Raw genomic sequence first — 57,671 nt, forward strand, 5'->3', positions numbered from 1 at the left:
ACCCTGGGCCGCAGCCACTTCCTGCTGATGTCTATCCTCACGCCGATCGATCGGGGAGTGTGGAGTTACGACCAGTACGACATGACGGTGGCGGCCACTCGCATCATGCTGGCGCTGGATCGCTATCACCGCACCTTCGGTGACTTTCCCGACAGAATCGAGTCCCTCGTGCCGACGTTCATGGCTGAATTGCCCGTGGATCCGCTGTCGGGCAGCGCATTCGGCTACGTGAAGAGGGCTCCCACCGGCTCCGACTCACACCCGTATTGGCTCTACTCCTTTGGCGTAGATGGCATCGATAATGCCGGGAGAGACGTCGGAGAAAATGAGTCCGCGCGCGTCCTCCGGCCACAGCCCGGAGAGCCAAGCGGCCTTGACTACATCGTCAACCGATCCCGGCCGGCGCGCCAGTGAGTCACTGTCCCCGAGTAAGTCGATCGGCGGTCATAGCATCAGCGTGCCGGGCACGAGAACTCCCAGAAGCGAGACCCCATGAGCAATCATTCCATCGCATGCGTTGCAGCCGCACTGGCGTCAGTGTTCGCCGCCGGCATCGGGACCGCCGATGTGACCTTGCCCTCAATCATCTCGGACCACATGGTGCTGCAGTGCAACGCGCGCGCGAAGATCTGGGGCTGGGCTGATCCGGGCGATGAGATCGGTATCGCCCCTTCGTGGAGCGGCGCGACGCCGCAACGTGCAACCGCCGGCGCCGATGGCGCCTGGAGTGTCCAGATCGACACGCCCGCGGCCGGCGGGCCGCACACACTGCAGATCAGCGGCCCCGACAACGGCATCACCATCAGCGATGTTCTCGTCGGCGAAGTCTGGATCTGCGGCGGCCAGTCGAACATGGAATGGTCGGTAAATGCGATCGGCCCCGATGGAACAGACTACCACGGAACGCCCGCCATCACGGCCGGGGCGGATCATCCCTCGATCCGATTCTTCGACGTGCCCAACGTGCTGGCCGTGTCGCCCACTGAGGAGTGCGGCGGCCGGTGGGTTGTCTGCACGCCGGAGACGGTCGGCGAGTTCTCCGCCGTGGGCTACTTCTTCGCCCGCGCACTGCAGGACGAAATGAACATCCCCATCGGCCTCATCGGCTCCAACTGGGGCGGCACGCGCGTCGAGGCGTGGTTGAGCGAGCCCGAACTGCGCTCGCTCAACGTCTGCGGCGACGAACTCGACTTCCTCGCTCGCGTGCGGGCTCAGCCGGAACTGCCCGAGCGCCTGCTTGCCGAGCGCCGACTGTTGTGGTGGTCGCGGCTGCGCACGATCGACCCGGGCAGCGGCGAGGCGGCGGCGTGGCACGCGGAATCGCTCGATGACTCGGATTGGCAGCAGTCAGCTCTGCCAGGCGTGTGGGACGCCACACCCGCGGGCGCCTTCGACGGCGTCGTCTGGTACCGCTGCACCTTCGACGTGCCCGCGGGATCGGCCGGGCGCCAGGCGACGCTGCGCCTCGGCCCGATCGACGACATGGATACGACGTGGATCAATGGCGCGCGCGTGGGCGGCATGGAGACGGCCGGCACGTGGTATATCCCGTGCGAATACGACGTGCCCGCCGGCGTGCTGCGCGACGGAGCCAACTCCATCGCCGTGCGCGTCGTCGACACCGGCGGCGCCGGCGGCTTCGCGGGCGGGCAAGACAGCATGAGCCTCACCATCCACAGGCAGGGCGATGCGGCGACTGACACCGCCGACCGCATCTCCCTCGCCGGCGCGTGGCGCACCAGGCGAGGCGCGACCATGGAGCAACTCGGCGCCTTTCCCGCGGGCGCCGTACCGCACGCCAACTCGCCCAGCGTACTCTACAACGGCATGATTGCGCCGATCCGCCGCTTTGCGGTGCGCGGCGCGATCTGGTATCAGGGCGAATCGAATCGAAGCAACGCCTACGACTATCGCCGTCTCTTTCCTGCGATGATCGCCAATTGGAGGCAGGCCTGGGGCGCGACGCCCCAGCAGTTTCCGTTCTATTTCGTGCAGATCGCGCCGTTTGGCTACTGGGACGAGAAGGGTGAGACGCCCGTCGTGCGTGAGTCGCAGCAGTTGACGATGGACAGGGCGCCCAACACCGGGATGGTCGTCACGATGGATGTCGGCAACGTCGCCGATATTCACCCGCGCAACAAAAAGGCCGTGGGCGAGCGGCTGGCGCTGTGGGCGCTGAGCCAGACGTATGGCCGCAGCGTCGGCGAATACTCGGGGCCAATTTACGAGTCGATGCGCCGCACCGGCGGCCGCATCGAAGTGTCGTTCACTCACGCCGATGGGTTGAACTGGCGCGGCGACGAGCCCGTCGGCTTTCAGATCGCCGGACGCGATCGGCGCTTCGTGCCGGCGCAGGCCCGCATCGAAGGTGGCCGCGTCGTGGTGTGGTCGCCCGACGTCGCCGAGCCGGCCGCGATTCGATACGGCTGGGATGATGATCTTCAGCCGAATCTGTTCAATGTCGCCGGTCTGCCCGCCGCACCATTCCGCACCGACGACTGGCCCGTGGTTACGCAACCTTAGAGCAGGGGCCGCAGGACGATGTGAAACGCATGAGCGGGCGCCGCAGCGCGCCTGCCGCGCCGCACACTCGCTAGAATGCGGCTATGCGAGCAATCGTCACGGGCCAGGTCGGCATGGACAAGAAGGATTACCTCGACGCCGTGGTGCGGCGGTCCAGTGAGCAGGGCACGGCCATCGAGACGTTCCACGTCGGCGACATGATGTACGCCGAGGCGCCCGACGTCCGCCCCGGCCGCATCCTCGATCTGCCCCTGAGCCGCCTGCACGCCCTGCGCCGCAGCGTGTTCAAGGATGTCATGACCCAGTCCGCCGGAATGCGCCACATCATCGTCAATACGCACGCGACCTTCCGCTGGCGGCACGGCTTGTTCTCGGCGTTCGACTTCGACCAGATCCAGGCGATGCAGCCGGACATGTTCATCTGCCTCGTGGACAACATCGAAGTCGTTCACCATCGCCTGCACAAAGAGCACGACATCGACGCCACGATGAAAGACTGCATGGTGTGGCGCGAGGAGGAGATTCTCGCAACCGAACTCATGGCCCAGGCCGTCGGCTGCCGCGACCGGTTCTACATCCTCGCGCGCGGCCGGCACCAGGACACCGTGCGCTCGTGCGTGCAACTCATCACGCGCACCGACATGCGCAAGGTGTATCCCAGTTTTCCGATGAGCCACGTCTTCGACATGCCCGAAGTGCTCGCAGAGATCGACCAGTTCCGCGCGCAGTTGAGCAACCACTTCATCACCTTCGATCCTGGCGACGTGGATGAGAAGCTGCTGCTCGAGCGCGCCATCGAAGGCGCCCGCACAGGCAAGGACTTTCTCGAGGTCGAGCCGCATTCCTTCGGCGGGCGCAAGATCAGCGACGAACCGATCCGCGTACCGGTGCGGCAGGTGCTTGACATCGCCGGGGATGTGGACGGCCAGATCTACATGCGCGACTTCAAACTCATCGACCAGGCCGACATGATCGTCTCGCTCATTCCCGAACTGCCCGGCGGCATGCCGGGCCTGAGCAGCGGCGTCGAGCGCGAACTTCAGCACGCCTTCGAGCACACCAAAGAGGTCTACGTCGTCTGGAAGCCGAAGAAGAACCCCTCGCCGTTCATCACCGAGACCGCGACGAGAATCTTCCGCGACGTCCCCGAAGCCCTGAAGTGGTTCGAAGACAAGGGCATGTTCGCGCAGCGCGACCTGTTCGGCAACTGATTCGCGTCAGCGCCGCGGGCAACCGTCCACAACTCGTCCTGCGTGGCGCGGAGGACACTGACATGACCGAACTCGATCGCGCTTTCCACTTTGCCCGCTGCCTGCGGATGATCGTGGTTGTCGTGTGCCGCGGGGCTGCACTGGTCTCTGCTTCTGTCGCCGCGATGACGCTGATTCGCGGCGCGATGTGGTACTTCGATCGTCGCCCGATGATCAAAGCCGGTCTCGCGCCGTCGAGTGGTGCATTTCAATGGCTCTATCTTGGTCTGGAGCAATTGGCGCCGGCAGTTCTGCTTGTCCTGTGCAGTGGCTCTATCGCCCGCTGGCTCGTCCCGGCACCCAGGGCTGTATGTCTGCGCTGCGGGTACTCGACCGAGAAGCTCACCAAGCCCACTTGTCCAGAGTGCGGCGCGCCGGTGCCGACGGTGGACGAATCGCAATGATGACGACGGGCCGCGCTTCCTCTGCAGAAGCGCGGCCGGTCGGGGTGAGTGGATTTGCCGGTGGGCGTTGCTCAGGGCAGCAGTTCAACGGTGGAAGTATTGCAGGTGTCGATCGAAATCGCCTGGCTGTAGCCGCGGCAGGCGCCCGCCGGGAGGCGCAGGGCGTAGCTCGCATAGCCGAACTCGTCCGTATGGAAATTGATGAGCACGCGGATATGGCGCGAACTCAGCCCAAGCCGCGTGCCGGCGCAGGTGTAGCCACTGGGGATTCGGAGCGAGCCCGGCGCCGTCGAGAAGAGTACAGCGACGTTGCTCTCCGGCTCCCAGCCGGAGATGGTGAACGTGACCTCGCCCGGACAGGTGCCGGTCACGGAGAGGTCATCCGCCGCGGCACGTGATTCCAGGCCGACGAGCGCCAGGCACAAGGCCAGCACGGTGATGAGCGTGATTGAACGGGACATGATGGGATAACTCCTGGTCAAAGGGGTCTCGGTGCACTTGGAGGTTCGCCTCCAGTGACAGCTCGTAACCGCCAGGCCGAGTGGGCAGACGAATTCCCGGAGCACGCCCGGTGCACCGAAAAAAGCAGAATTCCAATGACGTGACCGTCGCGGCGGCCGTCTATCCTCCGGTCGAAATGGCCGCGTGGAGACGAATCCTGATCCTGGTTCTTGCACTGCTGCTCGCGCGGCCGGCGGCGGCTCAGCGCATCTGGGTCGTGGTGCACCGACCTGAGCTGGCCGATGTCGCGCAGCAGTGGGGCGAATTCCGCCGAGCGACGGGCTGGCAGGTGCAGGATCTCGACGCCGACTTCCTTGCGCCTTCCGACGCTGCACCCGAGCAGTTCGCGCGTGCTCTCCAGGCCGAACTGCGCCGACGCTTTGCAGCAGCGCGGACTTCGGGCGTGGCGGATGGCGATTTTGCTGTTCTGCTGCTCGGTCCGGTGGCCGACGCCGACGGCCGCCCGGCGATTCCCACCTGGCATCGGCCGCAGACTGACGCGGATCTCATCGGCCGTGATGGTCTGGCCGACATCGCCACCGACCTGCCGTACCAACTCGCCGATGATCTCGACGACCTGCCCGACTTTGCGCTGGGCCGGGTGCCGGCCCGCAGCGCCGACGAGGCGCTCGCGGCGCTCGACAAGGTGCAGCGCTACGAAACGCAGGCGCCCGGCGGGCCATGGCGCCGCCGGCTGACCTATCTCGCCGGCGAGGGCGGCTTCGGTGCGATTGACGCCTTGCTCGAGCGCCTGTTCATCAACATGCTCGATCAGATCGTGCCCTACGATTTTGACGTCAACATGACGTACGCGAACCCGCGCTCACCATACTGCGCCCCGCCCGAGCGCTTCAGCCAGGTCGTGCTTGATCGGCTCAGCGAAGGCGCGCTGCTCGTCAACTACATGGGCCACGGCCAGATCGGCATGCTCGATCGCTTCACGATTGGCCTCAATCGGTACGACGTGTGCAGCATCGATTCGCTGCGCCAACTCAAGGGCAGCGGCAATCGCCTGCCCATTGCCCTGCTCGTCGCGTGCTGGACGGGGCGCGTCGATCTCCCGGCCGAGCGCCGCGGGCTGGGCGAGATGATGCTCTTCAACCGCAACGGGCCGGTCGCCGTGATCGCGGCGACGCGCATCAGCCATCCGTATGCCAACGCGCTGGTACAGAAGGGTTTCACGCAGCAGTTATGCGAGCGGCGCCGCGCCAGCGTAGGCGCTGCGCATCTCGCGGCGATGCGTCAACTGGCCGGGCCCGACGAGATCGATCGTCAACTCGAAGGGCTTGCCGCGCCCATCGCCGTGGCGATGAAGTGGAAGAGCACGCCGGGCCAGTTGAGGCTCATGCACATGGGCATGTACGGCTTGCTGGGCGATCCGGCGACGCGCATCGCCTATCCGCCGACTGACGTGGTTGACTGGAAGTTCGACGCACCGAACGCGCGTGTCGCCGGCCGCGTCGCCGAAGCTCGCGGCGGCGAGGCGGTCATCACCATCGAAACGCGCCGCGAGACAATCCCTCGTCTGAGCGAAATGCGGCTGACCGCGGGCGTGGGCGGCGAGGTGCTCGACGCCGCACGCGAGAGCAACTACCAACTCGCCAATGACAAGGTCCTCTGGCGCACCGCCGTGCCACTCGACGACGCCGGCCGCTTCGCGGCCGCGCTGCCGCGCGAAGTGCTCAGCAATCCAGCTGCAGCCTGGATCAAGGTGTACGTCACCGCCACGGACGCGACCGGAGCAGTCGCGGATGCCTGCGCCTCGGCACGCCTCTCGCCAGAATGAGGCGTCTGTCCGAGGTCGCCCGCTGCGGCGCGGCGACATTCCTGCGCCGCTCCGGCCTCGAGCAACTTGCCCTGACAACACGCACATCGCCTGCCTCGCGGCTACACTGCGCTCATGTCCGAGCCTGCCATGCTTGATCTGCGTTCGCTCATCCGCGACGTCCCCGATTACCCGATCCCCGGCATCCTCTTCAAGGACATCACGCCGCTGCTGCGCGATCCCGCCGGCCTGGCGCTGGCCGTCGAACTCATGGCCAACCCGTTCCGCGGCCAGGGCATCGACGCCGTCGTCGGCACCGAGTCGCGCGGCTTCATCTTCGGCACCGCCATCGCCCAGGCCTTGTCATGCGGCTTTGTACCCATCCGCAAGGCCGGCAAGCTCCCGCGCGCGACGCACCAGGTCGCCTATGGCCTCGAATACGGCAAAGACACCGTCGAAGTCCACGTCGATTCGCTCAAGCCGGGCGAACGCGTCGTGCTCGTGGATGATCTGCTTGCCACCGGCGGCACACTGAAGGCGTCGTGCGATCTCATCCGCCGGCTGGATGCCGAGATTGTCGCCATCGCGGTGCTCATCGAACTCGTCGAACTCCGCGGCCGCAACCTGATCGACGACCCCAGTCTCGTCCACGCCGTCATGGAGATGTAACCGGACCCTCGGCCGCCGCCGGCTGGAACAAGTGCACCGCCATGCTGTTGTACTCGTGCGTTTCGGGCCCGAGCAGTTGCGGATGCTCAAATCGCGGATCTTCGAGCGGCCATGCGGAGCGCAGCACGAGGTAGCCCGCCGGATCCATGTGCGCCGCCAGCCTCGACATCTGCTCGAGAAGCCGCGACCGCTGCGTCGGATCTTCAGTGAGCGCATAGGGCGGGTCGAGAAAGATCACGTGTGGGGACTTGCGCAAACGCGCCGGGAGGGCGGGGCTCAATGCATCGCCGATCACCACGTCGCACCGGTCCTTCACGCCGAGGGTTTCGATGTTGCTTGTGAGCGTCCTGGCGCAGATGCGGCTCTGCTCGACAAACAGGCAGTGGGCCGCGCCGCGGCTGATCGCCTCGAGCCCGATCCCTCCCGCACCGGCGAAGCAATCAACGACCGGCACATCCTCGAAATGGCCGCGCAGCAGGTTGAACATCGCTTCCTTGACGCGATCGGTGATCGGCCGCGTCGGAATGTGCTCGGGCGGCGAGGCGAGGTGGCGGCTGCGAAATTCTCCGGCGATGATGCGCATGGCTTTCGAATTCTCGGTGCTCTGTCCCGACAGCGCCGCTATGGATCAACGCGCCGGGCGACAATGCTCAGCATCGGCGGCGTCAGAAACGCGCTGGCCGGATCGGCGGTGCAGTCGGTCCAGTGCTCATTCCACTCATCGGCCTCGGCGCGCGTGATCAGGCCCATCTCGACGAGTGCCGGCAGGTAGTTGGCGAAGAAAGTCGTGGGCCACTGCCACAGCGCCGTCTCCGGCCGCGCCGCCCGCACCAGAGGGTCGATGCGAACGATTTCGAAACCCGCCTGCTTGAGCATTCTGGGCAGGCGCTTGCCGATGTCCGGGTCGCCGCCGCGCATTCGCCAGCTCTGATCCACGGCTTCGACGACCTTGCGCACGACGGGCTTGCTCGGGCAGACAGCCAGCCCGCGGTAGTAGTAGTAATCCTGCAACACGAACATCCCGCCGGGCTTGAGCGCCCGCGCCACGCCCTGCACGACCTTCTCCGGCTGGCTGACAAAGCACAGCACCCAGCGCACATACGCCCCGTCGAACGACGCCTCGGGCAGGTCCATGGCCTGAACGTCGCCAACCTCCGCCTCAACATGCGACATTCCGATGGCCGCAGCGCGAGCGCGCAGGTAGTTGATGAATCGCTCGGAGGTGTCAATGCCGAGCACACGGCCCTTGGCGCCGACGAGTTGGGCCAGATCGGTCGTCGCATATCCCGGGCCGCAGCCGACGTCGAGCAGGTGCTGGCCCGGGCGGAATTGCGCCGCCTCCCAGGCCTCGGCGGCCTGGCGCGACCAGAGGCGATGCTGGAACCCCAGCCGCAGCAGTTCGGCATCCTGCGTACCCAGCACGTATTCATTGCGTTCGCGCGTCGTATTCATGTGGAGGCGTGTTCGGGTGAGGGTTCGGGCGCCGGCGGGGTGGTCTGCTCCCGGCCGTCCTCGGCGGTCCATTCATCGATGAGCGGCCGGCCGTCGAGCAGCCGCCGCAGGTTCTCGCACACGATGGTCGTCGCGCGCTCCCAATAGCGCGGGCTCACGCTGGCCACCCGCGGCGTAATCAGGACGTTGGTCATCCGCCACAGCGGCGAACTCTCCGGCAGCGGCGCCGAATCGAACGAATCCAGCCCCGCGCCCGCCAGGCGATGCCGCGCGAGCATCTCGGCCAGCGCTGCGTCATCGCACACGCGGTTGTGGCTGACGTTGACGAGAAACGCGGACTTCTGGCAGTTCTCAAGCAGCGCCCGGTTCAGCACCACGTTTCGGACCGCCGTAGGCGGCACCGCGAGCACGATCACGTCGCTGCGGCCGATGAGTTCATCCATCCGCTCGGGCGGCAGCATCTCATCCACGCCGCTCATCGGATTTTCGAGGTCTCCCAGGGTCGCGATGATCTCCACCTCGAACGGGCGCAGACGCTTGGCGATGGCCCGGCCGAGCGTCCTCATGCCGATGATGCCCACCGTCATCCCCTCGAGGTCCGCGATCGACTTGGACAGTTCGTGACTCGCCCAGGTGTGGTCGAGCTGGGCGGTGAACGCGTCGTTGAGACGCCGCACGAGCGCGAGTATGAGCATCACCGCATGCTCGGCGCGCTGCGAGGCCTGGATGGTCGACGCCGTGCACAGCCGAACGCTTGACGCCGTGAGTCGTGGCAGTTCGACGCGCAGATCGGGCGTCGTGCTCGTGAGTTGAATCCACCGCAGGTTGCGGCCGTGGCGGAAAAAGTCCTCGTCGCTGAGCGGAAACCCGACGAGGTAATGCGTCTCGGGCAGCAACGTGAGAAGTTCGGCCCGGCTGTCCACCGCCCGCACGCGCACGCCCTGACTGCAGTCCGCGATCTGCTGGACCAGCGCCGCGGGCAGCTTCCAGCCCGACGACTCGCTGTAGACGGCAATGGTGAGATTGGCGGTGTTCGGCATGGCCGGCGCTGACTCAAAACCCCTGAAACCGATCTTAGCCCGCCCGGCTCGGAGCGTCGGTGATCCTCGACCGGGCCAGCGCGGCCTCGCTCGCAACGGTGGAAGATGGATCCGACGATGGCCCGCAGATAGCGGAACCTCACGCAGAGGCGCAGGGACCGCAGAGAAGACTCACCTTCTCTTTCGTTCGCGTCGCCAGCCGCCTGCGATGATGCCTTGCGAAACGGTCATGAACAGAGCGAGCACGCTGAACCACATCGACCACGACTGATTCCTGAAGGCGAGGGCCGACTTTGCAGGATTCCTTGGAAGGTGCAATCCAACCCACGTCAAGTAGATGTACAATGGCGTGATGAAGACACAGACCGCGAGCCAGAACAGGGCGATACGGCCGCGAGCGTAATGCGATGAGATTGAGATCATGATCCCAATGATTGATAATCCGATGATGCACGGCGGCGAGTGCAGCATTTGTCAGGCTACTGAGCATCATTCGTCCAATGGCTCGGCTCTTCTCTGCGATCCCCGGGACTCTGCGTGAGCCTTCTCAGGATTTCGCCACCCGCCCATACGCCTCGCGGATCACCCGCACACTTTCACTGAGTCCCGCCTTCTCGGCGTCGTTCATGGGGACCTCGAGCACGACTCGATTCACACCCTCGCGGCCGACAACGGTCGGCAATGAGAAGCACGTCGGACCCTCCATCATCACGCCCGGCGGCGCCTGGCCGTGGACGCTGCCCGCCGTCAGCACGGCCCTTTCATCGCGCAGAATCGCCCGGCACAGTCGAGCGACGGTCAAACCGATGGCCGAATCGGTCGCGCCCTTGCCGGCGATGATCTCCTGCGCTGCGCCGCGCACCGATTCAAAAATGCTCACGCGATCGCGCACGTTCAGCGGGCGCTTGCCGCGCGGTTCGTAGAGGTGCAGCGGCGTGTGGCCGACGGTGGCCGAAGACCACAGCGGCAGGCTTGAATCGCCGTGCTCGCCGACGATCGACGCGTGCACGCTGCTCACGGCCACGTCGAGGCGCGCCGCCAGCAGCGAGCGGAAGCGCGAAGAGTCGAGCACCGTGCCCGAGGCGATCAAGCGGCTCGGCGCAAAGCCGAGCGGCGCGGCGACGGACTGCGCCACCATCGTCATCACGTCCACCGGATTGGTCACCATGAGGATGATCGACTGCGGGGCAACTTCAACCACGCGCGGGATCATGTCGCGCAGCATCGTCGCGTTGATCTCGGCGAGATCGAGGCGGCTCTGGCCCGGCTTCTGCTTCACACCGGCGGTGATGACGACGATGTCGCTGTCCGCCGCCGCATCGAGATCGCCTTCGACGATGTCGCAGGTCGGAACAAAGGTCAGGCCGTGCTTGAGATCAAGCGCCTCGGCATGGCGCCTGGGCCGGTCGACGTCAATGAGCGCCAGCCGATCGGCCACGCCCTGGATGAGCATGGCGTACGCGGAGGCGACGCCCACGCGCCCCATGCCGATGACGGCGATGCGGCTGGAACTTGAAGATGATTCGCGACTCACCGCCGGGACTCCTGAAATGGTCCCGCAATCGTAGGAACCGCCGTGCGAAACGCGCGACGGGCTCGGGTGCCGTCGTCAGGAGGGAGGCTTTGCGACCGGATGACCACGCGGTCGCGCGTTTTCCGATCAGAGCTAGTTTGAATGACTATCGCGCGCTCGCGTGGCCTGCGCTCCCAGAGCCTCGCTTAGACCACGGCACCCTCTTATCCAATCGATCACTCACCCCGTACTTTGCATCGCCGCGGCCAGCGCGTTGACGCTGAGGAGGATAACGCTTCGCAGGCTCGGGCGATCCTCGTCGCCAGCCTCGCGCCAGCGGCGCAGCAATTCGACCTGAAGCGCGTTGATCGCATCCGTGTCGCCGTTGCGCTGGGCTATGGATTGTTGAATAACGGGGTTGTTGTCGAGCAGCGCCGCCTGCCCGGTGATCGCAAGAATGGCGCGACGGGCCAGTCCAAACTCCTCGGCAAGGCGCTGATGGAAGCGCTCGCCGTCCGCTCCCGCATACCAGCGGGCCACGGGCAGGCGGGCCCGGGCCATTTCCTGCTGCGCGTTGTCGATCAATGCGCGGAAGAGGCCGCCAGCTGCATATGCGGCGCGGCACTGCTCCAGGTTCGACGCGTCGTGCAGCACCCACTTCTCGAACGCGCTGCCGATGCCGAACCAGCCGGGCGCGTTGTAGCGCATCTGCGTCCAGGCGAACACCCACGGGATGGCGCGGAGGTTGTCGAATTGCACGTCGCCGCCGCTGCGCGAGACCGGGCGCGAAGCGATGGGCAGTTCGCCGATGTGGAGCACGGGCGAGTGCTCGACGAACCACGGCCAGAAGTTGGAATCATCGATCAATTGCCGGTAGGCCTCGCGCGACGTCGCCGCAAGTTGCTCCATGAGAGGTTCGACGCCGTCGCGGGCGTCGCCCGCGCCCCCGGGCGCCGCGGCGAGGATCATCGCATTAGTAATCTGCTCGAGGTGCCGGTGCGCGATAGCCGGCATGGCGTAGCGGAATGAAATCACCTCGCCCTGCTCCGTAAACCGGATGCGGCCATTGCGGCTGGCGGCAGGGCTGGCGAGGATGGCTCGGTGGGCGCGTCCGCCGCCGCGCGCCACCGTGCCGCCCCGGCCGTGAAAGAAGCGGAAAGACACGCCGGCGGCGCGGCAGGCGCGGGCCAGTTCATCCTGTGCGACGTGGAGGCGCCAGTTGGCGACCCAGTAGCCACCGTCTTTGTTGCTGTCGGAGTAGCCGAGCATGATTTCCTGGAACCCGCCACGCGCTAATAAATGCCTCGCATAGGCAGGCTCAGCGAAGAGTGCTCGCATCAGATCAGCCGCCCGGCCAAGGTCATCGACGGTCTCAAACAGCGGCGCGACGTCGATGGGGCACTCCACGCCTCGCTCGAGGATGGTCCATAGCCCAACCTCGCGCAGCAGAACGAGCACTTCGAGTACATCGCTCACATCATGCGTCATGCTGATGATGTACGAGCCAATCGATTCAGGCTCGCGGGCCGCCGCTTCGGCCATGACCTGCAGCGTATCCAGCAGTTCGCGCGCCGGAGGCGACAGGGCGCTGCCTGGCGCCAGCAGCGGACGGGCCGTCTGCAGCTCGCGGCGGAGCAGCGCCAGGCGCGCCGGCTCGTCGAGCGAGGCGTAGTCGTCTTCTACACCGGCGGTGCGGAACATCTCGGCCACGACTGCTTCGTGCACGCGGCTGTGCTGGCGGATGTCAAGCGCGGCCAGGTGCAGGCCGAAAGTCCTGGCACGGATGATCGCATCGGTCAGCGGGCCGCGCGCCGCCACTTCGTGAAGACCCGCGTGGCGGAGCGACCGCTGCAGCAGAAGAAGATCTTCAACCAGCGCCGCCGCCGTGTAGTGCGGCTGGCTCAGGCGCATCAGCATATGGCGGATCTTGACGCGCAGCGGCTCGTGCTCGATGTGGCGCACGAGGCTGGGCTCCAGCGGCGCTTCCCGTTCATCACGCGCGATCGACTCGAGCAATTCAGGCGCGATCGGCACGCGATGGTCCGAGACGCTCAGGTCCTGGCGCAATTGCTCAAGCGCCTGCGCATGGCGATCGGCTGCGGCGCGGCGCATCTCCTCCAGCGCCCGGCGCGTCAACTCAGCGGTAACGTTCGGATTGCCGTCGCGATCTCCGCCGATCCACGTGCGATAGCGCAGCAGGACGGGCAGCTCGGGCGATTGGCCGAAGTACTCATCAATCGCGTCGGCCAGATCACGATAGAGCACGGGCACGGCCTCCCAGATCGTCCCGGCGAGGTAGTGGATGCCGTTGCGCACTTCATCGATCACATCAAGCCGGCGCGAACGCACTTCATCCGTCGCCAGCAGCAGCGACAGCGTCTGGCGGATGGCGCTGCGGGCCCGCTGCTGCTCGACAGGTGTGCTGTCGGGCGCACTTCTGATCGCGAGCAGATCGGCGATGCGCGCCTGCTTGTTCATGATGCTGCGCCGACGCGACTCGGTGGGGTGGGCCGTGAGAGTCGGCTGAATGTCCAGGCCGCGCAGCGTTGCCAGGAGCTGATCGAGCGTCACCTCGCGCCGCGCCAGGGTAGAGATTGATTCATCCAGCGACTCAGCGCGGGGCTGCTCAGGCGTCGCCTTCTGCTCACGCCGGCGGTTGATGCGCGCGATCTGCACCTGCTCAGCCTTGTTGCGCAGATGAAAGCGGATGGTAAGCTGCTTGAGGGCGAAGTGGATTTCGCTCTCGCTCAGATCGGCCAGCGATGGATCCACCGCGCCTGTTTCGATCATGCGGGCGGCCGCCGCGCGAATGTGGCTGATGCGCCGATCGCGTGATCCCGCCTCCACCTCGTCAAGCCGCGCGTTGAGCCAGGTGATGTCCGCAGTGAGTGGCGAAGTCATGTATGACGGTAGCGAAGGGATCGGGGCGCGTCCCGATGCTGTGGCACGGCGTGGGACATCGGCGACAAATCGGCGCCCAGGCGCGCGTCACTCCACGTAAGACAACTTTCGCCGAGCCTGTCGGGATCAGATTCATACCGACGACACACGTCTGCATTCCATACCGCACTCGGGGCAGCGATCGGATGTTGAACGCAAGTCGTAGCCGCAGGCGGAACAACGACCTCGGAATGCGCGCCAGACTCCGCGTATCGGCCACGCGAGCCACAGCAATACTCCCGCGAGCAGGCCGAAGAGGATTGAGTCGGCGAAGAACCCGGGAAGGACTGGCTTGTACCCGAGGATGCGACGACTGAGATGAGTGCCGCGAGGGAACCAACCAATGTCGATGCCGTATCCCACGGTAATCGGATCGACCGAGAGATCGCCCTCCCACGGTGCGTCGATCGTGTTCATGAGCGCGAGGAACGGCCAGCCGCGCGCCATATCGGTGCGAATCTGCAGCGCCCCACTCGTTGCCGCGACTCGATCCTGCCGGAATCGACTCCATGCCGGAAGATCGTGCAGTCGATCAACCTGATAATCAACATCCTCGGCAAGGATGTCGCGAGGCCCCATCAAGTCGATCTCAGTGTACGCCACGCTGCCGAAGCCGTACTCGCGCAGGACGATGCTGACTGGGGTAGGCGATCCGGTGACTCCCGTAACTTCGTACTGATCCGAGCCAAGTGGATCCACCCACCAGGCGCACATCCAACTGACCAGCACTGTCGCGACCATTCCAAGGACAAACAGCACCGCACAGGTGAAAGTTGAGGGCGTACGCCCGAAGGTTCGCTGCAACTCGCGAATGTACGCTCGGACTGCTGTCATCAGTTTCTCGCTTACTTCGCAGCCCTACTTCCTCCGATTGTCCGGGCTCGCCTTCACCGGCTTGCGCGGCTGGGGCGGAACCTCGACGGGCTCTTCGGCGATGCGTTGCAGCAGATGCTCGATCGCCACGTCGAGCTGGGCGTCGGCGCCGTTGAACGTCTCGTGCGGCGGGTTGTCCACGATGATGTCCGGCTCCACGCCGCGACCCTCGATGAGCCACTCGCCCTCGGGGCCGTACACCCCGAACTCCGCCGCGGTGGCGATGCCGGTATCGACGAGCGCGTTGCTGCTGCTCAGCCAGATCTCGCCGCCCCAGGTGCGGGTGCCGATGACCTTGCCCAGCCCGAGCCGCCTGAAGCCCTCGGCGAACGCCTCGCCGTCGGATGCGGTCGATTCATCGCACAGCACGACCATATGCCCGTGGAAGGCGTACTGCATGTTCCACGCCGTCTCACCGTGGCGACCGGACCAGTACATCCACGCGCGGCGCATCAACTGACCGAGGATCCACGAGTCGATGTTGCCGCCGGTGTTGTGGCGCACGTCGATGATCAGGCCCTTGCGATCGAAGACGGGGAAAAAGTCGCGCGTCCACTGGCCGATGTCGCCGCCGCCCATCGAGCGCAGGTGCACGTAGCCGATTTCGCCATCGCCTTGTTCCTGCACCCGCTGGCGGCGGGTGTACTCCCACTCGTCGTAGCGCAGGTTGCGTTCGGCCTGCGAAGGGATCGGCTGGACTATCACATCGCGCTCGGTCGTGGCGTCGCCATCCTGGTGCACGACGCGGAGGCGCACCTGCTGGCCGGCCTTGTAGCGCAGCAGCGAGGCAAGATTGGCCCCAGGGTCGGCCAGCGACACGCCGTTGACCATGGTGATGAGATCGCCCTCGACTACGTCAACACCCGGCTCGTCGAGCGGGCTGCGCGACGACGGTTCATCGGGATCGGTCTCGTAGATGTGCTCGACTCGCCAGCCGCCGGCTTGCGCGTCGCGCACGAGGCGCGCGCCGAGTGTGGCGATGCCGATGCTCTCTTCGCCGCGGCGCAGATCGCCGCCGTAGACGAAGATGTGCAGAGCCGAGACCTCGCCGACCATCTGCGCCAGCAGGTCGCTCAGCTCGGCGCGCGTGGTGACGCGATCGACCAGCGGCAGGTATTTCTCGCGCATGGCCTGCCAGTCCACGCCATGCATGCCCGGGTCGTAGAAGTAGTCGCGCTCGAGGCGCCAGGCTTCGGTGAACATCTGCCGCCACTCGATGCGCGGGTCGAAGTTGAGCGCCCAGCCGCTGAGATTGACTTCGTTCTCGCTCTTGAGCGCGGCGCTGGCGCCGGCATCGACGACGTAAAGCGTCGAACCTTTGCGCAGCAGGATCTTCTTGCCATCTTTGGAGAGTTCGCCCATCGACACGCCGCTGGCGAATGTCTCAGGCTTGGGGCTCTTGTTGGTGATGCTCATCGTCTTCATCTCGGGTTGCTGGTCCGGCCCGGGCGGGCGCTCGAACCAGTAGAGCCGCTCACCGGCGATGAACAGTCCGGACATGTTCGCGGCGGCCACCGGCGCTTCGTACAGCCGCTCGGCCAGGCCGTCCCAGACGATGGTGAACGGCTCTTCCTCTTCCTTCTCGTCGGCATTGTCCTCTTCGGCTGGCTCCTGCGGACTCTCGGCAGGCGGCTCGGCCGTTTCGTCCTGCCGGGCCGGAGGATCGACGACTTCATCGGGCTGCTCAGTGGGCGCCGGCTGCTCCTGCTCTTCCTTTTTCTGCTCCTTCTCCTGCTGTTTCTTCTGCTTCTTCTCCGCCTCCTCCTGCTTCTTCTCTTCCTTGATCAGTTCGTTGTCGGGCGCGAAGGGTGAGCGCTGATCGAGCCCCAGCGCGAGGTAGTAGATCTTCGTCGTCTCGGGAAAGTACGGCTGCGGCGAGCGAGGACCCCAGGGCGAGCCGGTCCACGAGCGGAACGTGCGATCCGAGAGGAAATAGAGGCACTTGCCATCTTTGCTCCACGCCGGGCTGTAACTGTCGTATCGATCGCTCGTCACATCATGCACGGCGGCGCCTGTCACGTCGTAGATCTTCACCTGCTGAAACGTGTTGGGCGCCAGCGCGGAGTAGGCGAGATAGCGGCTGTCGGCCGACCAGGTCAGACCCGTGAACGCATCCCAGAAGCTGTCGGTGATTTCATCGATGACCTTGTCCTGCCCTGTCTCGAACTCGTAGAGCCACAGACGCTGCTTTTTGTCGTGGTGCGCAAGGTATTTGCCATCCGGCGAGGGCACGCCCTCCCAGCGAAGAATCTCAGCGCCGCTGGTGAGCTGCTTGCTTTCGCCGAGGCCGTTGGCGGGATACGTCCAGAACTCGACTTCTCCGGATTCATCGCTGAGCGTGAGCACGCGATCGCCATCGGGCAGGAAGCGGGCGTCGCGGTGCCGGGCGCTCTTGTCGCGGGTGATCGTCATGAGCCGGCCGGGACCGACGGGCGCGACGAACACCTCGCCGCGCGCCGTCAGCGCGACGCGATCGCCGTCGGGCGAAATGTGCGCCGCCGTCAGGTAGTCCATCGGCGAAGTGACCCAGCGCTCGCGCTGCTGATCGAAGTCCGAAGTCAGACCGATCGCGATGAGCGCGTCGGCGCCGTTAGCGAGATCAAGCGCGCGAATGTCGGCGCCGAGTTGATAGACGATGTGCGTGCCGTCGCACGAGGGTTCTTTCACATCCCAGCCGACGTGGCGCGTGTGCTGTTGCATGTCGCCGCCATCGGGCTTCATGGACCAGATGTTCATCGTGCCATCGCGATCGCTCGCGAAGTACACGCGGCCACGGGCCCACATCGCGTCGCGGCTCGTGCCGTCGTAGTCGGCCGTGAGCGGCGCCGCCTCCTCATCGCCGAGGTTGTAGCGCCACAGGTCCTGGGCGGTGCCGCCCGCGTAGCGCTTGGTGTGGCTGCCCTGGAAGGCAAAGCGCGTGAAGAAGAGCGTCCGGCCGGCCTCGTCGAAGACGCCCTGCGAAGCCTGGGCCAGGGGCAGGAGCGTCACTTCGAGCGACTCCGGATCGACCGTCGCCAACTGGTGGCCGGGCAGTGTGGAATAAGCCGACGTGCGGTACATCACCTTGCCATCGCGCGTCCAGCCCACGACGTAATCGCGCATGCCGTCAAAGGTCAGCCGCGTGGGCAGGCCGCCGGTCGCGGGCATGACGTAGACCTCGGTGGGCCCTTCGTATTGCGCGGTAAAGGCGATCCACTGTCCGTCGAAGGAGATGGCGGGGTTGGTCTCGTCACCGTGATGGGTCGTCAGTCGCCCGGCCCGCCCGCCCGCCAGCGGCACGGACCACAGATCACCCTCCGCACAGAAGACGAGCAAATCACCCCGCACCGCCGGGTATTGGTAGTAGCCCACGGGCGCCTGCTCGACGCGCTGCGGCGCCGAAGTCACCTGCGCCGTCGTCGCCGCGGCGTCCTGCACACCGGCCCGCCCGCGCTGGGCGCAGGCGACGTTGAGCAGGATCAGCAGGCTGCACAGAAGGCTCTTCAAGCCGGCGGATTCGTTGAGATTCATCGAGAGGTGCTCCACTGACGACATTTCCATGGCGATGCGATGGGTCCACGCTTGCCGCCACGTTAGCCGCGCCAACGAGCGGAAGACTAGAATCATCAACGATATGGCTGCGACTGACAATGCTTCGAACGAGCGGATCAGCCTGCGAACCATCCGGAAGATGATGGTCGAGGGACGCCGCTTTGCGTGCCTGACCTGCTATGACGCGACCACCGCCCGATGGATGGAGCGAGCGGGCCTGCCCATGCTGCTCGTGGGTGACACGCTGGCGGAGATGGTGCTCGGCCACGATCAGACCTACTACGCCGGGATGGACATCATGGTCGCGCTCACGGCGGCCGTGCGTCGCGGCGCGCCCAACGTCATGCTCATGGCCGACATGCCTTTCATGAGTTACCAGGCCGACGACGCCGAGGCGATGCGCAACGCGGCCCGCTTCATGACGCAGGCCGGAGCGGATCTCGTGAAGATCGAGGTGGATCGCTCGTTTGCTCCGCTGGTCGAGAAGATGGCCCGCGCGGGCATCCCCGTGGTTGCGCACATCGGTTCACGGCCCCAGCAGACCAAACTCTCGGGCGGCTACCGCTCGGTCGGCCGCACGCCCGAGGAGGCGATGCGCCTCATCGCCGACGCCCGCGCGCTCGAGGCGGCCGGAGCGGTGATGCTGCTCATCGAAGCCACGCCCGCGGAAGTGGCGCACGAGATCGTGCAGGGTTCGACGATACCGGTCATCGGCTGCGGGGCCGGGCCGTCGTGTCACGGACAGGTGATCGTGCTGCACGACCTGCTGGGTCTGACGGACTGGCAGCCCAAGTTCGCCCCGCCGGTGGCTGACTTCGGCCACGAACTCGTCAAGGCCGTCAAGACCTGGATGGATAAGGTCGATCGCAACGATCTGGGAGAACATCCCTACCAGATGGTAAAGCCCGAGGGGCACGATGCGGCGCCGCGCCGCCCGCCCACGCCCGCGGCGCGATAGGACGCCGCGCAGGAGTTTGTCGTTGAATACGCGGGGACTGCATCGATACGCACCGAGCGTGGTGGTGATGATCGCCGCCGCGGTGGTGCTGCTGGCGGGCCCGATGCTCGTCGATCGCCTGCAGTACTCCGAAGAAGCGCTGACCACGCGCGTGGCCCGGCAGGAACTGCGATCCTCGTCACTCCTGGCGCAGATGAACAACACCTTCGAGAGCATCGCCCGGGCGGTGGAGCCCAGCGTCGTGCACATTACCGTGCAGCGCAGCAGCCGCGGCATGCTCTCCTCGCTTCCTTCGCAGGGCAGCGGCTGGGTCTATGACGACCAGGGCCACATCGTCACCAACTACCACGTCATCGCCGACGCATCGCGCATCGAAGTGCGATTTGTGGATGGCCTGCCGCACACGGCCAAGGTCGTCGGCGGCGATGAGAGCACCGACATCGCCGTACTCCGCATCGACGGCCGGCGCGTGGTCCCCATCCTCCGCGCCACCGACACGAGCGTGCGGCAGGGCGATCTCGTCTTCGCGTTCGGCTCGCCGTTCGGTTTTGAGGGGTCGATGTCGTTCGGCATCGTCTCGGGGCAGGGGCGCCAGGCGCACCTCAACAGCGGGGGCGGGTACGAGAACTACATCCAGACCGACGCCGCCATCAACCCCGGCAACTCGGGCGGGCCGCTGACCAACATCTACGGCGAACTGGTCGGCATGAACATGGCCATCGCGGTCGATCCCAAGGACCCGATCCGCAGCGGCCGCTTTACGGGCGTGGGTCTGGCCATTCCGCTGGACATCATCGAGTTTGCCGTCGAGCAGATCATCGCCGGCGTGCCCATTCAGCGCGGCGGGCTGGGCGTCGAACTGCGCGACCTGCCGAGCGACGAGGCACTGATCGCCGAACTTGGCCTGCCTGAATCGGGCGTGCTCATTGAATCCGTGTCGCAGGGTTCTCCCGCCGAAGCCGCAGGATTGCAGCCCGGCGACGTGATTCTCCAAGCCTTCGGCCAATCCGCGATACGCATGGACACCTTGCGCACCATGATCCACAACCTGCGGCCCGGTTCGGTGGTGCGGCTGCAGGTCTGGCGCGACAAGCAACTCGTCCCCATCGACGTCGTGCTGGGAGACTGGTCGCTTATCGACTTGCGCAACCGGCTCGAGGATCTCGGCCTGGCCGCCAGCGCGCTCACCGCCGAACAGGCCCGCGCCGCCGGCCTGCCGGCCGTCACCGGCGTGCGCCTCGAGCGCGTCGAGCCGGGCCTGATTGCCGAGCGGCTGGGTCTGACGACTTCGATGATCGTGCTCGAAGTGGGCGGCAAACCTGTTGCCTCGGTCGCCGATCTCGTCAAGGGCCTGGATCCGCTCAGCCGGGGCGAAGCGGTTGACATGGTCTACCTGGGCAGCGACGGTCAGCGCCGCACGCGCACCCTTCACGTCGGGCAGGGCTGGTAGTCGCAGGAAATCGACGCTCCGGCAGCGGATGATCCGCCATGCGATTTCTCATCGCGCCTGATGGGTTCAAGGAATCGATGTCGCCGGCTGAGGCGGCCGCGGCGATCGCCAGGGGCGCCGCGGCGGCGTCGCCCGAAGCCGAACTCGATCTGTGTCCGATCGCCGACGGCGGCGAGGGCACCGTCGAAGCGATCGTGAACGCCACGGGAGGCGCGATGCGCACCACCGCCGTGCGCGGCCCGCTGCCGGGAATGCGCATCGACGCCCAATGGGGTGTGCTGCCGGATGATGAAACTGCCATCATCGAACTTCCCAGCGCAGCCGGGCTCGCACTCGTGCCCAGGCAGAGCCGAAACCCGCTGCACACAACGACGTTCGGCGTGGGCGAGCTGGCTCGTGCCGCGATCGAGGCCGGCTGCACGACGATTATCATCGGCCTGGGCGGCTCATCGACGTGCGACGGCGGCTGCGGTCTGGCTCAAGCGCTCGGAGTGCGGTTCATGCTCGACGACGGTCGCACGCTCGACGAGTCGAGTGACGAGAGCATGACGGGCGCGCATCTCGAAGCGCTGCGCATGATCGACCGATCGGCGGCGGCAGCGCTGGGGCAGCGCGGCGTGCGCTTCATCGCCGCCAATGACGTGACGAACCCGCTCTATGGACCGCGCGGATCCGCGTTCATTTTTGCGCCGCAGAAGGGCGCCTCGGCGGCGGATGTGCAGCGGCTCGATCGCGGTCTGCGCCACTTCGCCTCGCTGCTGCCCCATGCCGACGCGGGTGCGCCGGGCATGGGCGCCGCGGGCGGGTGCACGTTTGGCATCACCGCGCTGCTTGGCGGCTCGCTGCGGCGCGGCATCGAACTCGTGCTCGACACCGTCGGCTTCGACCAGCGCCTCCGACAGGCCGACCTGGTGCTGACGGGCGAGGGCCGGCTCGACGAGCAGTCGATCGGGGGAAAGGCGGTCAGCGGCGTGGCGGCGGCGGCGGCCGCGCGCGGCGTGCCGGTGATCGCGCTCGTCGGCGACGCTTCTGCCGAGGCCCGGGCATGGACGCGACCCGATGCGCCGCTACGGCTGCAAGCAATTCACGCCATTAGTGATCTGGGCCATGATCGCGACGAATCCATGCGAAACGGCGCACAGTACCTCGCGCAGATCGCCGAAACGGCGCTGCGGCAGTGGCTCGATTGACTTTTTGCCCGCCGGGCACTGCGCGGTCCTTATTATCGTTCAATGGCATTTCCCATTCGTCATTTCGCGCCGATCGTTGTGCTGACCCTGGCCTCGCTGTGCAGCGCGTGCGGGCGCGAGGAGCCGGCGCCGCGGCCGGACGCCCCAAGCGAGGAATCGACTCTGGAGCAGCCCCAGCCGCCCGAGAAGCCGGTCGAAGCGGAGTCGCCGGCCGAAGCGCCGCCACCGCAGGGCGGGCAGACGCAGGAGGCCAAGCGATCGATCGAAGACTACCCGTGGCCGGTGCGGCCGGGCTTGCGCGTCGCCATGGTGCGCTCGAAGGTGCCGACGATCGACCGCGTGGTGCTCGTACCCGATGAGGCGACCTACGTGGAAGCGATTTCGGAGTGGAGCCTGCTCGGTCGCTGGCCCGTGCTCTTTGAAGATGACCAGTACGCGCCGATGTTTATCCGACGCTTCAAGCCAGCCGAGGTGGTCCGCAAGGCGCCTACGCGTCACCCGCTGCCCCAGCCCGCAGCGCTGCAGGAGCAGATGCGCGTCATCGTCTCGCGAGCCTGGAGCACGGGGTCGGAGGCGGATGAGCCGACGGCTGAGAACATGAAGGATCGCTTTGCGGCCGTGCAGTGGACGCCGCCGGGCGTGGTCATCACGTCCGTCAAGGACGATGCGTGGCCGGCGGCGCTGGCGCTCGCGGCCGATCGCGGCCAGCCGATCGCATTTCTCGATGAGCGATTCGGTCGAGCCAATCAGGTGGTCTCAGCCGACGACTGGCCCCGGCTCAGCGCCGCGGTCGAGTCCTGCGTGGCTTCGGCGGGCTATCCATATGACGCCCTGGGCGATGCGATCGACACGATCACGCTGGCGCGCCAACTGGGCAATCGCTACGCCGATGCGAGCGACGCGTCGGGGCGGTCGCACATTGCAGTCACCGACGGTCTGGCTCGCACGGGTTTGAAGCGTTGGGCGGTCGCGGGCTGGATCTTCGGCCCGACGGCTCGGACCACGTACATGGCCATGTCTTCGATCTTCCTCGAGCACGACGCGGCGCTGCTCTTTGACACGTACGGCGGAGGCTCGCCGTGGTCGCGCTACGCCATGGACCAACCCGCCGCGCGCCTGCGCGAGGCCGGACTGGACGTGCGCGAGATTTCCAGCCCGGCAAGCACCGCCGCGGCGTGGGAGCGGCTGGCGCCCAGCGGGCTCAGTGCCGATCTCATTCTTGTCAACACGAGCGGCAACCAGAACTGGTTCAACACCGCCGACGAGACGCGCGTGTTCATGCACGACATGCCGATTCTTAACACACCTGCGGCGGTTCACTTTGTGCATTCATGGTCGGCGCTGGCGCCCGAGAACCGCAATACGCTCGCCGGCCGCTGGCTCGAGCGCGGCGCCTACGCATACGTCGGCAGCGTGGAGGAGCCGACGCTCAGCGCCTTCGTGCCGCCTGAACTGCTCGTCGATCGGTTGCGCTCAGCAGTTCCGTTCCTCGTTGCCGCGCGGGTATGGGAGCAGGCGCCCTGGCGCGTGACGACCATCGGCGATCCGCTCATGATCCTGCTGCCCGATCTTCCCCGCCTCGCGCCCGACGCGCGGCCGATCGAAGGCGCGAATCTGCGCGACGTGCTGCGGGAAGCGACGGACGCCGCCACGGCCGGGGGCGACTGGACGCCGGTGCTGCGCACGCTCAATCTGCTCGGCCTCGACGAGGTGGCGATGAGCCTCTACGAGCAGCGCCTCAAGGACGCCGCTTCGGCCGACACGATCGCGCTGGCTCTGGGCGTCGTGTTCCGCAAGGGCGATGCGCCGACCCTGCTGCACGCCTTCGAGCAGATTCCCCTTTCGCAGGTCATGCCCGAACAGCAGGACCTGCTCTGGCTCAAGTGGATTCCCTCGCTGACATCGATTGATCAAGGGGCTGACCTGATGCTGCTGCGCCGGCACATCCGCACGCCCAAGGGCTACGTCGATGCGGCGCGCCTCGCGCCGGTGATGGAAGCGCTGGGCCAGCGCGACCAGATCAACGCCATGCTCGATGAGTTCGAAGCGGAGGCGAAAGAGCCGTACGCGCGCGATCTCGTCCGCCGCGCGCGGCCGTGAACGTGCGCCTGGCGCCCGGCGGTCGCTACCATCGCACACGATGCTGCGCGAGCAGGACATTGCGACAGCCACGCGAGCGGCGCAACTCGTCGTCGAAACGCACCAGTTCCTCGCGCCGCGGCTCCGCGCGGGGATGACGCTGGGGGAGATCGACCGGCTCGTCGGCGAGACGCTGGGGCGGCTCGGGTCGCGCAGCGCCTTTCTCGGCTATCGCACCGGCAGGTACCCCGCGTTTCCGTCGCACGCCTGCCTGAGCGTCAACGACGTCGTCGTCCACGGCACCGCGGGCATGACGCTCGAGCCGCTCAAGCGCGGCGACGTGATTTCCATCGACATCGGCGTGGTCTACCACGGCTGGATCGGCGACGCCGCCTGGACCTACATCATCGAACAGGGCAGCGATGAAGCGATCCGCCTGTGCGAGTGCGGCATCGAGGCCCTGCGGCGCGGCGTCGAGCAACTGCAGCCGGGCTACCCCCTCACCCGCTGGGCCCGCACGGTGCAGCAGTGCGTCGAGAGTGAATACGGCTTCCACTGCGTCACCGGCCTGGGCGGTCACGGCTACGGCCGCAGCCTGCACACCGAGCCGCACGTGGCCAACGCGATACCCGCCTATCCGGGCGACTGGCCCGATGCGCAGTACCGCATCACGCCCCCGCTTCTGCTCGCCGTCGAGCCGATCATCGCCGTGGGCACCAGCCGGATGGAGCAAAAGCCGCGGCAGTGGCCCATCCGCACCGCCGACGGCTCGCTGAGCGTGCACTACGAGCACGACGTGCTGATTACCGAGCAGGGGCCGCGCGTGCTCACGGCTGGTCTCGAAGAACTGCCGATGATCGTCGGCTGAGGCCGGCGGCCGGGACGCGCCGATATCATTGCTTCTCAGGGCCTGCGCGTGTGGCGCGCGCGGGCGAATTTCGACGCGCTCACTGAAAACTGCAAGAGGAGAAGCACGTGAAGGTTTCCATCAAGTACTGCGGCATGTGAAACTACCGCCCGCGAGCCGCCGGTCTGGCGGACGAGATCAAAAATCGATTCGGCGCCAAGGCCGAGTTGATCGAGGGTTCAGGCGGCGTCTTTGACGTGACCGTGAACGGCAAACTCATCTACAGCAAGCACGAGACGGGCGAGTTTCCCGACCACGCGAAACTGCTCGACGCGATGGCGAGTTACGCCTAACCTCGCCTGCGCGAAACAAAGCCCCCGCCGAACCGGTTCGGCGGGGGCTTTTCGTTGGAGCATGAAGCGCCGGACTACTCGATGAAGAGATCGACCACGTTGCTCTTGCGCTGGAACTCGGCGGCCTGCATCCAGACGTGCACGCCCTGCGTGTTGGGCGGCACGCGCTTGCGGAGCAGTGCGTAACCATCCTGGTCGGCCGTGCGGACGCCCGCAAGAGCCGGCGAGGCGAGGTCGATCGTCACATCCAGTTGCGGCACGTAGGTGCTGCCGACGCCCTGGATGCTGTAGATGAACGCGACCGTCGCGCCCGGCGTGGCGCGGAAGACTTCGGCGTCGGCATTCACGCCCGCGACGAAGCGCGAGGTGACCAGACGCATCGGCGGATCTCCGGTCATCGCCGCGATCACGGCTTCATAGGCATTGACGCGGCCCGAGCCGAATCGGTTGTCCTTGCCCGGATCGCCCAGGTCCAGCGCCGTGGCTTCGAGCAGGTCCTTGATGGCGAAGTGATCGAGGCTGGGGTTGGCTTCCAGCATCAGCGCAATCGTGCCCGCCACGTGCGGCGTGGCCATGGAGGTTCCGCTGTAGATCTCGTAGCCCGAGCAGTTTGACGAGGTGGACTTCGTATTCACGCCCGGCGCCGAGACGGTCGGCTTGATTTTTCCGGGAGGATATGGCCAGTCATTCCAGGGCTGGATGCCGGTCCAGGAGACCGGACCCTGGCTCGAAAAACTCGCGAGGCTGTCGTTGCAGTCCGTCGCGCCGATGGTGATCATGTCCGGCACGTCGCCGGGCGTGCGCACCGAGTCAACCGGCGGGCAGCAATTGCCTTCATTGCCCGCGGCGAACACCACCGCCACGCCGGCCGCCATGGCGTTCTCGCACACCGTGCGCCACGTCGGGCGATCAGGCAGTGTTGAATGCGGCCAGCCGAGGCTGGCGGTGAGCACATGCGCGCCGTTGTCCACGCCGTACTGGATGCTGTCCCACACCGACTGCTCGCCGGAGAAGGAGTTCCAGAACTTGAGCGTCATGAACGAGGCGTCGGGAGCCATGCCCGTCTGCGTGCCGTTCGCGCCGTCGCCGCACACCGTTCCGGTCACATGGGTGCCGTGACCGAAGGTGTCGCCGACGTTGTTGTTGTTGCTCTCGAAGTTCCAGCCGTTGATGTCGTCGATGAACCCGTTGCCGTCGTCATCGATGCCGTTGTTGGCCACTTCGCCGGGATTGGTCCAGACCTGGTTTCGCAGATCGGGATGCGTGAGGCAGGCGCCGGTGTCGATGACGCCGACGACGACGCCGCGGCCGGTGAAGCCGAGTTCGTTCCAGACGAGCGGCGCGCCCATGAGGTCGACGCCGCATTCGATTTCGCTGATCGTGTTGCCTGAGCCCGGCTCAAAGGGCAGCACTTCCACGCCCATTGGCCGATCGTAATGGACGTAAGCCACGTCGGGCCGCTGCGCGATCTGCGCGATCACTTCCGGCGTGGCGCGCACGCCGATGACGTTGTGAATCCACAGCGGGCGGATCCGCTCGACGGCGCCGGTCGCCTGGGCGCGATTGAGGTCGGCCAGCAGGTCGGCCTGCGACGCCTCGGCGAGCGGCTTGAGCAGGTCGCGCATGGCCTGCCGCTGGAAGTCTTTGTCTCCCAGGTGGGCGATGCGATCGACCTCCTGGCGCGAGGCCTGGTCGCGCATGATGATCGCGACCGGGACGATGGCATCCGGCTGGGCCTGGCGGAGCACCTCGGCGAGGTTGTCGCGCAACTTCGCCGAACCGATGTCCTGAGCCCACGCGGTGCCCGCGCCGCTCAGTCCCAGCGCACCCAGCGCCAGTACTGCAGCCGCGATGTGACGACTTCTCCTGTACATGTTCGACTCCTCCTGTAGGTGGTTTTCTGCCCCCATGATCGACCTCTTTTAACAACTCCCCGGAGCGGTCGGTTATGCCCGCTCTTGGCCGCCCGGGCGACCTGCGGCAGGCCGCCCCACATCCTACCCGATCTCCGGCCCCTTCCGTGCCGGCAACCACGCGTTTCGACCGCCTGCTCACGCAGCGCCACGGTCCAGGTGAACATCCATCTGCGGGAATGGGATTTCGATGCCGGCCGCATCCAGTGATTTGCGAATCGCCCGGATCGTGGCCTGCCGCACGTCCAGGAAATTCGTCCGCTCGGCCCAGATGCGGACCTGCCAGTTGACCGAAGAATCGCCGTAGTCCATCACCACGACCGTCGGCTCCTTCTCCAGGGAGCGGATGCTGACGCTCGTGGCCGCTTCCATGAGCGCGGCCCGCGTGGCGTCCTGGTCCGCCTCGTACGAGACACCCACCGACACGTCGACGCGCCGGATGGGGTGGTAAGTGATGTTCTCAATCGTGTTGCCGAACACCTGGCCGTTGGGAATGAAGATACGCCGGTTGTCGAACGTGTCGATGGTGGTGACGAAGAGATCGATGGCGAACACGATTCCGGTCTCGCCGCCGATCTTCACAACGTCGCCGACGCGGAACAGGCGGAAGACGAGCAGCATCACGCCGCTGGCGAGGTTGGACAGGCTCCCCTGCATCGCCAGGCCGATGGCGATGCCCGCGGCGCCGAGCACGGCGGCGACGCTGGTCATGTCGAAGCCAAAGAGCGTCAGGCAGGTCACGATGCCCAGGATCATGATCGCCCAGCGCACCATCGTCCCGAAGAAGCGGGCGAGCGTCACTTCCAGCCGCGCACGAACGAGCGCCGCCTCCGTCGCCCGCCGCGCCCACGCCGAGATCACCAGCGCGGCGATGAGTACGACGATCGCGCCGAGCACCGGCAGGGCGTATTCGCGAATGAGCACCTGGGCCTGCATGATCCACTCAGGCAGTTGTTTGGACGTTTCCTCAACCGCCTGGGCGTCTGCGTTCTGGCCTTCGGCCTGGGCAAACATCAGGATTGTGGGCTTCACGGTTCACTACCTTGCAACAGAATCTGAGATCACGATTCGAGGCATTCTACCGCCGCCCGCTTCGGGGCAACTGGATGCGGGCGCGCTGCAGCATTATGCTCGGACATGAACGCGCGGCGGACAGGTCGGCTGCGTCGCGGGCTGCTTCATGCAGCTTCGGTCGGTCTGACGCTCGTGGCCGCCATCGGCCGCCCGGCAACAGCGCTGGCGCAGAGCGATGCAGGCGAAATCGCCCCGTCGGCCACGGCCTACTTCCCCGAATCGCGCTGGCTCAGCGACGCCCATTGGCTCGACGACGACACGCTGCTCGTCTCATCGCGCGTTGACGCGATCAACCTCTGGTCCGTCGCCGTCGAGAACTGGGTCGAACCGGCCTTCGGCCTTGTGGGCGTCGCGCTGCTCTGGATGCTGCTGCGCCTGCTGCGGCGCTCGTGGGGCCAATGGCGACTCGCGCCCGGCCAGCCCCACTGCCGCGATTGCTACTACCAACTCACGGGCCTGACCGAGCCAATCCGGTGCCCCGAATGCGGCGCTGAACTTGGCGAGTCACGGATCGTCCGGGGGCATCGCGCGCCGTACCGGGCCCTGCTCGCCGTCCTGGTTTTGCTGGCCATGCTTGGCGGTCTCTACTTTGGATTCAGCGACGCGCTGCCGCGCCACGGCTGGCTGTCGCGGCTGATCCGCTGGCCTTCGGCGCGCAGCATGAACTGGGCCGTCGCCGCAGGTGACTCGGGCTTCATCGACCGGCACCGGATTGCGATGGTCCGGCTGGATGAGATCGACGCCCGCACCGGCGCCGTGCGGCACCGCATCGTCAGCCGGCCCATGTTCACGCGGACCGGACCGGAAATTGAAGAGCCGTACTTCGTCATTCTCACAAAGACCCGCTCGATCCTGCTGATGGGCCAGCGCGAACTGTTGGAATTCGACCTGCAGAACGGCTCGCTGCGGCGTCGCATCGCGGCCTTCGATGCTTCCGAGCCGGCGGTGGTGCTTCGAGGGCTGGCGCTGGATCCGCAGGAGCGCTTCGTCTGCGCCATCCGCTCGGACCGGCAGTCGGCGACCATCGATCTGCCCAGCGGCAGGCGTCGCGCGCTCGTGCCGCTCGACCGCGTGCCGGGCTGGCCCAACGTGCCCGTCGCTGCGGTGCGCGAGCCGGGGACAATCGTGTCGGTGCGCGGCACCTCGGGTGAGCCGAATCTGCCGTCGCTGGAACTGTTCGATCTGAGTGATGGCAAGTCGCTGGCGCCGCTGCGCGGCGCCGTCTCCAGCGAGTGCTGCCTCGCCGGCGGCTCCGAGCACGTGATCGCGCTCTACAGGGGCCTCGCTCGATCGACCTGGTCAGCGGAGGGAACCCTCGTGATTGCCGGTGTGTGGTCGCCCGGCCAGGGGCAGGTGCCACCCATGCCCCACCCGCCGGTGGATCTGCCGAGAGCGGCCGATACGGCGTTGGATGGATGGACGACCGCCACGACGCCGCGCCAGTCGGACGAGCGGATGGGTCTCGGTTCAGGCGGTTCGCCGGCATACCTCACCACCGGCTCTTTCGCACTCATCGATGCGGCCGCGGGCAGAATCCTCGCCACGCTGGGGGGGTCGCCAGGCGATGAAGAGCCTCACGTGGCGTTCTCGCCCCGCGGCGGCACGCTGGCCGTGTGGGCAACCGGAGGCTACGGCAAGACCGGCCGGCGCACGATGTCGTGCAGCGTCGTCTTCTACGACACCTCGCCTCTGTCGCTCAGGCCGGCGGCAGCCGGCGCGAATCAGAAGTGATCGGCGAGCCACGGCGAGCCGCCGCCGAAGATCGCGCTCAGAGGCGCGATCGCTTCATCGCTGCCCTCCAGCCGCCCCGCCGCTCTTGCCTGCCAGGGCGTGAGCAGTCCTGAATAGAGCGACGCCAGGCCGCGGACGCTGACGCGCACGTCGCCGCGACCTGCCTCGCGCTGTACCGTCGCCCTGCCGCCTTCGACGCGAAGCAGCCAGCGGCCGTGGTTGATCTCGGGCAGCACGGCGTCGTCGTGTACGTCGAGGTGAATCTCAGCACTTACGCCCGGCTCATAGCCGCGCGCTTCGAGCGCTTTGCCGACGTCGAGCAGTCGGAGCATCCACTGGTCTTTCACTTCGTCGCGGATGTGCTGCTCGCGCAGGTTCTGGTGCAGCGCGTCGCCGGGATGGCCGTGCCAGATGACGTCGCCGACCATCGAGCGATGGTCGGCAAAGAAGCGCAGCAGGCGCAGCGCAGCCGTCTGGGTGATCGCAACGAGATCAGTGCAGTAGAGGTTGTACGACCGCGTCGGCGAGTCCTGGTGCGCGTAATAGACGTATCCCTCGACACCGTGGTCGCCTTCGACGAGAAAGCCGCGCGCCGGCTCATTGCGGTGATGGCGGGCCCGGGTCCAGACGTAGGGGCCGCGATCGAGGTGCCCGTTTACATGCCGCGCCCGCTGCTCATAGCACTGCTCGACATCGGCCAGGTCCGCCGGCGCGATCTCCCGCAGGTGCAGATCGCGATGGCGCGCGTCGATGGCGGCAGTGGGCAGGATGCAGCGGTAGAACGTGCCCGCCTGCTCGTATCCGGCGCGCTGGTAGAGCGGCTGAGTGGCGGGGTAGAGCGAGGTGATGGGGTATCCCATGCCGTGCATCTCGCGCACCGCCGCGCCCATCAGCGCGCTGGCGGCGCCTTGGCCGCGCATGTGCGGGTCGATTCCCACGGCGGCGATCCCGGCCATCTTCACCGACCGGCCGCCGAAATACTGCCCCATATGAACGATGACCAGCCCGCCGACCACCGAGCCGCCGTGCCGCAGTACGCGCAGATTCTCGTGGCCTGACACTTCAAAGAACTGCGGCACGCGCTCGCGCAGGAAGTTGAAGGTTTGTCGCAGAATCTCGCCCAGCGCCGCCCGCTCGCCATCGCTTCCGGGCACGCCATATTCGAAGTCCTGGCTCATCGTCCACCTCTCCGATCAAAAGACGCCACCTCGAGCCCCACCGGTCGATATCATTCGTGCCGACCATGGTAGGATCCGCTTCGCAACGACCGGAGAACAGGCGTGGCCCACACTGACGACACCGCCAAAGCGGTGGGAGAGCACGACCGCGAGGACCTGTCGGTCATCGACACGCTCCAGTCGCTGCTCATCGCGTTCATCCTCGCGTTCACGTTTCGCGGCTTCGTCGTAGAGGCGTTCGTGATTCCGACCGGGTCCATGGCGCCAACGCTGCTGGGCGCCCACGCCGCCGTCCGCGCGCCCGACAGCGGGTACAACTACACCGTCGGGCCGAGCGACAATGATGGAAGAGCGGGCCGCGGCCAGGCAGGACCAGTTCTCGGCGGCCAATCGCCGTACGTGCTTTCCGACCCGATGCTCATGAGCAACCGGGCCGATGAGATCGTGATCTCCAATCGCCGCACGCGCATGGGCGACCGCATCCTCGTGCTCAAGTATCTCTATTCCTTCTTCGATCCGACGCGATTCGACGTCGTGGTCTTCAAGAACCCGACGGATCCAACAGAAAACTACATCAAGCGGCTCGTCGGTCTGCCCAGCGAGGCGATCTGGCTCGCCGACGGCGACGTGTTCTCCGTGACCGACGCAATCGAGAAGCTGCGCAGCGCCGGGCTCGCCGCCGACGCAACTCGCGAGCAGGCCGCCGAGTTCCTGCACGATCTGATGCGAGAAGACGGGGCGCGGGCATCCGAGTGGTTCGCGGTGCGCCGCAAGCCCGAGCACGTACAGCGCCACGTCTGGCAGCCGGTGTACCACAGCGGGTTCATCCCCATCGAGGCCGATCGTCTGCGCGGCGGCTGGACGCCGCCCTGGTCCGGCGAGGGCTGGGACGTGGCAAACCGGCGCTCGTATCGGGCCGATTCACCGTCGCCCGCGCCTCTCGCGTTCGCTCTGAACCGGGCCGTCACCGACCGCGTCGCGTACAACGAGCCGGTCGAGGACGAACGCGAGAGTCAGTTGCCGCTCAATGTCTCGGATATCCGCCTGGCTGCGATGATCGCGCCCGACTCCGATGGGCTGGAATCGACCATCCACCTCGAATGTCGCGGACATGAGTTTGAAGCGGCGCTGACGCCGACGAAGGCGCAGTTGCGCATGCGGCCGCAGGGTGGCGCCTCGCAGTGGACGGTGCTCGCCGACGAACCGATCGACGGATTCGCGCCCGCCGGCCGGGCGACCAGCGTGGAGTTCTGGCACGTCGATCAGGCCCTGTGGCTCTGGATCGACGGGCAGCGCATCGCCCACGCCACGTATGACTGGCATCCGTCGGAGCGCCTGCTGTTTGCCACCGGCCTGTCAGGCGCACAGGCGGCGCAGGACGGCAGCGAAAACCAGTACGTGTCCGCCGAGCACCAGCCCAGGCCGCTGCGGCTGGAGTGGCGCTTCGCCAACTCGCCCGTCACGCTGCACCGGGTCGAACTGGATCGAGATCTCTACTACCGGCCCTCTGCCCGCGGTCAGGGCAACCCCGCGCCGGCCCTGGCCACGCATCCGACGACGCTGCTGCTGCTGGATGACGATCAGTATTTCTGCTGCGGCGACAACAGCCCGGCCAGCCTCGACGGCCGACTGTGGGGCGATCCCGCTCCGTGGATCGCACAGGAGATCGACGATGCGCCGGGCGTGGTCAATCGCGAACTGCTGCTCGGCAAAGCGTTCTTCGTCTACTTCCCGTCGCCCGAAGGCGTGCGCGAAGGCGCGATTCGCTTCGTGCCCAATTTCGGCGCGATGCGGTTCATTCACTGAACGCCCATGGCAAGACCCGTCATCGGCATCACGGCGGACGCGGATGATCGCTGCTACAAATCCGCGCGCGCCTATTCGCACATGATCGCTCAGGCAGGGGGCACGCCGATCGTGCTCCCCCACCAGGTCGAGCGCCTCGACGAGTACCTCGCGCTGTGTGCCGGCTTTGTCTTCTCGGGCGGCGACGATCCGCGCATGGAGCACTTCGGCCGCGCCACGCACCCGCTCGCCACGCCGCTGCATCCAGAGCGCCAGGCGTTCGAGGTGGCGCTGCTCGAGAGGCTGCCACGCGAGCGGCCGGCGCTGGGCGTGTGTCTGGGCATGCAACTGATGGCCCTGGTCGCGGGCGGCGATCTGCACCAGCGCCTGCCTGAGACGCTGCCCACGCACGAACAGCACTGGGGGCAGAAGCTGCACGCCATCAGCGGCGCCATCGGCACGGGCGACGTGCAGAGTCATCACCGCCAGGCGGTATCCGACCCAGGCCGGCTCGAAGTGGCTGCGGTCTCGAACGACGGCGTGATCGAAGCACTCGTCGATCCCGCTTGCCCATTTCGCGTTGGCGTGCAATGGCACCCCGAGCGCACCATCGACGCCGCCCTCGGTCTGGGCCTCTTCGAACGCCTCGTGGCGGCATGCCGGCCATAAACTCCGCCGCATCGCTCGCGGTGAAGTCGAACAGGGCGCGGCGTTGCTATTGACGCTCTCGCAGGGGCTCTATTTGACGCGAAACTCCCGCCGCGCACAGGGTGAAGTGCTTAGTGTTTCGGCCTCGGGGCGGCGTTCCCGGAATGGCGAGAAACCATCACGAAGCATGCGCGAGTCTCGAAGTTGGCTGTATTCTTAATCAGGCGATGAGAGGCTGCGCCGCATCGCGGAATCGACGAGCCCATCGCGACGATTTCAGTTGGAGGAAGTAAGATGAACGACACGAGATGCAAGTTGCTCCTTGCAGGCGCCGCCGTCGTCGCCTGCAGCATGTTCGGCGCGACTCGCGCCGACGTGATGACCAACGCCGGCTTCGAGAACATGATCTCCACCACAGGACCGCTGCCGACGGACTACGGCTATTGGCGCGGAGACATGACCAACATCCTCCATGGGGAGAACGACATCAATCCGTTCGAAGGCCTGTGCATGCTGCGCTTCGATCACACGACAGAGCACGGCTCTTCGCCGGCAACCGGCTCGGAACTCTGGCAGGTGCTCGACGTGTCGTCGTTCATCCCGCTGATCCGATCCGGCGGAGCGATCGCCGATGCAGGCGCCTGGTTCAATCGCGTGGGCCCGCCCACCGAGACGCCCGTTGACACGATGTTCGCGCTGGGCGTGTACGCATACGCCGGCGAGGTCGGCTCGTTCCCCGCGCAGTGGGGCCATGGCGAGCTTGGCTCAGCCATGCTCACCCTTGACTCCGACAGCCACATTGAGACGTGGGAGCAGATCGCCCTGCAGTGGAACCTGCCTCAGGCAACGGACTTCATCGCGATTCGCGTCTGCGCCTCCGAGAACGTCTACAACGACGTCACGGGCAATGAATTCGCAGGCCACTATGTGGACGGCGTTGGGTTCACCATCATTCCCACGCCGGCCTCGATCGCGTGCCTCCTGCCCGCGAGTCTCCTGCTGCTGGGTCGAAGGCGTCGCCAGCCGTAGCCGCGGGCGCAGCGTCCGACCATGCCTTCAAAGAGGGGGCTCGGCCTGAGGGGGGCCGAGCCTCTCTTCGGCGAGGGGGCACCTTACCGACCCAGAACATCCCACGATCAGGGTGTCCCAGGCGGCAACCCGGCGTGCCGCGGTAGGCAAAAACCTCGGCAGTTTTTGCAAATCTTCCGGCGTTCCCTTGCATTATCGCCGGAGTTGTGGTATTCTAACGGGTCCGAATAGGTTGCGCGCTTGCGCGAACCTGCTTCGGTGGGACCTGTTTTACGGGGAGAGTGAGATGAAATCTGCTATTCGCAGCGTCGCGTCCTTCGGTGCAGCCGCGGCCGTCTTTGGCGCCGCTGGCGCGGTCCAGGCTGACATGATTTCCAACGCAGGCTTTGAGACGATGGTCTCGACCACCGGCACCCTGCCCAACGGCTACGGGTACTGGCGCGGCGACATGAGCACGATCGTCGGCATCGAGAACGACATCCTGCCGTTCGAAGGTGTTTGCATGCTTCGCTTCGACAACACGACGCGGAACGGCGCCTCGGGCTCGGTCGGCGCGGAGATCTGGCAGATCATCGACGTTTCCTCGTACGAATCGATGATCCGCTCAGGCAACGGTCAGATCGACGCCGGCGCGTACTTCAACCGCATCAACCAGTCGCTCGGCTCAGCCGTGGACAGCATGTTCTCCATCGGCGTGTATGCCTACGCCGGTTCGGCGGACACGTTCCCGAGCCAGTGGACTCGCAACGAGCTCGGCTCGAGCCAGTCCACCTTCCTCAGCGATGGCGATCTTCAGTCCTGGCAGCAGGCGTCGCTGTCCTTCCTCCTCCCGCAGGCGACCGATTTCGTGGTCCTGCGCCTCAGCGCGACCGAAAACATCTTCAATGACATCACCGGCGCCGAGTTTGCCGGTCACTACGTGGATGGCGTGGGCTTCACGATCATCCCGACGCCGGCTTCGCTGCTGTGCCTGGCACCCGCCGGCCTGGTCGCCCTCGGCCGCCGTCGCCGCCGCGCATGAGTCTGCACTCCAGCTAAACGTTGCACGCGACCCGGCCCAAGCGGCCGGGTCGTTCGTTTTTGGATGCCGGCGGCAGTGCCGGACCGGATCGGGAGACGTTGCGGCGTCACTGGCCGCAAGCATGAGCATCGTTGGATTTCGAAACGGCGGTGTCTCGCGTGCGAGGCGCGCGTCCGAGGCTCGTTTTGCAAGGTATTTGCTTATAGGCATTGATATCGCGTCAAAAACGCGGATTTTGAGAAATTCAGTCGGAGCGTTTTTCGGCGAAATCGCGCCAAATCGGTAGCCGGCTGGACCGGAGCGATTAACCTATCGTGTGGATGATCGATGGATCACGGCTCGTGCGTGGTTCATGAAACTGATTGCTCACCTCATAGGGAGAAGAGAGAGATGAAACCATCGAAGTACACAGTGCTTCTCATCGGTGCGGCCGCAGCCATTGGCACGGCCGGCGTTGCGGAGGCGGATGTGCTGGTCGCCAACGGGGGGTTCGAGACCATGACCGAGACGACCGGCGCCCTGCCGACTGGCTACGGCTACTGGCGTGGCGACCTGTCGTCCATCGTGGAGCAGGAGAATGACATTCGCCCATTCGAGGGCGTGAACATGCTCCGCTTCAATGCCACCACCGTCAACGGGGCCGCCCCGTCGATGGGCTCCGAACTCTGGCAACTTGTCGACCTGTCTGACTACCGGTCGATGATCAACTCAGGGAACGGTCGAATCGACGGCAGCGCGTTCTTCAACCGCGTCGCGGACAACTACTCGATCGACGTGGACACGATGTTCTCCGTCGGCCTGTATGCCTACTCGGGCGACGCGAGCACGTTCCCCGCGCAGTGGGGCCACAACGAACTCGGCGCCACCCAGTCGAGCATCCATAGCGACGGTAACGTCGGCACTTGGGAAGAGGCTCGCCTGAGCTTCATCCTTCCCGAAGAGACCGACTTCATCGCCATCCGCATCGCCGTTTCCGAAGACGTCTACAACGACGTGGCGGGCCAGGAATTCGCCGGCCACTACGTTGACGGCGTGGGATTCACCATCATCCCGGCTCCGGCCTCGGTCCTTTGCCTCCTGCCCGCGGCAGGGTTCCTCGGTATCGGACGTCGCCGCCGCACGGCCTGAGACGCTTCGCCCATTCCATCCTAGTACGATCAACGACCCGGCCCTCTTGGCCGGGTCGTTTGCGTTGTGTTTGCCCTTGCGGCGGGAAAGATGCAATGAACGCCGCGGCGGTCCTACATTCGTGCTGTGGAAAAACGCATGGCCGGCACTGAAACCCAACGCGACATGGCGCGCGCGGACACGTCGGCCGGGGGTGCGTCTCGATCCCGCTCCGGACAGATCTCGCCCGGCGAGTTTGCGGCGCTGTTCGAACAGTCCTTTCGGGTCCTGTGGTACATTGCCCTCGGCCTGATTCACGATCGCAACCTCGCCGAAGACGTGGTGCAGGAAGCCGCGATCATCGCCCTTGGCAAGCTGGATCATTTCCAGCGGGGCACGAACTTTGTCGCCTGGATGGGCCAAACGGTGCGCTACGCCGCTCTCAACCTCGCCCGACGCAATCGACGCCACACCAGCGCCTCCACAGACCCCGCGCTCATCGACGCCGACCCCAGCCAGCCGCCGCGCGGCGAGCGCGGCAAGGCCGACCCGCTCCGCCTCGCCGCCGACTTCTCCCTGCCCGGCGGCCAGGACGCCTTTGACGACCGCCTGCTCCGAGCCCTCGACGGCATCAGCGACACCGCCCGGGCCTGCCTGCTGCTCCGCACGATCGAAGGCATGGAGTATCGCGAGATCGCCCGCACGCTCGACATCGCCGAAGGCACCGCCATGAGCCACGTCCACCGGGCGCGCACCGCACTGCGCGACCGGCTCGCGGATTCGGCCGGGGCTACCAGCCGCCCCGGCGGGAGGGAGGGCTCATGAGCACGACCCCCTCCCAACAGCACGATTCCGGCAGCGCCCTCGATCGCTACCTCGATGGCCTGATGTCAGCCGAAGAGCGCAGCGCGTTCGAGGCCCGCCTGGCTGAAGACGCGGTGCTCGCCGGCGAGATTCAACGTCAGCGGCGCATCGACGACGGCCTGAACCGCTATGCCCAGCCGCCCGCAGCCGATCGCGTGCTTGCCGCCATCCGCGCGCACATCGAAACGGCTGGCTACGACGAGGCACGCGCGGAGCAGCGTCCGCCGCAGATGAAACTGCGTCTGCCCGCTACGTGGCGCCGCTTTGCCGTCGCGGCCGCGCTGCTGCTGGGCATCGTGGGCATCTGGCAGATCGTCTCGGTCATGACCGGCGCGCCGGAAGGCGACTACGACTCCGGGCCGCATCGCAGCGTCATGCAGGCCTACCACCACACGGTCGATTCGGGCTTCAAGGAGGAGTGGGTCTGCAGCGACGACGCCGTCTTTGCCATGGTATTCCAGGATGCGTTCGGCCAGATGCTGTCGATGAACCTGCCGCTGCCGCCGGGCGTGGATGCCAAGGGGCTGAACTTCTTCAACATCTTCAGCAACAAGACCATCGGCGTGCTGGCGGTGGTCGAGGATCAGCCGGTGATGGTGTTCATCGATCGTCTTGAGAACGAGGATCGTGAACCGCCGCCTCAATCTGACTCGGGGCTGCGCGTGTTCCGGCGCGAACTCGGTTCGCTGGTCTTATTCGAGGTCACACCGCTCGATGCGCCCGCGCTGGTCGAGCATCTCACCGTGCCCGATCGGCTGCCCGAACCCGTCCAGCCGCAGCCCGAGCCGCCGCAGCGCTGAGCCGGAGATTTTTCTCGGGTTCGTGCAATCGGCCTCGCGGCGGGCGACATCTTCCGCTGCCGCGCCAGGATTGCGCGGCGGGACACGCCACGCGTCAAAGTTCACAGTCATCAGTCGAATCCAACAGCCCCCGGGTGGCTGGTGACTGGTTCTTCAAAGTCGTCCCGCGACCACACCGGTCGCGGGGCGATTTCAATTGCCGGCTTCCTCCGCCGCCTGATTGTCGTCAGCGGGCAAGTCCTCAGACTGCCCCGCCTCTTCGAGGTCGGACCAGGGATCGCGAAACGTATTGAAGATGTAGTCGTAGCCGTGCCCCTCCGTCGCATCGCTCATGGCCATCCACTCGCGCCCGCCGGGCACCTGTTTACCGCCGTTGTCGGTCCCGTCGAGGCCGACGCTATAAAGCCACCAGGACCGAGGGTCGTCAGCGGTCGGCTGGCGCGCAGTGAAGACGAAGCGTTGACCGGAAATCGGATCGCCCGGAACTTCCGACAGAAACTCCGGGGCGAGCGCGTCGAGCCCGTCGGGGATTCGGCCGTACTTCGCTTCGAACCCCTCAATGGCGACCAGAACGCGCGTAGCCTCGTGCAGGGCCCTCCCGCCTCGGGCGGCATGCATGGCTCGCGAAATCGCGGGCAAAAGCAGGCCGAGGAGTTCATTGCGATCGGCCACCTCCTCGGCGAAGACATCGAGATCCACTGGTGCTGCGGCCTGCTCGGCGGCTGTCATCGTGCACTGTGCGATCGCAGCGTCGAAGTAGTCATTGACGAGTCGCGTCGTCTCCGCCCGGCCAGGCTCGAGGAGGCCAGTGACGTTGAAGATCGGATGCGACTCCAGAGTCGGTGGGGCGCCACTCATGCCATCGGAAATCCTGGCCAGTTCGGACCTGAGCAGGATGCCGTCTCCGCGGCCGTCATCCGAAAAGACGCGCTGAATCGTGTCCAGTTGCGACAGGCGCTCCGCTTCGAGCGCAAGCAACTGCGGCGCAACGCGGTGCCGTTCCAGCATCTCCAGCAGCCGCCTGCACGTCGCCTCGTCGAGTTGTTTGTCCACGACCGCGCAAGCGATTTCGGCGTTGACAAGACTGGAGACGGCTATCCCGACGAGATGGCTTATGAGGAAGGGATCGTGCGATGTGATCCGCGCTATCGCCAGGCTGTGCTCGGTCGAGCGGAGGAACTGCTCGGTGTCACCCGCCTCGAGCGAGGCCCGCATGCGCGATGTTGACATCTTCGCCAGGCCGCGCGCCTGTCCAAGTTCGGGAAGCAGCACAAAGAGCATGCCAGAGCCCGTGCCTTCAAAGCTCTCCCGCACAGCGCGCGGTGCGCGGGCGGCGGCGTCGAGAGCATCGAGCACACCCGCCTGCTCGGCGTGCTCGATCAACGCCAGTTCAAACCTCACGCGATGCGGATCGAATTCGCCCTGGAGGATCCGCGTGTAGCCTTCGATGTCGTACTGCACATTCTTGTCCGTCGGCCAGTCGGGGCGATCGGGGTGGCCCATGCCGCGGAAGCGCTCGGTGGCGTCAACGAAAGCGGCCCAGCCGTTTTCACCTTCGGGCTGCAGGCTGGCGCTCAGTTCGGCAAGCTTCTGCGGATAGTCGACGAGCGGTCCGGGCCGCGCGGTGACCGCCCCGATGATGATCCACACCACCCAGCCGCACAGCAGCAGTGCAACGATGAGAATGACATAGCGCTTTCGAACGCGGCCGGTGCGATGCAAGACGGGGCGATGCGTAACGGAGGCGTCGGTCTGCTGGGAGATTCTCATGTTGCATCAGAGGACCGCCGGGACCGGCCGGCAAGTCCTGATCGGCCATCAACGCGACATCTACCGCTCGTCGCTCACGGGATCGCGCAGGCGGTTGAAGACGTAGTCCGCCTGCAGCGTGGCATCGTACACCGCCCTCGATCGATCGCTCACGTGCTCCACCCCGCCGTTGTCCACGCCGTCGGCTCCGAACGAGTACAGCAGATACGGCCGCGGGTCCTCCGCCGCCGGCTCGCGCCGCATGTAGCCCAGCGGCTGGCCGCTGATGACGTCTGGCGGGATCGAGTCGAGGAAATCGGGAGCGAGTTGGTCGAGCGATTCGGGCCAGTCGCCGTGCCGCGCGTGCCACATTTCAAGAGCCAGCATGACCCGCGTTGCCTCGACGTTGACCACGCCGGATTCGTGCGAGGAAACCAGCCTGCCGATGGCCGGCAGCATGAGGCGAAGGAAGATCTGAAACCGCGGCAATTGCGCGACGTACTCATCGAGGTCAACGCCGTCGGCCTCGCGCTGCGGCCGCGTCTTCTTCGCCTGCTCGACGGCGAGATCGAAGAACTCATCGAGCGTGCGCTTCGTCTCGGCCCGGCGCGGCAGGACAATGCCGGCGACGTTGACGATGGGATGCCGCAGTCCGCCGCCGCTTCCGCCGCCCGTGTAGTTGGCCAACTCCTGCAGCTTGCTCATGAGCAGGATGCCGTCGCCGCGCCCGTCGTCGGAGAAGGTGTGTTGTATGATGTCGTACTGCGCGAGGCGCTCGCGCTCGAGCACCGCGCTGACCGGCGCGAGCACGGGCCGCTCGTCGATGACCGCCAGCAGACGCTGGCACGTGGCTTCATCGATTTCATGCTCCGTAAGGATGCGGTTGAGTTCCTGCGTGCCCAGTGCCAAAATGGCGACGCCGACGAGATCGCTGATGATCGTGGGGTCATAAGACATGGCGCGCGTGAGGGCGAGGGTGTGCGACCACGCGCGGACGAGTTCATCCATGTCGCCGCGCTCGGCGGCCACGCGCATGGCGGCCACGCGGGCCCGCGCGGCGCTTCGCGCCAGGCTCAACTCCGGTAGCAGCACAGCCAGGAGCCCGGCATCATCGTCGCCTTCGAAAGCCGTGCGCACCGCCCGCGGGCAGGCGGCGAACTCATCGAGACGCTCGAGCACGCCCGAGGCGCGGATGTGTTCGAGATACGCAAGTTCAAACTTGAGCCGCTCGGGATCGAACGGACCTTCGAGCACGCGATGCAGCGAGCGGGCATCTTCGGCGACCTGCCGATCGTCGGGCCAGTCCTCGCGCTCGGGCAGGCCGATCGCCTGGAGCTGGTCCAGCGCCTCGGTCATGATGGTCCACCCGTTGTCGCCGGGCGGCTGGAGGCTGGCGCTCATGTCAAGCATCTGCCCGGCGTAATCGACCAGCGGGCCGGGTCGCGCCGTCACGGCCCGGTAGATGGTCCAGCCGAGCCAGCCCAGCAGCAGCAGCGCGATGATGAGGATGATGTAGCGCTTGCGCACCCGGCCGCGGCGCGGTGGAGCGAAATGCGCGCGTGATGCTGCATCAGAGGCGGCGGGGAGTCTCATGTAAGATGAGAGGAGCAGCGCGGCGATCTGGCAAGTCTCGCGGACGCGGATTTGCGACGCCCGGCGCCGACGCCTCAACGATCCTCCACCGGCTCGCGCAGGCGGTTGAAGATGTAGTCGTAACCTGCCCCATCGACCTCATCGATCAGCGCGGCGGTTGGGTCGTCTTCGAACTCTACCGCTCCGTGGTCCTGCAGATCGACGCCCACTGAGTAAAGCAGATACGTGCGCGGGTCTTCGACGGTCGGCTCGCGCTGAACATAGCCGAACGGCAAACCGCTGACAGCGTCGATCGGCAGCGCCTCGATGCACTCGGGCGCGAGTGCATCGAGAGTTTCAGGAAGGCGGCCGTGAATCGCTTCGTACATCTCGATGGCAATGGCGATGCGCATTGCGGCAAGGCGAGACTGCCAGGCGGGCTGTGAACTCAGCACCCGGTCGAGGAACGGCAGAAAGAACCGTCCAAACACCTGCCGCTCGGGCAATTGATCGCGCAACTGCTCCCCATCGAACGGATCGGCGTGCCGCTCGGCCCGCGAGTAACGGGCCTGCTGAATGGCGGCATCCATGTAAGCATCAACCAACTGCCGCGTCTCCGCACGACTCGGATAGGCGATGCCGATGACGTTTGCGATCGGGTGATCAACCGAACCGAATCGAGCGGACCACGGGTTCTGGCCCGACAACCGCTCGATCCAGCTGGGAATGAGCAGGCCATCGCCGTTGCCATCATCGGTGTGTGTGCGCTGAATCAGATCGCGCATCATCAGGCGATCCCCTTCCAAGGCAACTGAAAGCGGCAACCCAATCTCTTCGCTTGGAAGTATCTTCAGCAGTGCGCGGCAGGTCGCCGCATCAAATTCGTGTTCAATCAGCAGGCAGTTCATTTCCTCGCAGGCAATCTGGACAATGCTCTTGGCCACCATGTGAGACAGGACGCATGGATCGCCGGTGGTCGCCGCTGCAAGCCGGTTCAGATCGTGGAACGCAGAGAGCAGTTCGCCGGTGTCGCCGCGCTCGGCGGCAAGGCGCATCGAGCCGCGACGTACTTTCGCAACCGCACGCGCTGGCCGGACCTCGGGCAGCGCAATGCCAATCATTCCGTAGTCGTCCATGTCGAAGACCGTTCGCACGAAGCGAGGCGCCTCCAGCGCCGCCTGGACTTCGCGAAGCGCATCGGAGCCCTCCACGAATTCGACGTAGGCGATTTCAAGTTCGACGCGTGTCGGTTCAAATGGGCCCTTCACCAGAGCCTTGAGGTCCTTCACTTCGCTCGATTGATCAGGATCCGTCGGCCAGCCGTCGATCGCCGGGTCGTCCAACGCGTCAAAGCGCGCCAGCGCAGCCGAAAGTGCTGGCCATCCATTCTCACCCTCCGGCTGTGCCGACTCAGACAAGGCTCGGAACTGCACGGTATAGTCCACCAGCGGATTCGCCTTCGCCGACACGATGCGGAAGAGCTTCCATCCAGCCCAGGCAGTGAGCAGCAGCGCGATGATGAGGATGACGTAGCGCTTGCGCACCCGGCCGCGGCGCGGCGGGGCGAAATGCGCGCGTGATGCTGCATCAGAGGCGGCGGGAAATCTCATATGAGATGAGAGCAGCCGCACGGCGATCTGGCAAGTCTCGCGGACGCGGATTTGCGACGCCCGGCGCCGACGCCTCAACGCTCCTCCGCCGGCTCGCGCAGGCGGTTGAAGACGTAGTCGTAACCGGCGGAGCCTCTTTGGTCCGTGAGCGCGTTTGGGCGCCTGCCGTAGTCGTTCAGCGGCGGCTCGACTCCGCCGTTGTCTTCGCCATCCGCTCCCACGGAATAGAGAAGGAACGTGCGCGAATCGTCGGCGTTGGGTTCGCGCACGACGTACCCGAACGGGCCACACCCGACCGGATCGGATCGCTGGCCTACGCGCCACTCGTCGATCGCCTCCGCGAGCGATTCGGGCGCGCGGCCGTGGCGGCCCTGGTACACCTCGATGGCCAGCAGCAGCCGCGTGGCATTCACGACGCTGCCGTGCGCATCGGCGGCCGTGATGGCGCGCTCGCCGATGGGCAACGAACGGCTGAGGAAGTCATACTTGTGGGGGACAAGGGTGAAGTTCATAAACCTGTCGAAATCGAACGGGTGATTCGCGCGCTCGACGCGCGACATGGCGGCCTGTTCGATGAGTGCATCAAAGTACTCGTCTGCCAGTTGCTTCGTCTCTTCACGGTTCGCCTGGATGATTCCCTTGAGGTTCTCGATGCTCGCCGGCGACGGGCCGGGCGGGGCATCCACGTTGCCCAGGCGCGACATGATCACCTGGCCGCCGGCGGTGTGCGTGCGCTGGATGAGGTCGTAGACCATCAGCCGCTCGCACTCGAAGACCTGGGAGACCGGCGCCAGGCGGACTCGCTCATCCAAGAGAGTCAGGAGCGTGCCGCACACGGATTCAGGCACTTGACGCTCACCCAGAGTGAGCGCGAGTTCATTGCAGGCGTTTGTGACGAATGAACTCGCAAGCAGATATCCAAGGATGCTCGGCTCCTGGCTTGCAGCGCGCGCGAGAGTCAGGAGATCGTTGAATGCAAGCGCGAACTCCGCCCAATCGCCGGACACTGCGGCAACGCGCATCGAGGCGCGGCGCACCTTGCCAAGGCGACGCGCCTGCGCCAGCTCATCGGGCGCGAGCGATCCGATCAGTGATCGATCGCCCTCGACGTCCAGTTCAGGGCGAGTGAACCGCTGATAGCGCGACAGGTCGCCGAGCGCCTTGAACACGCCGGCCTCACGAAGGTCGGCAAGGTAGGCGAGTTCCGCCTCAAGCCGTCCCGCTTCAAAGTCGCCTCTCACGACCGAGTCCAGGTCGGTCGGGCTCGGCCGCCCCAGCGCATCAGGCGCTTCAGGCGCCGGCACCGCATCGAATGCGGCAAGCGTCTTCACGTAAGCCGTCCAGCCGTTCTCATCGTCGGCGTGCCGCGTCTCCAGCAGGTCGATGACCTGCGCTTCATAATCGACATATGGCCCCGGCTTGGCGAACAGCAGTCGCACGACGGTCCACCCCGCCCAGCCGAGCAGCATCAGCATGACGAGCAGAACTATGTATCGCTTCTTCACTCGACCGAAACGAGTCGCGCCAGGATCGCGTGCATACGCCGTCGCTGTGGTGTTGCCTTTCATGGCCTATCAGAGGCACTGAATCAGCCCGCGGCAAGCATGCATGGGGATTTCAATCCCCGCCCAGCCGGCGCCTCTCATCTGCCGCCGCGCTTGGGCGCCTTGATGATCTTCCACTCGAGCATCTGGTCGCTGGGCACCGACACGGGCACGGGCTGCCAGCCCCAGAGCATCGGCTTGCCGTCGCGCCCTTCGGCGCGCACGCTGGCCGGTGGATGGAAGTGATAGGAAATCGGCACCATCAGGTTCAGTTCATCGTTGGTTCCCACGCCGGGCCACTCGCGGTTGAGGTCGTGCATGCGGCCGGGCGCTTTGAACAGCGGGCGGAAATCGACGGCGATCCAGCCGGCAGTCGGCACGTAAAACTCGGCCCATGAGATGATGCGCTTGTCGTCGTCCTTGAAGTCGCGGCCGCGGTCGTCGTCGAGCATCTGGATGCCGATGACCGGGCGCGCGGGCAGGCCGGCAGCGCGGCAGACGGCCACGAAGAGGCACACGCAATCGTGCGACGTACCGCGCATGTTTTCCACCGACTTGAGCGCGCCCTGTACTTCGAGGCCGGCGAACTTGTTGAGTTCATCATTGAACCAGTTCTTGCCGCTGATCTGAAAGTTCTGCACCGTCAGGCGCGTCAGTTCCTTGCCCAGCACAAACGGCGGGGCGGATTTCGCCTTGCCGTTGGTCCACTTTTCGAGCAGTTGCACGATCTGCTCGCTGGTCGATTCGACATAGCGCTGCGGCTGCAGTTCGCTCGACACTTCGGCAGGCCACTTCTCCGGCCAGCCGATGGCGCGCAGCCGGGCTTCATCCACTTTCGCGTTGTAGCAGGTGACGAACTCTTCGAGCGAGTACTCTATCTGCTTGCCCTTGAACTTGGGCACGTTGAAGCGAGCCAGCCGCCCGTCGGCCTGCGCCGTGGGCAGGATCTCGAACTTGGATTCCGCGGGCCGGTCGTCGAGTTCGAGGACGGTCTTGAGGCGCTCCATGTCAATGGTGTGATACGCCCCATTGGGGATGATGGGGAACACGAGCGGCGCGTTCTCCAGGTTGAGTTCGTACTGATCGTCGGCGTTGAAGCGGCTCTGGAACGCGGTCACGTAGCCGGTGATCGTCAACTGATACTCGACCGGCTCGTAACGCTTGATGGCGTCGCTGAGCGGCGGCGAGGCCAGAGTGGTGGCGGCGGCGGCGAGCGACGCGGCAGCAAAGAGTGCAGTGGCTTTCATGGTGAATCTCACTTGCGGCGGAGGCGGCGCGAACGAGCGCTGCGGCGATCCGCCGGTCAGGGTTTGTGGTTATGCGCGAACGCCGCGCGGTCGAGGTCCATTCAATCAATGATACCGGGCAGTTACCTCTCACTTTTGCGGTGCGCGGCGAGGCGCGCGATCGACTTCGATTTTCAGCGTCCCTCTCGCGGCGCCGTTCCGGCGGTCCTCCGGGATCACTTCCCACGCCCAGAGCAGCGGATCAGGCGCCGGTTCCGGCGACTTGTGAATCGGCGGCGCGTAAAAGTAGCACGACAGCGCAATGCGCTCGTTGAGGTCATCATCGTTGGCCAGGCCGGGCCAGGGGCGGTGGATGTCCACCATCGAGCCGGGGCTGCCAACGAGGCGCTCGAAGTCGACGGTCACCCAGCCGGCGTCGGGCACGTAGAATTCGGCCCACGAAACGAGCGACTCCTCCTGCTCGCCGGAGTCGATGCCGATGATCGGCCGCGCGGGAAGGCCCGCGGCCCGGCACACCGCGACGTAGAGGCACACGAGATCGTTCACCGAGCCGCGCTGGTTCTCGATCGCCGCCAGCGCGCCCTGCACGCGGATGGCCGTGATGACCCGCTGCCGGCGCGAGCCCGGCTCGAGCGACACTTCGACTGGCTCGCCGTCGACGCGAACGAACCCGACGGACCGGCGGGCGAGTTCCTTGCCGAGATGAAACGGCGTGACCGATCGGGGCTCGCCCCCCGTCCACGCGTTCATCAGGTCCACCACGCGCTGGTTGAATGACTCGATATACATCTGCGGCCGCAGCGCCCAGTCCACTTCGATCGGCCAGGCGTTGGGCCAGTCAATCGCGGCGAGCGCGGCTTCGTCGGCCTGCGCCGAGTACGCCGTGACGTACTCCGTTATGCGCATCTCGTTCGGGTATGACCCGCGCGAGCCGCGCTCGATCGTGGCGTAACTGCCCATCGACGGGAGGTCGATCGGCCGGGCGCTCCAGTCGGGCTTGTGGCGATCGAAGGGCGCGCCGGCGACGAACTCGTCGAAACGCTGCATGTCGATGTGGTGATACTGGCCTTCCTTGAACAGCGGCATCCAGAGCGTCTTGCGGCCCAGGTGAGGGACCGAAATGTCCATCTGCACTTTGTATTCGATGGGATCGACGCGCTGAATGAGGCCGGCCCCGACCGGCGGCGCGGCCGGCGGCTGAACAAGCGCCAGCGCCATCGTGGCGATGTGCACAGTCACGGTTCGCTCCTTCGCGCCGGCGCACCAGGATCCCGCCGGGCGTACGGCGCGATCAAGTGAGCCCTCACGGCTTGTACATGTACTGCTCGAGGTACTGAATGGTCTGGATGTGAATCTCGTCCTGCACGATGTTCAGATCGCCGATCGAGATCATCCCGGCCAGCCGGCCGTCTTCGACCACCGGCATGTGGCGGATGCGCCGCGAGCGCATCATCGTCCGCACCTCGTCGAGCGTCGTCTCGCGCGAGCACACGGCGACCGAAGTCGTCATGACTTCGCGCACATGAGTCTCGGCGGGGTTGCGGCACTCGGCCACGACGCGGCTCATCACATCGCGCTCGGTGAAGATCCCGGCCACCTGCCCATCCGCCTTCACGATCATGACCGCGCCGATGTGGTGGTCGCTCATCAGCCTTGCTGCGTCCTTGACCGTCGCATCCGGCGAGGTCGTGATGACGTTTGAACCCTTGCGGTCGAGCAGTTGGCCCACGGTGCGCATCGACGTGCTCCTTTCGGTCCTCCGGAGTGTCGTCGCTGGTAGTATGAACCATTTTACGCTCGACTGCAAGTCCCGGGTTCTCAATGTGCACAACTCGACCGCCTCGCCGTCCTCTTCCGGATGCGGTTTGGCACGCGATTCGTCGAATTCGTGACGATTTGACGCCCGGTTGGAGCGGTTATTCCCGCCAGAATCGCCTGGAAAGGCCCTATTCGATGCGGTGGGCCGGCGGCGGCGTCTCTTCGTTAATCTCTTCACGATCAATCTCGTCCCCGCCGCGGCAGGTGAGCAGCGTCATCTCCTCGTTGATGCGCAACTGCAGGTGCACCGGCCGCTTCCACATCACCTGCAGCGCGCCGAGCACTTCCGCCGCCCGGGCCGCATCCACCTCCAGCCCGTTCCACTGGTGCGCGAGGTAGAGTTCGCCCCGGTTGCGGTAGTTCGCGTCCACCACGTAGATGAACGGCTGGCCCATGTTGCTGATGCGATAGAGCATCGTCTGCCGCACCACCCGCGGATCGCGGCTGACGATGACATTCTCGCCGGTGTGCGGGTCGCGGCGATACTGGTAGAGATTGAGCCGATCGATGAGTTCATCCGTGAGGAACTCGTCGATGAAGTTGACGTCGTTGTAGATGCGACGGACTTCGAAGATCTTCTCGCGCCCCCGGTTCGACTTGTCGTCGTAGCGCTGCTTCTCGCCGATCCCCTCGAGCGCTTCCCACTGCTGGCCGTGGCGGCCGGTGTTCCAGCGCTCTTCGATGTCCTTGTAGATCTCCACGCCTATCTTGTAGGGGTTGAAGCCGCCCGGTCCCATGTAGACCACGCCGCTGTGCTGCTCGGCGTAGTCGATGATCTCGGTCGTGTCGAGCAGGTGCGAAGTCATGATCTTGCTGTGCCAGTAGGTGGCCCAGCCTTCGTTCATGATCTTGGTCATCGCCTGCGGAGCGAAGTAGTACGCCTCATCGCGGATGATGCCCAGGATGTCGCGCTGCCACTCTTCGAGCGGGGCGTGGCGCAGCAGGAACAGCAGCACATCGCGCGATGGCTCGAGGGGGAACTTGCGCTTCGCGGCCGCCTCGACCTCCTTGCGCCGGGCTTGCTCCTGCGCGATCTTGTCGGGCGGGTTGATGAAGCGGTCCATGTAGTCCTTGGCCGGCAGTTTCACGCCGTCGAACAGCGTCGGCCCCTGCTCCGCCGGGTGCATCTGGCCCGCGGCGCGACGGTCGCTCTCGCGCGTCACCCACATCGAGAGTGGATCGATGAGATGCTCGATGCTCAGGCACGAGTCGATGAAGCGCTCGATCTCATCCACGCCGTGCCGTTCGACGAGGCGCTGCACGCGCGTGGCGTGGTTGGCCATCTCGTCCATCATGTTGCGGTGCGTCTTGCCGAACCACGCGTTGCACTTGAAGAAATCGCAGTGGGCGTAGACGTGCGCCATGACCAGCTTCTGGTCGGTAACTGAGTTGCTCTCCTGCAGGTAGGCGTAGCAGGGGTCGTTGTTGATGACCATCTCGTAGATGCGGCCCATGCCGTAGGTGTCGCGCTTGCGGAGTTTCTCGTACTCCATGCCCCAGTGCCAGTGCGGATAGCGGATCGGAAATCCGCCGTAGGTCGCCAGCTGGTTCATCGTGTCGAAGTCAACGACCTCGAAGATGGTCTCGAAGAAGTCCAGGCCGTATTCGGCGGCGCGGGCGCGAGCCTCAGCCTGCCAGGCGCGGAGTTCGGGCGGAAGATCGGTGGAGGTTCGAATCGGCACGCTTAAGGGTATCGGACGAAACGCGGCCGTGTTCGAACAAATCTTGCACTGAACCGGGGAGCTAGGCCCGGTTTAGCCGCGACCCGAAGGCTCGGCGCAAGGGAGCGCGGCTCATTCTTCTGGTTCATCGCACTTGGGCGGCTCCGCTACCGCCGGAGCGAGCTGTGCAACGAGCTTCGGCACTTCGACGGTTGCGACGTGCCACAGTCGATCGTGTTCGAGAAAGAAGTAGCCGTGCGCGATGACGTTGCGCTGCTGAACGATCGCCCGCCACGGGATTCCGTCGTACTGCTTCTTGAATTCGTCGGACAGTGAACGCGCGGCCTCGCCGATGACCTCGATGCATCGCTCGACGGCGATCTGCTTCACCTCGTCGGCGCTGTACTGTGGCCAGGATGTGTCTTTGAGCAGCCGGGCAAGACGCTCGCCCCATTGGACGATGTCCCAGACACGCGCCATGTCGCTGTCTTCAGGCCGCATGCCGATGAATGACCTGGCGATTGGACAGGATGTGCTTTCGCCGATATGGGTTTCGCACGGACCGCTTCTCAACAAGGTCGACGGGGCGACCGAAGATGGCACTGAGTTGGTCACTCATGGCCCCCCAGTCCCAATACGTCCAGGGAGCACCATCCTCGAAGACCACGAGCACATCGACATCGCTGTCGGGGCGGAAATCATCCCGCAATACCGAGCCGAAGAGTGACAGTTCGACCACTCTCCACTGCTGACAGAAGTCGATTACTGCCTCGTGATCGTAGGTCAGGTTATTGTGGACTCTCTGCATCCCGTGATCCTCAGCCATCGGATTCTATTGCCAAACTCTCCAGGCGCCTTCATCGGCCGCCAAATCGGGCTGGCAAGCACGGTCCATGCACCCCCGGGCGCATCTGTCAGGCCAGTCACCACTCCCAGACCTGCTCCTCAGGTCCGCCGTTTGGCGGCGAGGTCGACACGCGCAACGTGAATCCGTCGCCGCTGCGGACGTAGGACATCGGCTCGCCGATGAATACGTCCGTCGGCGTCTTGAACGTCGCTGGGTCCGGATACGCGCCGGTCCGTGTCTTCTGCTCGCGCAACTTCAGGGCGGTGATCGCCTGGTTGATGATGTTCTCAAATGACGCGGTGGTCTTGCACAACCGGTCCAGCATCTCTTCATCCAGTCGGAGCTCCGGCGTGCGAGCGCCGCTGGGAAGCGGTTGCACGTCGCTCATCGCCGTTCTCTGATACTGCGGCCGGCTCGCCTAGTCGACAAACAGACCCAGCATCTTCAAGTCGCTGATCAAGCCGTCGGCAATTGCACCTGACATCGGCTGCTCGGCGATCGGAGTCGCTGCTGCTTCGATGCGCATATGCATGATGGCCTCCGAGAGATTGGTGGCGAGTCAATCGACTTCGCTCATCATACCGGAGCCACCCGGGCGCGGCTCAGTCGCCGACGCGGCTGCCACCGGTTCCCTACTTCTTCGGCAGCACAAAGATCCCGTTTACCGTGTCCTTCGTGAAGCCGATGATGTTGGCCCGCCTCGAACTGGGCAGGACCTGCACGTCGAACAGTTCTTCGCAGCCGGCTTCAAACTGGATAAACGCGACGACCTGGCCCGCGTCGAGATCGACGACCTGGATGCCGCATTGCAGTTCAGTCTTGTGTTCTTCGATGGGCAGGCCGCCGAACATGCGCTTCTCGCGTGCCTTCGACAAGCCGACGAACGCGAAGCGATCATAGAACGCCAGCCCCCGCGCGTAGCCTGGCAGCCGCACCACCGTCTGCCTGCGCATCGTCTCCGGATCGACGTACTGCAACTCGGCCCGGCCCGATTCGAGCACCCACAGGCGGTCGCGGTAGAGACGCGGCGAGTGCGGCATGGCCATGTCGCGCGCGACGACTTCGCTACTGCGCACGTCGATGATGCACCCGCCGTCGGTCTTGTGATCGCGCCAGCCCTGAGCCGTGTCGCTGCGCGCGAGCATCGTCACGTAGCGCGGCCGGCCGCCTTCCATCGCCATGCCGTTGAGGTGGCAGCGATCTTCCGGCGCGAGTTTCGTGATGAACTCCGGCCGCCAGCGCGGCACGAACGAAAAGCCCTGGTCCAGCGTCGCCAGGCACGAGAAGCGCGTATTCACCACCCAGAGCGAATGAAAGAGATCGTCGCCACCATCCGCGCCCGTCGAGGCGCCGCCGTCGCCGGCTTCGGGGTTCACGCCCCACGCCGCCTCATGGCCGGCGATGTCGCCCGTCACGTGCATGCGCCGCGGCACGTAGAACGCGTCGTACTGCGGCCGCTTGCCTTCCTGGTCGATAAGATCGGTCTGGTTGACGAGGTGCAGCACCTGGTTGTTGCACACCAGAGCCATGCGATCTTTGTTGAGAGCCATGCCCATCGGATGCTGAAACGCGCGCAGCAGCAGCGAGCACCGCCCGCCGCCGCCCGAAAACGAAAGCACGCGCCCGGCCTGAAACGTGGTCGCCATGACGGTGATGTTGAGATGCTCGAGCAGGTCGGGCAGGTTGGCGCTGTGGACGTATTTGAATGGGGGCTCTTTGGGCGCAGCGGCATCCCGGGCGGTATCACTTGATTCCTCGAGCGGTTGTTCGACGTCCGTCATAGAAGCACAAGTTTACCACGCCCAATCGGCATCAGTCAGTAATCCGCGCCGTGCGAAACGGCGTCTTGACCGAATCCACTCCGCCCGTGCCGCGGCGGATGAGGGACTGCATCATCACCGTCGTCAGCGGCGCGCTGGGCGGGACGTTGACTGTCAACGCGGCGACGCCATTGGCGTCGGCAACGGCGCGACCGATGACTTGGATCGGATCGAGGAGATCAAGTGTCATGCCGATCTGCCAGATGCCGAGGCTGTTGCCAGCGCCTCGAAGTGAGTAGAGAAAGTGCACCTGTTCACCCGGCTGCGCATCCGTAACCGTCATGGTGACGGGCGTTCCGCGTTTGAGCAGTCCGTGTTCAAGCACCGGTCCGTTGTAGGGTGTGATGTTGGGATAGACGGCAAGTTCCGCGCCGCCGTCCACCGCGTCAAAGCGTCCATCGCCATCCAGATCGGACAGCGTCAGCACCGCGCCCGAATACCGGGGCGAAAGAACCAACCGCGCCGGCTCAAAGCCGAACTGGCCATCGGCCTCCAGAAGCCACGTATCGCGCGAACCCTTGACGAGCAGATCGATGTCGCCGTCGGTGTCCAGGTCTCCCGCCGCGATCGACGTTTCACCCACGGCTGAGCCGACCAGATGATGATCGCGGAGCAGGAACTGCGTGCCACCCAGGCGCCCCTCGATCGTGAGCACGTCAACCGGCCTCCCGGGATTCTGCGGCACCGCTGCGCCGACCACCAGATCGAGGTCGCCATCACCCTCAAGGTCGGCCACTTGCAACGTGCGCGGCATCGGGTCCTCGCCGTAGCCGCCGCCCCCGAAGGGCAGGTGCACTGGCCGGCTCGTGGGAAATGATCCGGAGCCATCATTCCAGAAGATCCGAACCTCACTCGCATCCAGCTTCCAGCCGTACATGTAGTCGTGGATGTTATCGAGGCTCAGGATTGCGAAATCCACATCGCCATCGCCGTCGAGGTCGCCTGATACGAGGCTGACGTTGTCGAGCCACGGCAGCAGCATGGTCTCGCCCGCGACCAATGTGCCGCGCTCGTTCCGATACACGCGAGCCAGCGGAGACGACCCGCGCGCATCAGCGACGATCACATCCACCCAACCATCGCCGGTCACATCTGCAACCGTGATGCTTCCCGCGGCGCGCGGCAACGATACAGCGATCGTGCGCGATACCCGACCGTCACCCCGCCCGTACGCGATTTGAAGCGAAGCCTGTCCGATCATCGTCTGAATCCAGACCAAGTCCTGATTCCCGTCGTGATCGAAGTCGGCCGACCGGATCTGCGACAGCACGGCGCCGGGCTCATACAGCGACCCGAATCGAAGCAGGAGACCGTCACCCTGGTTCAGAAAGACGATCGTGGACTCGATTCGCTCGTTGGCGATGACATCGGACCACCCGTCGTTGTTCATATCCGCAATAGTCACCCCGCCCGCGCCAGCCGCGAGCAGGTACACGTCCGGCGTGGCGAACTCGATTTGTGCAAGAGCCGTGGATGATACAGGGACGCCCGCTCCCGCAACCGCAAGCATCAGCCGCGCTCGCGCCGCAACAGGTCTGTCGTCACTCATCGTTCTACCTGCTTTCGTTTTCTGCTCCTCGCTCAATCCTCAACCAGAACACTGGCAAAGGGCGTTTTGACGCTGTCTGCTCCGCCCGGCCCGCGCCGTATCACCGCTTGAAAGACGATCGGCTCGAGTGGCGCGTTTGCCGGGATGCGCCGGCGCACGATGACCGAACCGTCTGAGCCGGCAGTGGCGGTGGCACATTCCGTTATCGGCTGCCGAAGATCGAGCGTGATCCCGCCGAGAAACTGGCGGCCCCGCGTGCGCCCGGCGCCCCCGAGGCTGTAGAGAAGGGTGACTCGCTCCCCAGGCGCCGCTTCGCGCACGGTGAATGTCGCGACTTGGCCGCGCACCAGTCGCGAGACGTCGAGGCGCGGACCGTGAATCGCGGTCTCGTTCACCAATACCGCAAAACCTTCGGTGCCTGCCTGCACCAGATCGAACTGTCCATCACCATTCAGTTCCGCCACGTTCATTGACGACCCATAGATTCCGCTCGGAAACGGACTCATCCCGGCAAATTCAAGGCCGCCGAGATTGCGCAGCACGTAGACCCCGCGAATGGTGCCGGTCGCGAACACGACATCGAGGCGACCATCGGTGTCAACGTCTGCAAGATCCACACTCTCGGGCCACCCCTCCGACAACCTGTACGTATCCGCGGGGTAGAGCGCCCCCTCGGTATTCTCAAGCACAACGAATTCATCCGGCCCGGGGTCGTTTCCGGGGCTGCCGGCAAGAACCGCGTCGAGGTCGCCGTCGCCGTCCAGGTCGCCGCCCGCCATGGCCCAGGCAACCACGTCATTCTGCTCCCACGGCAGGCTGATTTCGGGTCCGAGTCGAAACGGTACGGTGCGATCGTTCATCAACAGCGACACGTTCGTACCCTTTACTGACTTGTACCGGTAGTCGTAGATGTATTGAAAGGTGGCAGCGATATCCGCATCGCCGTCGTCGTCAAAATCGCCGGGAACGAATGAAGACAGCGTGTAATCAGGCAGGTCGTATTCAAATATCCGCGTCAGAGCGAACGTACGATCCCCACCGTTGATGAATGCGTCAACGGTCGCGGGTTCGGCCCCAAAGACGACGTCGTTCAGGCCATCTGCATTCAGATCCCACACGACCATCGGAACATTTTCAAAGCCCGGAAACGGCGTCTCGATGGTCTCGCCCGCGCGCCCATCGCCGGCATTGTACCAGACCGACAACACATACGTGCGGTCTTCGCGACGATCAAACCAGACGACGTCTAGATCCCGATCGCCGTCCATGTCTGCAGCGGCGAGATTCCAGATCGATCGATAGGCAATGGCGGTTTCCGCATGCAACTGCCCGACGCCATCGTTGAAATAGATGTTGATCGCACCACCGCCGGTGACGACCATATCCATGTGCGCATCGCGATCGAAGTCGCCAGACGCGAGGTATCCCGATCGCCCCGTGTCATCATACAACACAGGTTCACCAAACCGGATCTGCTGAGCGAGCGCCCCCGCCGTTGCGGCGGCAGTGGCGCCAATCACCGTCAGTCGCCCGGCAACCACGGCGCCTTGAGAGCCTGAAATCCGCATTGAAGTGATCATGACCCGTTCCTCCGCCCGCGTTTCGTCGTACCTCGTCCGCAGTCACTTTCGCAGGACACTTGCGCTGCTTCACCTCGCCGACTAATCCGTAATCCGCGCCGTGCGAAACGGCGTCTTGACCGAATCCGCCCCGCCCGGGCGGCGGCGGATGACGGCCTGGAGAACCACTTCGGCCAGCGGGGCGTTGGGCGGCACGGTGAAGTGGAACTCCGCCACGCCGTTGGCGTCAGCCACGGCGCTGCCGAGCATCTGAATTGGTTCGTTCATATCGAGCGTGATCCCGCCGAGTTGCCTGATGCCGACAGTACTTCCAAAGCCACGCATGCTGTAAAGGAAGCGCACATTCTCCAGAGGGAGCACTCCGCTAGCGGTCAGAGTCGACCTGGCGCCTCGCTTGAGAGCGGTATGTTCAATGGTGGGGCCAGCATAAGCGGTCTCATTCAGATAGACCGCGCAGCCTGGGTATTCCGGCGCCACCCAATCGATTAAGCCGTCATCATTGAAATCGCCCAGAACAGGGCCGGGTGGACGCAACTCCGTCACACCCGCAGACGTGACCAGAAATTCCCCCTCGCCTGTGTTCTCGCAGATCCACAGGTTGCGTCCGCTGATGTTCATGAGCAGATCAATGTCGCCGTCCACATCAAGATCACCGGCCTGGAGGGTGCTCTCACCACGGTTGATATCGAGCACGAGCGGAGTGAGCAGCCTGAAGTCGCGTCCTGAGTCCACAGACTCAATTACCTGCAGAAGCACATCAGAACTGTCGTTCAGGCTGGACGCAGACACTGCCATATCAAGATCGCCATCACCATCGATATCCGCCTGGGCCACCGAGTGCGGCATTGGGTCATACGACCCGCCCTGACCGTACGGCAACTCAAGGTACAGTCCCGGTGTAAACACGCCCTCGCCGTCGTTGAGAAGTATTCCGATCTCGCTGTGGTAGATCTTCCAGCGGTTGTAGTCATTCACCTCAAGGTCCGCCGTGAGCACGCACACGTCTGCGTCGCCATCGTCATCGATATCTCCAATTGCGACGTCCTGACCGGCGTTGTCATTCAGGAACTGCGTCTGGGAGAGCACAAAGGCGCCCTGCTGATTTGCGTAGATGCGAACGTCACACGTATCGCTCAAGAAGCGGAATCCGCCAACGACCACCAGGTCCGGCAACGGGTCTTCCGTGACATCGCCGAAGGCGACCGCGCCCGGAGGTTTGCTTCCGATCGGGACCGATCCGAACCAACCGGACCGCCCGTCCCCGGCGTTGTAAAATATCGTGATCTGGTACGCACCACCTGTCCTTTGGGTCCACGCCAGGTCGATATTTCCGTCACCGTTCAGATCAATCGCCTGGATGTCTCTCAGCGTTGCTCCCGGCTCGTACAGCGAGCCAGCCAGCACAAACCCGCCGTTGCGGAGTCCTCTGAAGTAGCGGACGGACTCGAGAGTTTCGCATGTGACGATGTCAGTAATGCCGTCACCATTGAGATCAGTGGGTGCGACACCACTCACGGGCAGTGGTGTGGGCAGGTGCAGGAGTTCACTGAACTCGATCTGTGCTCGCGCCACGCCACATATCGGAACCCCGGCGCCGAAGACGGCAAAGATCTGGGCCGGTGAAAGCCTGTTGTGTTTGACGCTGCCCATGGTGCTCTCCCCAATTCGCAGAGGTATGCTCTAATCCTGTACCAGCCGCGTGACAAACGGCGTCTTGACGGACTCCTGCCCCGCCGTCCCTCTACGAATGGCCGCCTGAAACGTAACGGGGATTGGCGGTGCACTCGGCGATATCTGCTTTCTGACGACCGCACGTCCATTCGAGTCCGCGAGGGTCCTGGACAAGAGCACCGTCGGGCTTGCCAAGTCAAGCGACAAGCCTCCAAGGTACCGATAGCCGGTGCTTGGTCCGTACCCTTCGAGACTATAGATGAACTCGACTCTTTCGCCGGGCGCTGCATGCTCCACAATGAACCTGGCCTGCCGGCCGCGCCTCAGCGGTCCGACGCCTAGAACTGGCCCGCGCAGTCTCGTCGTATTCACCAGAGCGGATAGACCGGAACCGATGTGCAACAGATCGATTTGTCCATCACCGGACAGATCGGTGACTGCCACACTCCGCGCACCTCCTCCGCTGTAGAACGGGCTCATGCCCGTCAGCGAGAAGCCGCCGTCATTGCGGGCCA

General features: G+C 65.3%; 47 protein-coding genes (2 of these 47 running past the window's edge). 20 read left to right on the top strand and 27 right to left on the bottom strand.

Features of this window, described 5'->3' with window-relative positions; translation table 11 throughout:
* From IT430_10800 to IT430_10815, 4 genes are all read left to right on the top strand, one after another.
* Positions 1–414, top strand: partial view of a hypothetical protein gene (locus tag IT430_10800; GenBank protein ID MCC6908420.1) — the 3' portion only. The gene continues 1,059 nt to the left of window position 1, outside the view; only the last 414 of its 1,473 coding nucleotides appear in the window; its start codon lies beyond the left edge, outside the window; its stop codon occupies positions 412–414.
* A 78-nt stretch (positions 415–492) separates the two neighbouring features.
* Positions 493–2,523 (top strand): beta galactosidase jelly roll domain-containing protein, encoded by a 2,031-nt coding sequence (locus IT430_10805; GenBank protein MCC6908421.1) that lies wholly within the window; start codon positions 493–495, stop codon positions 2,521–2,523.
* An 83-nt stretch (positions 2,524–2,606) separates the two neighbouring features.
* On the top strand, positions 2,607–3,734 hold the full coding sequence (locus tag IT430_10810; protein MCC6908422.1) for an AAA family ATPase: 1,128 nt from the start codon (positions 2,607–2,609) through the stop codon (positions 3,732–3,734).
* A 62-nt stretch (positions 3,735–3,796) separates the two neighbouring features.
* A complete protein-coding gene (locus tag IT430_10815; GenBank protein ID MCC6908423.1) occupies positions 3,797–4,177 on the top strand; it encodes a hypothetical protein in 381 nt (126 codons plus the stop codon).
* A gap of 71 nt (positions 4,178–4,248) precedes the next feature.
* Here IT430_10815 and IT430_10820 read toward each other — a convergent pair whose 3' ends face one another.
* Positions 4,249–4,638 (bottom strand): hypothetical protein, encoded by a 390-nt coding sequence (locus IT430_10820; protein MCC6908424.1) that lies wholly within the window; start codon positions 4,636–4,638, stop codon positions 4,249–4,251.
* Between the two features lie 110 nt (positions 4,639–4,748).
* On the opposite strand from IT430_10820, the gene IT430_10825 reads away from it, so the two are divergent.
* Both IT430_10825 and IT430_10830 read left to right on the top strand, forming a co-directional pair.
* Positions 4,749–6,464, top strand: coding sequence for a hypothetical protein (locus IT430_10825; GenBank protein ID MCC6908425.1), 1,716 nt, complete (start codon positions 4,749–4,751; stop codon positions 6,462–6,464).
* Between the two features lie 129 nt (positions 6,465–6,593).
* A complete protein-coding gene (locus tag IT430_10830) occupies positions 6,594–7,112 on the top strand; it encodes an adenine phosphoribosyltransferase (GenBank protein MCC6908426.1) in 519 nt (172 codons plus the stop codon).
* Here the strand turns inward: IT430_10830 and IT430_10835 are convergent.
* The 7 genes from IT430_10835 to IT430_10865 all read right to left on the bottom strand — a co-directional run bounded on the left by IT430_10835 (position 7,099) and on the right by IT430_10865 (position 18,440).
* Positions 7,099–7,695 (bottom strand): RsmD family RNA methyltransferase, encoded by a 597-nt coding sequence (locus tag IT430_10835; protein MCC6908427.1) that lies wholly within the window; start codon positions 7,693–7,695, stop codon positions 7,099–7,101. The two genes, IT430_10830 and IT430_10835, sit on opposite strands and share 14 nt — an antisense overlap.
* A gap of 38 nt (positions 7,696–7,733) precedes the next feature.
* A complete protein-coding gene (locus IT430_10840; GenBank protein ID MCC6908428.1) occupies positions 7,734–8,564 on the bottom strand; it encodes a methyltransferase domain-containing protein in 831 nt (276 codons plus the stop codon).
* Complete coding sequence (locus tag IT430_10845; protein ID MCC6908429.1) at positions 8,561–9,604, bottom strand: hypothetical protein; 1,044 nt, start codon at positions 9,602–9,604, stop codon at positions 8,561–8,563. The genes IT430_10840 and IT430_10845 overlap by 4 nt, the downstream gene beginning before the upstream one ends.
* 547 nt (positions 9,605–10,151) lie before the next feature.
* On the bottom strand, positions 10,152–11,138 hold the full coding sequence (locus IT430_10850) for an L-lactate dehydrogenase (GenBank protein ID MCC6908430.1): 987 nt from the start codon (positions 11,136–11,138) through the stop codon (positions 10,152–10,154).
* Between the two features lie 219 nt (positions 11,139–11,357).
* A complete protein-coding gene (locus IT430_10855; protein ID MCC6908431.1) occupies positions 11,358–14,018 on the bottom strand; it encodes a phosphoenolpyruvate carboxylase in 2,661 nt (886 codons plus the stop codon).
* A 132-nt stretch (positions 14,019–14,150) separates the two neighbouring features.
* Positions 14,151–14,891, bottom strand: coding sequence for a zinc ribbon domain-containing protein (locus IT430_10860; protein MCC6908432.1), 741 nt, complete (start codon positions 14,889–14,891; stop codon positions 14,151–14,153).
* Between the two features lie 24 nt (positions 14,892–14,915).
* Positions 14,916–18,440, bottom strand: a complete 3,525-nt coding sequence (locus IT430_10865; protein ID MCC6908433.1) for a PDZ domain-containing protein — start codon at positions 18,438–18,440, stop codon at positions 14,916–14,918.
* A gap of 103 nt (positions 18,441–18,543) precedes the next feature.
* Between IT430_10865 and panB the strand changes: the two genes are divergently transcribed.
* The 6 genes from panB (at position 18,544) to IT430_10895 (ending at position 25,338) form a co-directional block, all read left to right on the top strand.
* Positions 18,544–19,419, top strand: a complete 876-nt coding sequence (gene panB, locus IT430_10870; GenBank protein ID MCC6908434.1) for a 3-methyl-2-oxobutanoate hydroxymethyltransferase — start codon at positions 18,544–18,546, stop codon at positions 19,417–19,419.
* A 22-nt stretch (positions 19,420–19,441) separates the two neighbouring features.
* A complete protein-coding gene (locus IT430_10875; protein MCC6908435.1) occupies positions 19,442–20,869 on the top strand; it encodes a trypsin-like peptidase domain-containing protein in 1,428 nt (475 codons plus the stop codon).
* Between the two features lie 38 nt (positions 20,870–20,907).
* Positions 20,908–22,059, top strand: a complete 1,152-nt coding sequence (locus tag IT430_10880) for a glycerate kinase (GenBank protein ID MCC6908436.1) — start codon at positions 20,908–20,910, stop codon at positions 22,057–22,059.
* Between the two features lie 42 nt (positions 22,060–22,101).
* Positions 22,102–24,159: a hypothetical protein gene (locus IT430_10885; GenBank protein MCC6908437.1), complete on the top strand. Its 2,058-nt coding sequence runs from the start codon at positions 22,102–22,104 to the stop codon at positions 24,157–24,159.
* A gap of 40 nt (positions 24,160–24,199) precedes the next feature.
* Positions 24,200–25,006 carry a type I methionyl aminopeptidase gene (gene map, locus IT430_10890; GenBank protein ID MCC6908438.1) on the top strand — a complete coding sequence of 269 codons (807 nt, stop codon included), beginning with the start codon at positions 24,200–24,202 and terminating at the stop codon, positions 25,004–25,006.
* A 164-nt stretch (positions 25,007–25,170) separates the two neighbouring features.
* Positions 25,171–25,338 carry an Rdx family protein gene (locus IT430_10895; protein MCC6908439.1) on the top strand — a complete coding sequence of 56 codons (168 nt, stop codon included), beginning with the start codon at positions 25,171–25,173 and terminating at the stop codon, positions 25,336–25,338.
* 74 nt (positions 25,339–25,412) lie between these two features.
* On the opposite strand, the gene IT430_10900 is transcribed toward IT430_10895, so the two are convergent.
* Both IT430_10900 and IT430_10905 read right to left on the bottom strand, forming a co-directional pair.
* Positions 25,413–27,212, bottom strand: coding sequence for a S8 family serine peptidase (locus tag IT430_10900; protein MCC6908440.1), 1,800 nt, complete (start codon positions 27,210–27,212; stop codon positions 25,413–25,415).
* A 177-nt stretch (positions 27,213–27,389) separates the two neighbouring features.
* Complete coding sequence (locus IT430_10905; protein ID MCC6908441.1) at positions 27,390–28,283, bottom strand: mechanosensitive ion channel; 894 nt, start codon at positions 28,281–28,283, stop codon at positions 27,390–27,392.
* A gap of 105 nt (positions 28,284–28,388) precedes the next feature.
* Between IT430_10905 and IT430_10910 the strand changes: the two genes are divergently transcribed.
* A complete protein-coding gene (locus IT430_10910) occupies positions 28,389–30,056 on the top strand; it encodes a hypothetical protein (protein ID MCC6908442.1) in 1,668 nt (555 codons plus the stop codon).
* Here IT430_10910 and IT430_10915 read toward each other — a convergent pair.
* The gene (locus IT430_10915) at positions 30,047–31,234 is read right to left on the bottom strand and encodes a GNAT family N-acetyltransferase (GenBank protein ID MCC6908443.1); all 1,188 of its coding nucleotides are present in this window, start codon (positions 31,232–31,234) and stop codon (positions 30,047–30,049) included. The genes IT430_10910 and IT430_10915 overlap by 10 nt on opposite strands.
* Positions 31,235–31,336: 102 nt before the next feature.
* Here IT430_10915 and lepB point away from each other — a divergent pair, with 102 nt between their 5' ends.
* The 7 genes from lepB (at position 31,337) to IT430_10950 (ending at position 38,488) form a co-directional block, all read left to right on the top strand.
* Positions 31,337–33,040 (top strand): signal peptidase I, encoded by a 1,704-nt coding sequence (lepB, locus tag IT430_10920; protein ID MCC6908444.1) that lies wholly within the window; start codon positions 31,337–31,339, stop codon positions 33,038–33,040.
* Positions 33,041–33,046: 6 nt separating this feature from the next.
* Positions 33,047–33,688 (top strand): gamma-glutamyl-gamma-aminobutyrate hydrolase family protein, encoded by a 642-nt coding sequence (locus IT430_10925; GenBank protein MCC6908445.1) that lies wholly within the window; start codon positions 33,047–33,049, stop codon positions 33,686–33,688.
* 273 nt (positions 33,689–33,961) lie between these two features.
* Complete coding sequence (locus IT430_10930) at positions 33,962–34,696, top strand: hypothetical protein (protein MCC6908446.1); 735 nt, start codon at positions 33,962–33,964, stop codon at positions 34,694–34,696.
* Positions 34,697–34,982: 286 nt separating this feature from the next.
* The gene (locus IT430_10935; GenBank protein MCC6908447.1) at positions 34,983–35,717 is read left to right on the top strand and encodes a hypothetical protein; all 735 of its coding nucleotides are present in this window, start codon (positions 34,983–34,985) and stop codon (positions 35,715–35,717) included.
* A gap of 390 nt (positions 35,718–36,107) precedes the next feature.
* Positions 36,108–36,845 carry a hypothetical protein gene (locus IT430_10940; GenBank protein ID MCC6908448.1) on the top strand — a complete coding sequence of 246 codons (738 nt, stop codon included), beginning with the start codon at positions 36,108–36,110 and terminating at the stop codon, positions 36,843–36,845.
* 138 nt (positions 36,846–36,983) lie between these two features.
* Positions 36,984–37,649, top strand: a complete 666-nt coding sequence (locus IT430_10945) for an RNA polymerase sigma factor (GenBank protein MCC6908449.1) — start codon at positions 36,984–36,986, stop codon at positions 37,647–37,649.
* Complete coding sequence (locus IT430_10950) at positions 37,646–38,488, top strand: hypothetical protein (protein MCC6908450.1); 843 nt, start codon at positions 37,646–37,648, stop codon at positions 38,486–38,488. The genes IT430_10945 and IT430_10950 overlap by 4 nt, the downstream gene beginning before the upstream one ends.
* 192 nt (positions 38,489–38,680) lie before the next feature.
* Here the strand turns inward: IT430_10950 and IT430_10955 are convergent, their stop codons facing one another.
* The 16 genes from IT430_10955 to IT430_11030 all read right to left on the bottom strand — a co-directional run.
* Entirely contained in the window at positions 38,681–40,258 is a 1,578-nt protein-coding gene (locus tag IT430_10955; GenBank protein MCC6908451.1) for a hypothetical protein, read from the bottom strand.
* Positions 40,259–40,318: 60 nt separating this feature from the next.
* Positions 40,319–41,830: a hypothetical protein gene (locus IT430_10960; GenBank protein ID MCC6908452.1), complete on the bottom strand. Its 1,512-nt coding sequence runs from the start codon at positions 41,828–41,830 to the stop codon at positions 40,319–40,321.
* Positions 41,831–41,904: 74 nt separating this feature from the next.
* Positions 41,905–43,419 (bottom strand): hypothetical protein, encoded by a 1,515-nt coding sequence (locus tag IT430_10965; protein ID MCC6908453.1) that lies wholly within the window; start codon positions 43,417–43,419, stop codon positions 41,905–41,907.
* 74 nt (positions 43,420–43,493) lie between these two features.
* Positions 43,494–44,987, bottom strand: a complete 1,494-nt coding sequence (locus IT430_10970) for a hypothetical protein (GenBank protein MCC6908454.1) — start codon at positions 44,985–44,987, stop codon at positions 43,494–43,496.
* A 74-nt stretch (positions 44,988–45,061) separates the two neighbouring features.
* Positions 45,062–46,210, bottom strand: coding sequence for a transglutaminase domain-containing protein (locus IT430_10975; protein ID MCC6908455.1), 1,149 nt, complete (start codon positions 46,208–46,210; stop codon positions 45,062–45,064).
* 129 nt (positions 46,211–46,339) lie between these two features.
* Entirely contained in the window at positions 46,340–47,449 is a 1,110-nt protein-coding gene (locus IT430_10980) for a transglutaminase domain-containing protein (protein MCC6908456.1), read from the bottom strand.
* A 64-nt stretch (positions 47,450–47,513) separates the two neighbouring features.
* Positions 47,514–47,948 (bottom strand): CBS domain-containing protein, encoded by a 435-nt coding sequence (locus IT430_10985; protein MCC6908457.1) that lies wholly within the window; start codon positions 47,946–47,948, stop codon positions 47,514–47,516.
* 208 nt (positions 47,949–48,156) lie between these two features.
* Positions 48,157–49,710, bottom strand: coding sequence for a SpoVR family protein (locus IT430_10990; protein ID MCC6908458.1), 1,554 nt, complete (start codon positions 49,708–49,710; stop codon positions 48,157–48,159).
* A gap of 111 nt (positions 49,711–49,821) precedes the next feature.
* Complete coding sequence (locus IT430_10995) at positions 49,822–50,169, bottom strand: DUF86 domain-containing protein (GenBank protein ID MCC6908459.1); 348 nt, start codon at positions 50,167–50,169, stop codon at positions 49,822–49,824.
* Positions 50,170–50,179: 10 nt separating this feature from the next.
* Positions 50,180–50,497, bottom strand: coding sequence for a nucleotidyltransferase family protein (locus IT430_11000; protein ID MCC6908460.1), 318 nt, complete (start codon positions 50,495–50,497; stop codon positions 50,180–50,182).
* A gap of 115 nt (positions 50,498–50,612) precedes the next feature.
* Positions 50,613–50,924: a hypothetical protein gene (locus IT430_11005; protein ID MCC6908461.1), complete on the bottom strand. Its 312-nt coding sequence runs from the start codon at positions 50,922–50,924 to the stop codon at positions 50,613–50,615.
* A 244-nt stretch (positions 50,925–51,168) separates the two neighbouring features.
* Positions 51,169–52,317, bottom strand: a complete 1,149-nt coding sequence (locus tag IT430_11010) for a TIGR03032 family protein (protein ID MCC6908462.1) — start codon at positions 52,315–52,317, stop codon at positions 51,169–51,171.
* 31 nt (positions 52,318–52,348) lie between these two features.
* Complete coding sequence (locus IT430_11015; protein MCC6908463.1) at positions 52,349–53,905, bottom strand: VCBS repeat-containing protein; 1,557 nt, start codon at positions 53,903–53,905, stop codon at positions 52,349–52,351.
* Positions 53,906–53,937: 32 nt separating this feature from the next.
* Complete coding sequence (locus IT430_11020) at positions 53,938–55,485, bottom strand: VCBS repeat-containing protein (GenBank protein ID MCC6908464.1); 1,548 nt, start codon at positions 55,483–55,485, stop codon at positions 53,938–53,940.
* A gap of 81 nt (positions 55,486–55,566) precedes the next feature.
* On the bottom strand, positions 55,567–57,135 hold the full coding sequence (locus IT430_11025) for a VCBS repeat-containing protein (GenBank protein ID MCC6908465.1): 1,569 nt from the start codon (positions 57,133–57,135) through the stop codon (positions 55,567–55,569).
* A 30-nt stretch (positions 57,136–57,165) separates the two neighbouring features.
* Positions 57,166–57,671: the final stretch of a VCBS repeat-containing protein gene (locus IT430_11030; protein MCC6908466.1), read on the bottom strand. Its footprint extends 1,045 nt past the window's final position; only the last 506 of its 1,551 coding nucleotides appear in the window; its start codon lies off the right edge, out of view; it ends in the stop codon at positions 57,166–57,168.

This window comes from Phycisphaerales bacterium, assembly GCA_020852515.1.
In the GTDB taxonomy this organism is placed as follows: domain Bacteria; phylum Planctomycetota; class Phycisphaerae; order Phycisphaerales; family UBA5793; genus UBA5793.

Bases quoted from the DNA above. Each gene is read 5' to 3' on its own strand.
- IT430_11005 (MCC6908461.1), bottom strand. From the start codon at position 50,924: ATGAGCGACGTGCAACCGCTTCCCAGCGGCGCTCGCACGCCGGAGCTC.
- IT430_11025 (MCC6908465.1), bottom strand. From the start codon at position 57,135: ATGGGCAGCGTCAAACACAACAGGCTTTCACCGGCCCAGATCTTTGCC.
- IT430_10885 (MCC6908437.1), top strand. From the start codon at position 22,102: ATGGCATTTCCCATTCGTCATTTCGCGCCGATCGTTGTGCTGACCCTG.
- IT430_10965 (MCC6908453.1), bottom strand. From the start codon at position 43,419: ATGAGATTTCCCGCCGCCTCTGATGCAGCATCACGCGCGCATTTCGCC.
- IT430_10860 (MCC6908432.1), bottom strand. From the start codon at position 14,891: ATGACAGCAGTCCGAGCGTACATTCGCGAGTTGCAGCGAACCTTCGGG.
- IT430_10925 (MCC6908445.1), top strand. From the start codon at position 33,047: ATGGCAAGACCCGTCATCGGCATCACGGCGGACGCGGATGATCGCTGC.
- IT430_10940 (MCC6908448.1), top strand. From the start codon at position 36,108: ATGAAACCATCGAAGTACACAGTGCTTCTCATCGGTGCGGCCGCAGCC.
- IT430_10915 (MCC6908443.1), bottom strand. From the start codon at position 31,234: ATGAGCCAGGACTTCGAATATGGCGTGCCCGGAAGCGATGGCGAGCGG.
- IT430_10900 (MCC6908440.1), bottom strand. From the start codon at position 27,212: ATGTACAGGAGAAGTCGTCACATCGCGGCTGCAGTACTGGCGCTGGGT.
- IT430_10975 (MCC6908455.1), bottom strand. From the start codon at position 46,210: ATGAAAGCCACTGCACTCTTTGCTGCCGCGTCGCTCGCCGCCGCCGCC.
- IT430_10960 (MCC6908452.1), bottom strand. From the start codon at position 41,830: ATGAGACTCCCCGCCGCCTCTGATGCAGCATCACGCGCGCATTTCGCT.
- IT430_10910 (MCC6908442.1), top strand. From the start codon at position 28,389: ATGAACGCGCGGCGGACAGGTCGGCTGCGTCGCGGGCTGCTTCATGCA.
- IT430_10945 (MCC6908449.1), top strand. From the start codon at position 36,984: ATGGCCGGCACTGAAACCCAACGCGACATGGCGCGCGCGGACACGTCG.
- IT430_10950 (MCC6908450.1), top strand. From the start codon at position 37,646: ATGAGCACGACCCCCTCCCAACAGCACGATTCCGGCAGCGCCCTCGAT.
- IT430_10820 (MCC6908424.1), bottom strand. From the start codon at position 4,638: ATGTCCCGTTCAATCACGCTCATCACCGTGCTGGCCTTGTGCCTGGCG.
- IT430_11010 (MCC6908462.1), bottom strand. From the start codon at position 52,317: ATGACGGACGTCGAACAACCGCTCGAGGAATCAAGTGATACCGCCCGG.
- IT430_10865 (MCC6908433.1), bottom strand. From the start codon at position 18,440: ATGAATCTCAACGAATCCGCCGGCTTGAAGAGCCTTCTGTGCAGCCTG.
- IT430_11020 (MCC6908464.1), bottom strand. From the start codon at position 55,485: ATGATCACTTCAATGCGGATTTCAGGCTCTCAAGGCGCCGTGGTTGCC.
- IT430_10995 (MCC6908459.1), bottom strand. From the start codon at position 50,169: ATGGCGCGTGTCTGGGACATCGTCCAATGGGGCGAGCGTCTTGCCCGG.
- map (MCC6908438.1), top strand. From the start codon at position 24,200: ATGCTGCGCGAGCAGGACATTGCGACAGCCACGCGAGCGGCGCAACTC.
- IT430_11000 (MCC6908460.1), bottom strand. From the start codon at position 50,497: ATGCAGAGAGTCCACAATAACCTGACCTACGATCACGAGGCAGTAATC.
- IT430_10830 (MCC6908426.1), top strand. From the start codon at position 6,594: ATGCTTGATCTGCGTTCGCTCATCCGCGACGTCCCCGATTACCCGATC.
- IT430_10955 (MCC6908451.1), bottom strand. From the start codon at position 40,258: ATGAGAATCTCCCAGCAGACCGACGCCTCCGTTACGCATCGCCCCGTC.
- IT430_10930 (MCC6908446.1), top strand. From the start codon at position 33,962: ATGAACGACACGAGATGCAAGTTGCTCCTTGCAGGCGCCGCCGTCGTC.
- IT430_10845 (MCC6908429.1), bottom strand. From the start codon at position 9,604: ATGCCGAACACCGCCAATCTCACCATTGCCGTCTACAGCGAGTCGTCG.
- IT430_10835 (MCC6908427.1), bottom strand. From the start codon at position 7,695: ATGCGCATCATCGCCGGAGAATTTCGCAGCCGCCACCTCGCCTCGCCG.
- IT430_10970 (MCC6908454.1), bottom strand. From the start codon at position 44,987: ATGAAAGGCAACACCACAGCGACGGCGTATGCACGCGATCCTGGCGCG.
- IT430_10935 (MCC6908447.1), top strand. From the start codon at position 34,983: ATGAAATCTGCTATTCGCAGCGTCGCGTCCTTCGGTGCAGCCGCGGCC.
- IT430_11015 (MCC6908463.1), bottom strand. From the start codon at position 53,905: ATGAGTGACGACAGACCTGTTGCGGCGCGAGCGCGGCTGATGCTTGCG.
- IT430_10805 (MCC6908421.1), top strand. From the start codon at position 493: ATGAGCAATCATTCCATCGCATGCGTTGCAGCCGCACTGGCGTCAGTG.
- IT430_10880 (MCC6908436.1), top strand. From the start codon at position 20,908: ATGCGATTTCTCATCGCGCCTGATGGGTTCAAGGAATCGATGTCGCCG.
- IT430_10855 (MCC6908431.1), bottom strand. From the start codon at position 14,018: ATGACTTCGCCACTCACTGCGGACATCACCTGGCTCAACGCGCGGCTT.
- IT430_10810 (MCC6908422.1), top strand. From the start codon at position 2,607: ATGCGAGCAATCGTCACGGGCCAGGTCGGCATGGACAAGAAGGATTAC.
- IT430_10985 (MCC6908457.1), bottom strand. From the start codon at position 47,948: ATGCGCACCGTGGGCCAACTGCTCGACCGCAAGGGTTCAAACGTCATC.
- IT430_10815 (MCC6908423.1), top strand. From the start codon at position 3,797: ATGACCGAACTCGATCGCGCTTTCCACTTTGCCCGCTGCCTGCGGATG.
- panB (MCC6908434.1), top strand. From the start codon at position 18,544: ATGGCTGCGACTGACAATGCTTCGAACGAGCGGATCAGCCTGCGAACC.
- IT430_10840 (MCC6908428.1), bottom strand. From the start codon at position 8,564: ATGAATACGACGCGCGAACGCAATGAATACGTGCTGGGTACGCAGGAT.